At 72.3% G+C, this 57,671-nt stretch carries 42 protein-coding genes and 1 pseudogene (2 of these 43 only partly in view); 15 read left to right on the top strand and 28 right to left on the bottom strand.

Going from position 1 to position 57,671, the window contains the following annotated elements; all coding sequences use genetic code 11:
- Both ACIQAC_RS18420 and ACIQAC_RS18415 read left to right on the top strand, forming a co-directional pair.
- On the top strand, positions 1-291 hold the final stretch of the coding sequence (locus ACIQAC_RS18420) for a ThuA domain-containing protein (protein WP_402192229.1). It extends 2,811 nt beyond the left edge of the window; only the last 291 of its 3,102 coding nucleotides appear in the window; its start codon lies beyond the left edge, outside the window; its stop codon occupies positions 289-291.
- Positions 288-2,714, top strand: a complete 2,427-nt coding sequence (locus ACIQAC_RS18415) for a glycosyl hydrolase family 95 catalytic domain-containing protein (RefSeq protein WP_402192226.1) — start codon at positions 288-290, stop codon at positions 2,712-2,714. The genes ACIQAC_RS18420 and ACIQAC_RS18415 overlap by 4 nt, the downstream gene beginning before the upstream one ends.
- Positions 2,715-2,788: 74 nt before the next feature.
- Here the strand turns inward: ACIQAC_RS18415 and ACIQAC_RS18410 are convergent, their stop codons facing one another.
- From ACIQAC_RS18410 to ACIQAC_RS18390, 5 genes are all read right to left on the bottom strand, one after another.
- A complete protein-coding gene (locus ACIQAC_RS18410) occupies positions 2,789-6,727 on the bottom strand; it encodes a discoidin domain-containing protein (protein WP_402192224.1) in 3,939 nt (1,312 codons plus the stop codon).
- 82 nt (positions 6,728-6,809) lie between these two features.
- Positions 6,810-7,646 carry an NAD-dependent epimerase/dehydratase family protein gene (locus ACIQAC_RS18405; RefSeq protein ID WP_402192222.1) on the bottom strand — a complete coding sequence of 279 codons (837 nt, stop codon included), beginning with the start codon at positions 7,644-7,646 and terminating at the stop codon, positions 6,810-6,812.
- Positions 7,646-8,530, bottom strand: coding sequence for a carbohydrate ABC transporter permease (locus tag ACIQAC_RS18400; RefSeq protein ID WP_402192219.1), 885 nt, complete (start codon positions 8,528-8,530; stop codon positions 7,646-7,648). The genes ACIQAC_RS18405 and ACIQAC_RS18400 overlap by 1 nt, the downstream gene beginning before the upstream one ends.
- A complete protein-coding gene (locus ACIQAC_RS18395) occupies positions 8,527-9,528 on the bottom strand; it encodes a carbohydrate ABC transporter permease (RefSeq protein ID WP_402192218.1) in 1,002 nt (333 codons plus the stop codon). Before ACIQAC_RS18395 ends, ACIQAC_RS18400 begins: the two co-directional genes overlap by 4 nt.
- Positions 9,528-10,898, bottom strand: coding sequence for an ABC transporter substrate-binding protein (locus ACIQAC_RS18390; RefSeq protein ID WP_402192216.1), 1,371 nt, complete (start codon positions 10,896-10,898; stop codon positions 9,528-9,530). Before ACIQAC_RS18390 ends, ACIQAC_RS18395 begins: the two co-directional genes overlap by 1 nt.
- Positions 10,899-11,045: 147 nt before the next feature.
- Here ACIQAC_RS18390 and ACIQAC_RS18385 point away from each other — a divergent pair, with 147 nt between their 5' ends.
- The 4 genes from ACIQAC_RS18385 (at position 11,046) to ACIQAC_RS18370 (ending at position 18,690) form a co-directional block, all read left to right on the top strand.
- The gene (locus ACIQAC_RS18385; RefSeq protein WP_402192213.1) at positions 11,046-11,840 is read left to right on the top strand and encodes an IclR family transcriptional regulator; all 795 of its coding nucleotides are present in this window, start codon (positions 11,046-11,048) and stop codon (positions 11,838-11,840) included.
- Positions 11,841-11,930: 90 nt separating this feature from the next.
- Positions 11,931-13,214, top strand: a complete 1,284-nt coding sequence (locus tag ACIQAC_RS18380; protein WP_402192210.1) for an enolase C-terminal domain-like protein — start codon at positions 11,931-11,933, stop codon at positions 13,212-13,214.
- Between the two features lie 180 nt (positions 13,215-13,394).
- Positions 13,395-16,514 carry an alpha-mannosidase gene (locus tag ACIQAC_RS18375; protein WP_402192207.1) on the top strand — a complete coding sequence of 1,040 codons (3,120 nt, stop codon included), beginning with the start codon at positions 13,395-13,397 and terminating at the stop codon, positions 16,512-16,514.
- Positions 16,507-18,690 carry an ROK family protein gene (locus tag ACIQAC_RS18370; RefSeq protein ID WP_402192205.1) on the top strand — a complete coding sequence of 728 codons (2,184 nt, stop codon included), beginning with the start codon at positions 16,507-16,509 and terminating at the stop codon, positions 18,688-18,690. The genes ACIQAC_RS18375 and ACIQAC_RS18370 overlap by 8 nt, the downstream gene beginning before the upstream one ends.
- 34 nt (positions 18,691-18,724) lie before the next feature.
- On the opposite strand, the gene ACIQAC_RS18365 is transcribed toward ACIQAC_RS18370, so the two are convergent.
- From ACIQAC_RS18365 to ACIQAC_RS18355, 3 genes are all read right to left on the bottom strand, one after another.
- Positions 18,725-19,396: a response regulator gene (locus ACIQAC_RS18365; protein WP_402192202.1), complete on the bottom strand. Its 672-nt coding sequence runs from the start codon at positions 19,394-19,396 to the stop codon at positions 18,725-18,727.
- A 281-nt stretch (positions 19,397-19,677) separates the two neighbouring features.
- The gene (locus tag ACIQAC_RS18360) at positions 19,678-20,901 is read right to left on the bottom strand and encodes a sensor histidine kinase (protein ID WP_402192200.1); all 1,224 of its coding nucleotides are present in this window, start codon (positions 20,899-20,901) and stop codon (positions 19,678-19,680) included.
- A 122-nt stretch (positions 20,902-21,023) separates the two neighbouring features.
- Positions 21,024-21,539 carry a hypothetical protein gene (locus tag ACIQAC_RS18355; protein ID WP_402192198.1) on the bottom strand — a complete coding sequence of 172 codons (516 nt, stop codon included), beginning with the start codon at positions 21,537-21,539 and terminating at the stop codon, positions 21,024-21,026.
- 300 nt (positions 21,540-21,839) lie between these two features.
- Between ACIQAC_RS18355 and ACIQAC_RS18350 the strand changes: the two are divergent.
- Positions 21,840-22,166 (top strand): annotated as a pseudogene (locus tag ACIQAC_RS18350) (SAM-dependent methyltransferase); the annotation flags it as partial.
- Positions 22,167-22,218: 52 nt separating this feature from the next.
- Here ACIQAC_RS18350 and ACIQAC_RS18345 read toward each other — a convergent pair.
- Together ACIQAC_RS18345 and ACIQAC_RS18340 are read right to left on the bottom strand one after the other, a co-directional pair.
- Positions 22,219-22,644 (bottom strand): RNHCP domain-containing protein, encoded by a 426-nt coding sequence (locus tag ACIQAC_RS18345; RefSeq protein WP_402192196.1) that lies wholly within the window; start codon positions 22,642-22,644, stop codon positions 22,219-22,221.
- 25 nt (positions 22,645-22,669) lie between these two features.
- On the bottom strand, positions 22,670-23,038 hold the full coding sequence (locus tag ACIQAC_RS18340) for an RNHCP domain-containing protein (RefSeq protein ID WP_402192193.1): 369 nt from the start codon (positions 23,036-23,038) through the stop codon (positions 22,670-22,672).
- Positions 23,039-23,067: 29 nt separating this feature from the next.
- Between ACIQAC_RS18340 and ACIQAC_RS18335 the strand changes: the two genes are divergently transcribed.
- On the top strand, positions 23,068-23,241 hold the full coding sequence (locus ACIQAC_RS18335; protein WP_402192191.1) for a hypothetical protein: 174 nt from the start codon (positions 23,068-23,070) through the stop codon (positions 23,239-23,241).
- 102 nt (positions 23,242-23,343) lie between these two features.
- Here ACIQAC_RS18335 and ACIQAC_RS18330 read toward each other — a convergent pair whose 3' ends face one another.
- The 5 genes from ACIQAC_RS18330 to ACIQAC_RS18310 all read right to left on the bottom strand — a co-directional run bounded on the left by ACIQAC_RS18330 (position 23,344) and on the right by ACIQAC_RS18310 (position 28,523).
- Positions 23,344-23,817 (bottom strand): carboxymuconolactone decarboxylase family protein, encoded by a 474-nt coding sequence (locus ACIQAC_RS18330; protein WP_402192189.1) that lies wholly within the window; start codon positions 23,815-23,817, stop codon positions 23,344-23,346.
- A gap of 117 nt (positions 23,818-23,934) precedes the next feature.
- Positions 23,935-26,094 carry a Hint domain-containing protein gene (locus ACIQAC_RS18325; RefSeq protein WP_402192186.1) on the bottom strand — a complete coding sequence of 720 codons (2,160 nt, stop codon included), beginning with the start codon at positions 26,092-26,094 and terminating at the stop codon, positions 23,935-23,937.
- Between the two features lie 303 nt (positions 26,095-26,397).
- Entirely contained in the window at positions 26,398-27,189 is a 792-nt protein-coding gene (locus ACIQAC_RS18320) for an IclR family transcriptional regulator (RefSeq protein ID WP_402192184.1), read from the bottom strand.
- Between the two features lie 273 nt (positions 27,190-27,462).
- Complete coding sequence (locus ACIQAC_RS18315) at positions 27,463-28,185, bottom strand: hypothetical protein (protein WP_402192675.1); 723 nt, start codon at positions 28,183-28,185, stop codon at positions 27,463-27,465.
- A 215-nt stretch (positions 28,186-28,400) separates the two neighbouring features.
- Positions 28,401-28,523: a hypothetical protein gene (locus ACIQAC_RS18310; RefSeq protein ID WP_402192181.1), complete on the bottom strand. Its 123-nt coding sequence runs from the start codon at positions 28,521-28,523 to the stop codon at positions 28,401-28,403.
- 238 nt (positions 28,524-28,761) lie between these two features.
- Between ACIQAC_RS18310 and ACIQAC_RS18305 the strand changes: the two genes are divergently transcribed.
- A complete protein-coding gene (locus ACIQAC_RS18305; protein WP_402192179.1) occupies positions 28,762-29,799 on the top strand; it encodes a helix-turn-helix domain-containing protein in 1,038 nt (345 codons plus the stop codon).
- A gap of 45 nt (positions 29,800-29,844) precedes the next feature.
- Here ACIQAC_RS18305 and ACIQAC_RS18300 read toward each other — a convergent pair whose 3' ends face one another.
- The 5 genes from ACIQAC_RS18300 to ACIQAC_RS18280 form a co-directional block, all read right to left on the bottom strand.
- On the bottom strand, positions 29,845-30,633 hold the full coding sequence (locus tag ACIQAC_RS18300; RefSeq protein ID WP_402192176.1) for an SAM-dependent methyltransferase: 789 nt from the start codon (positions 30,631-30,633) through the stop codon (positions 29,845-29,847).
- Positions 30,634-30,742: 109 nt separating this feature from the next.
- Entirely contained in the window at positions 30,743-32,167 is a 1,425-nt protein-coding gene (locus ACIQAC_RS18295; RefSeq protein WP_402192173.1) for a Gfo/Idh/MocA family protein, read from the bottom strand.
- A 265-nt stretch (positions 32,168-32,432) separates the two neighbouring features.
- Positions 32,433-32,705: a DUF6510 family protein gene (locus ACIQAC_RS18290; protein WP_402192171.1), complete on the bottom strand. Its 273-nt coding sequence runs from the start codon at positions 32,703-32,705 to the stop codon at positions 32,433-32,435.
- A gap of 35 nt (positions 32,706-32,740) precedes the next feature.
- Complete coding sequence (locus tag ACIQAC_RS18285; RefSeq protein ID WP_402192169.1) at positions 32,741-33,436, bottom strand: ferredoxin reductase; 696 nt, start codon at positions 33,434-33,436, stop codon at positions 32,741-32,743.
- A 1-nt stretch (position 33,437) separates the two neighbouring features.
- Positions 33,438-34,037 carry a sulfite oxidase-like oxidoreductase gene (locus ACIQAC_RS18280; protein ID WP_402192166.1) on the bottom strand — a complete coding sequence of 200 codons (600 nt, stop codon included), beginning with the start codon at positions 34,035-34,037 and terminating at the stop codon, positions 33,438-33,440.
- A 230-nt stretch (positions 34,038-34,267) separates the two neighbouring features.
- On the opposite strand from ACIQAC_RS18280, the gene ACIQAC_RS18275 reads away from it, so the two are divergent.
- Positions 34,268-34,933, top strand: coding sequence for an SDR family NAD(P)-dependent oxidoreductase (locus ACIQAC_RS18275; RefSeq protein WP_402192163.1), 666 nt, complete (start codon positions 34,268-34,270; stop codon positions 34,931-34,933).
- Between the two features lie 88 nt (positions 34,934-35,021).
- Here the strand turns inward: ACIQAC_RS18275 and ACIQAC_RS18270 are convergent, their stop codons facing one another.
- Both ACIQAC_RS18270 and ACIQAC_RS18265 read right to left on the bottom strand, forming a co-directional pair.
- Entirely contained in the window at positions 35,022-35,567 is a 546-nt protein-coding gene (locus tag ACIQAC_RS18270) for a hypothetical protein (protein WP_402192161.1), read from the bottom strand.
- A gap of 128 nt (positions 35,568-35,695) precedes the next feature.
- Complete coding sequence (locus ACIQAC_RS18265; protein ID WP_402192159.1) at positions 35,696-36,103, bottom strand: RidA family protein; 408 nt, start codon at positions 36,101-36,103, stop codon at positions 35,696-35,698.
- Between the two features lie 98 nt (positions 36,104-36,201).
- Between ACIQAC_RS18265 and ACIQAC_RS18260 the strand changes: the two genes are divergently transcribed.
- Positions 36,202-36,582 (top strand): winged helix-turn-helix transcriptional regulator, encoded by a 381-nt coding sequence (locus ACIQAC_RS18260; RefSeq protein ID WP_402192156.1) that lies wholly within the window; start codon positions 36,202-36,204, stop codon positions 36,580-36,582.
- A gap of 27 nt (positions 36,583-36,609) precedes the next feature.
- Here the strand turns inward: ACIQAC_RS18260 and ACIQAC_RS18255 are convergent, their stop codons facing one another.
- The gene (locus tag ACIQAC_RS18255; protein WP_402192154.1) at positions 36,610-38,109 is read right to left on the bottom strand and encodes a carboxylesterase/lipase family protein; all 1,500 of its coding nucleotides are present in this window, start codon (positions 38,107-38,109) and stop codon (positions 36,610-36,612) included.
- Between the two features lie 110 nt (positions 38,110-38,219).
- Entirely contained in the window at positions 38,220-38,792 is a 573-nt protein-coding gene (locus ACIQAC_RS18250) for a YciI family protein (RefSeq protein WP_402192151.1), read from the bottom strand.
- A 183-nt stretch (positions 38,793-38,975) separates the two neighbouring features.
- Between ACIQAC_RS18250 and ACIQAC_RS18245 the strand changes: the two genes are divergently transcribed.
- The 3 genes from ACIQAC_RS18245 (at position 38,976) to ACIQAC_RS18235 (ending at position 41,195) form a co-directional block, all read left to right on the top strand.
- Positions 38,976-39,746: a carbonic anhydrase gene (locus ACIQAC_RS18245; protein WP_402192148.1), complete on the top strand. Its 771-nt coding sequence runs from the start codon at positions 38,976-38,978 to the stop codon at positions 39,744-39,746.
- Positions 39,747-40,015: 269 nt separating this feature from the next.
- Positions 40,016-40,567: a bifunctional DNA primase/polymerase gene (locus ACIQAC_RS18240; RefSeq protein WP_402192145.1), complete on the top strand. Its 552-nt coding sequence runs from the start codon at positions 40,016-40,018 to the stop codon at positions 40,565-40,567.
- Entirely contained in the window at positions 40,557-41,195 is a 639-nt protein-coding gene (locus ACIQAC_RS18235) for a hypothetical protein (protein ID WP_402192143.1), read from the top strand. Before ACIQAC_RS18240 ends, ACIQAC_RS18235 begins: the two co-directional genes overlap by 11 nt.
- Before the next feature lie 116 nt (positions 41,196-41,311).
- Here the strand turns inward: ACIQAC_RS18235 and ACIQAC_RS18230 are convergent, their stop codons facing one another.
- The 4 genes from ACIQAC_RS18230 to ACIQAC_RS18215 form a co-directional block, all read right to left on the bottom strand.
- On the bottom strand, positions 41,312-42,649 hold the full coding sequence (locus ACIQAC_RS18230) for a lysine N(6)-hydroxylase/L-ornithine N(5)-oxygenase family protein (RefSeq protein WP_402192142.1): 1,338 nt from the start codon (positions 42,647-42,649) through the stop codon (positions 41,312-41,314).
- 128 nt (positions 42,650-42,777) lie between these two features.
- A complete protein-coding gene (locus ACIQAC_RS18225; protein WP_402192141.1) occupies positions 42,778-43,629 on the bottom strand; it encodes an ABC transporter ATP-binding protein in 852 nt (283 codons plus the stop codon).
- Between the two features lie 4 nt (positions 43,630-43,633).
- A complete protein-coding gene (locus ACIQAC_RS18220) occupies positions 43,634-44,704 on the bottom strand; it encodes a FecCD family ABC transporter permease (protein ID WP_402192139.1) in 1,071 nt (356 codons plus the stop codon).
- A 240-nt stretch (positions 44,705-44,944) separates the two neighbouring features.
- A complete protein-coding gene (locus ACIQAC_RS18215; RefSeq protein ID WP_402192137.1) occupies positions 44,945-45,985 on the bottom strand; it encodes a FecCD family ABC transporter permease in 1,041 nt (346 codons plus the stop codon).
- Between the two features lie 210 nt (positions 45,986-46,195).
- On the opposite strand from ACIQAC_RS18215, the gene ACIQAC_RS18210 reads away from it, so the two are divergent.
- Positions 46,196-57,671, top strand: the 5' portion of a protein-coding gene (locus tag ACIQAC_RS18210; RefSeq protein WP_402192134.1) for an amino acid adenylation domain-containing protein. Its footprint extends 7,319 nt past the window's final position; 11,476 of the gene's 18,795 nt are visible here — the first part of the coding sequence; it begins with the start codon at positions 46,196-46,198; its stop codon lies beyond the right edge, outside the window.

The following is a 57,671-nucleotide window of genomic DNA, read 5'->3' as shown; positions in this document are numbered from 1 at the left end:
TCGTGGGACCCGGTCAACCTCACCAACATCGACGAGATCAGTCTGCGGGCCGCGTCACCGACCGTCGGCGCCACCGTCGAGGTGCGCACCGGCAGCCCGGAAGGACCGGCCGTCGCGACCATCCGGGTCACACCCACGGCGGGCTGGCAGACCTACCAGGAGTTCAGGGCGCCGGTGAGCGGTGCGTCCGCCACGACGAGCGGGCCGCTGTACTTCGTCAAGACGACCGGTGAACTCAACGTCAACTGGGTCGACTTCATCGGTCGGGGCGTCACGGAGGGAGCGCGGTGACACCGGAACGCGTCTCCCGGCGGGTCTTCATCGCGGGCGCCGCGGCGCTCGGCGCGACCCCGCTGACGACCGCGCACGCCGACGCCGCTCGCGGCGTCGGCCCCGCGGCCGGCGCCGGCCTGACCCTCTGGTACGACGAACCCGCCACCGCGTGGGAGTCCCAGTCGCTGCCGCTCGGCAACGGGGCCCTGGGGCTGTGCTTCTTCGGCGGCACCGGCAGGGAACAGCTCCAGTTCAACGAGAAGACGCTGTGGACCGGAGGTCCGGGCGCCCCGGGCTACAACTTCGGCAACTGGACCTCCCCACGTCCCGGCGCGCTCGACGAGGTGCAGCGGCGCATCCGGGACGAGTCGCGGGCCACGCCGGAGTGGGTCGCCGAGAAGCTGGGCCAGCCGAAGACCAACTTCGGCTCGTACAACACCTTCGGCGACATCTGGATCCAGCAGGCCCGCGATCCGGCGGGCGCGACCGGCTACCGGCGCCACCTCGACATCGCACAGGCCGTCGGCGGCGTCAGCTACACCTGGGACGGGGCGACCTACACCCGGGAGTACTTCGCGTCGGCCGCCGACAAGGTGGCCGTGGCCCGGCTGTCGGCGGACCGGCCGGGGCGGATCTCGATCACCGTCTCGGTCGCCGCGCCCGACAACCGCTCCAAGGACCTGCGCGCGAGCGGCGGCCGCATCACCCTGTCGGGCACGCTGACCAACAACGGCCTGCGCTACGAGTCCCAGCTCCAGGTCCTCCACCAGGGCGGCACCCGCACCGACAACGCGGACGGCTCGGTCACCGTGTCCGGCGCGGACACCGTGACGCTGGTCCTTGCGGCGGCGACCGACTACTCGGTCAGGTATCCGGAGTACCGGACGGGCACCGACCCGCACGGACCCGTCACGGCCCGCGTCGACGCGGCGGCACGCAAGGGCCACACCGCCCTGCGCGCCGCCCATGTCGCGGACTACCGGCGGCTGTTCGACCGGGTGCGGCTCGACGTCGGCCAGCAGGACCCCGGCGTCCCCACGGACGCCGTGCTGGCCGCGTACCGCGACGGGTCGCTGAGCGAGGCCGGCCGCAAGTCCCTGGAGGTGCTGTTCTTCCAGTACGGCCGGTATCTGCTCATCGCGTCCTCGCGGGCCGGTTCCCTGCCGGCGAACCTCCAGGGTGTGTGGAACAACGTCACGAACCCGCCCTGGGACGCCGACTACCACGTCAACATCAACCTCCAGATGAACTACTGGCCCGCCGAGACGACGAACCTGTCGGAGACGACGGGCCCGTTGTTCGACTACATCGAGTCGATGGTGCCGCCGGGCGAGGTCACGGCCCGGGAGATCTACGGCAACCGCGGCTGGGTGGTGCACAACGAGACCAACCCGTACGGCTTCACGGGACTCCACACCTACGCGTGGTCGTTCTTCTTCCCGGAGGCCGGGGCCTGGCTCGCCCAGCACGCCTACGAGCACTACCTGTTCACCGGCGACACGGCGTTCCTGCGGAACCGGGCCTATCCGGTGATGAAGGGGCTGGCGCGGTTCTGGATGGACGAGCTGGTGGTCGACCCGCGGGACGGCAGGCTCGTGGTGACCCCCAGCTACTCGCCGGAGCAGGGCGACTTCTCGGCGGGCGCGTCGATGTCCCAGCAGATCGTGTGGGACCTGCTCACCAACACGGAGGCGGCGGCGCGGCGACTCGGCGACGGCGGCTTCGCGGACGAGGTGTCCGGCACCCTCGCGCGGCTCGATCCGGGGCTGCGCATCGGCTCCTGGGGCCAGTTGCAGGAGTGGAAGGAGGACTGGGACCACCCGGAGAACGAACACCGGCACGTCTCGCACCTGTTCGCCGTCCATCCCGGGCGGCAGGTGACACCCCGGGACGATCCCGGGTACATCGCCGCCGCGCGGGTCTCGCTGACCGCGCGCGGTGACGGCGGGACCGGCTGGAGCAAGGCCTGGAAGATCAACTTCTGGGCGCGGCTGCTCGACGGCGACCACGCGCATCTGATGCTGTCCGAGCAGCTGAAGAACAGCACGCTGGCCAACCTGTGGGACACGCATCCGCCGTTCCAGATCGACGGCAACTTCGGGGCCACCGCGGGTGTCGCCGAGATGCTGGTGCAGAGCCACGGCGGCGGAGTCGATCTGCTGCCCGCGCTGCCCGCGTTCTGGAACACCGGCTCCGTGCGCGGCCTGAAGGCGCGCGGCGATGTCACCGTCGACATCGAGTGGGCGGACGGCAAGCCCGTGCGGACCCTGCTGCGTGCGGGCCGTACCGGCGAACTGACCGTGCGCAACGCGCTGTTCGCGGGTACCCACCGGGTGCGCGACACCTCCGGCGGCAGGCGGCCGGACGTCCGGCGGGACGGGGAGGCGCTCACGTTCCTCGCCCGTGCCGGGCACACATACGAGGTGACCCCCGGTCGCTGACCGGGACCGGGACCTCGGCACAGAGGCGCCGCGGCTGCGAGGGCAGCCGCGGCGCCGTGCTGTGGGTGTCCGGGTCAGGGTGTGAAGCGGGCCGTGACCGTCAGGTTCTCGTTCACCGTGAGGGTGAGGCCGGGTTCCTGTCCGGCGTCGGCACCGTTGACGGTCCAGCCGGCGAAGCGCTGTCCTTCGGCGGGTTCCGCGGACACGGTGACGACACTGCCCTTCTCGTACTTTCCTGGCTCCGTCTCGTTGCCTCCGATCGTGACGGTGCCCGCGCCGGCCGGGTCCGCGGTGGCGGTGACCGACTGCTGGACCATGTTGATCGCCATGACGTTCACCAGTCGGGCGGGCCCGCTGAGGGTGGCGCCGTTGTAGCGCATGACGTTGACGGCGGTGACGTCGGCTTCGGGCCCTGCCCGGACGGTGTGTCCGTCGGCGCCGAGGTTGTCCGTTCCCAGGTTGAACGCCGTGACCTCGCCGGACTCGACGACCACTCCGTCGTGGAAGCCGTAGCCGAAGACGTCGAACAGGGTCAGGTCGGTGGCCCCGTCGACGCTCACGATCTCCGCCTGCTCGCGCATCGGGTCGTCGATGACCTGCGGGAAGATGTTCTTCTCCTGCACCCAGTCCGGCAGTGCGTAGCCGATCCGGGAGACCGCGTTGCCGTTGGAGAGCACACCCTCGATCCGGCCGCCGTCGCTCCGGCCGACGTTGATGCCGTTCTGGAAGTAGGCGCCGGCGAGCTTGCGGACGGTGAAGCCGTCGTTTCGGTGGGTGGCCATGTCGACGGCGTTCCAGGCGTTCGGCAGCCCGATGTCCATGACGTAGGTGCCGCTGCCGTTGCCGCGGATCGTGTACGGGTAGGGCTGGAGGCCCTCCTCCGCCGCCGGGTTGTTCTCCGGGTAGAAGACCCGCAGTCCCCGTACGCCCGCTCCGTCGCCGTCGAGGGTGACGAGCGCGGTGGCGGTGTCGGGGTGGGCGGTGCCGCGGCCCTCGTAGGCCCACAGGACGGTGCCCGCGCTGGCGCCGAGCAGATCGCGGTTGGGTACGGCGGAGGCGCCGCGCAGTTCGACGCCCTCGGGGACGTTCAGGTGGCCGTCGATCCGGTACCAGCCGGCGGGCAGGTAGACGATCCCGCCGCCGGCGGCACCGGCCCGGTCCAGGGCGCGCTGGACGGCCCTGGTGGCGTCCCGCTGCGGCTGGACGCCGTTGGTGCGCGGCGCCTTGTACGGGGCGTCGGTGACGTCGTACAGGGTGGCGCGGGCCGGCTTGGGCAGGGGCTCCTGTTCGTAGGCCGGGACCTCGCCGGAGAGGCGGTGGACGGTGCCCTCGGTGCGGCCGACGAGCTTGGTGTCGGTGACCTTCACATAGGCCTGGGAGCCGTTGCTGACGGCGGCCTCGCTGCCCTCCAGGGTGCTGGACGCGAACGACAGGCCCCAGCGGGAGTCGAAGGCCTCCGCGCGCAGCGCGATGTCGGTGCGGCGGACGTCGGCCTCGACGAAGCTGCCGGTGAAGGCGGCACGCTGGCCGGGCACGATGTGGATGCCGACGCGGTAGTCGGCAAGGCTGATCCGGTAGAACTGGTCCCATTCCAGGTCGCCGAGGACCAGTCCGGTGCCGTGGGCACGGGTGTAGGTGTCGAGGGCGTCGCGGGCGGGCGGGCGGTAGGCGGACGGGGCCTTGGCCCAGTAGGAGTTGGACAGGGTGATGTTCTCCCAGGTGCCGACGTCGGCTCCGTTGTAGGCGCGCACCCCCTCGAAGAGGACCGTGCCCTTGATGTTGCGCAGGGACGCCGACTCGTGCACCTGCCCCGAACTCGCGCTCTCACCGCGGTCGTTGCGGTAGGTGCTGACGCCGATGCCGCGGTAGGAGTTGAGCATGGTGATGTCGGAGACGGTGCTCATCATGTAGTTCTCGTTGCCGATCCAGGCCCGGCCGGGGATCTCGAACGTGTAGTTGTACGGCACCGGGTCCGTGGCGCTCTGGCGCGGGTAGTACGTGGTGAGCCCGACGACGCCGGCGCTGCCGCCGACGCGGAACAGGGCGGGGCTGTCGTCGCCGGAGGGGAGGTCGGCAAAGACCACGGTGCCGTAGCCGCCGGAGCCGCGGTCGGGGTCGCGGTGGTCGCCGCGCAGGGTGCAGAAGGAGTGGACCTCCAGGGTGTCGGTGACGCGGTAGGTGCCCGCGGGCAGCCACACGGTGCCGCCGCCGGCGTCCTGGCAGTCGTAGAGCGCGCGCTGGATCGCCTTGGTGGCGTCCTTCCTGCCGCTCGCGTCGGCGCCGTAGTCCCGGGCGTCGAAGTCGGCGACGACCGGTGCGTCGGTCGGGTACCGGGTCCTGACCACCTCGGCGTCGCCCGCGACGGCGCGCAGTTCACGGATCTCGAACTCGCCGACGGCGAAGGTCTTCCCGCCTTCCGCGTACCCGGTCAGCGACAGCCGCACATAGCGGGCGGTCGTGGTGTCGAAGCGGGTGCGGAACTCCTTGTTGTCGCCGCCGCCCGCTCTGGCGACGGTGGTGAAGCGGCGGCCGTCGCGGGAGACCTGGACGGCGTAGGAGGCGGCGTAGCGCGAGGCCCAGTGGACACGCACCTCGTTGACGGACCGGGCGGAGCCGAGGTCGGCCTGGAGCCACTCCCCCGTGCCGGTGTCGCCGCTGGTCCAGGTGGTGCCGGTGTCGCTGTCGGCGGCGCGGGCCGCGGTGCCGGAGGCGCTGCTCGCGGTGAGTGAGGCGCGCCGGGCGAGGTTGGTGTCGACGGCGGCGCCGCGGAAGGCCCGGAGCGCGTCGTCGAGGGTGTGCAGGGCCTGCCGCAGCTCCTCCTCGGTGGCGTCCTCGCGTCCCGCGACCTCCTTGGCGGCGTCGATCGCCGCGGCGAGCCCGTCCTTGGCGCCCGCCGGGTACTGGCCGTCGCGGGTGCCCTCACGGGCGGCGTGCAGGGCGAGCCCGGCGTCGTCGATCAGGTTCTCCAGGCCCTGGGCGGGCTTGAGTTCACCCGGTGCGACGGCGATCCGGACGGCGGCGACCTTCAGCTCGGTCGCGGAACCGTCGTTGTGGATGCGGAAGTCGGCGCCGTTGGACCGGTTGGTCATGATCGCGTCGTCGAGGGCGAAGGTGTGGGTCTTCCAGGTGCCGGTGTCGCCGTAGGTGAAGACGTCGGACGGCTTGAACCGGTCGACGAGTTCCTCGCCCGGCGAGTCGTAGTGCAGGGCGATCTTCCCGTTGCCCGAGTCGAGGTAGTCGACGCTGACGAACACCAGCTCGGCGGTGTTGTAGAGGTGGACGTCGTCGACGTTCATGTAGAAGAAGTTCACGCCGGGCGCGGGCGCGGCCCGGTTCGTCTGCCAGTAGCCGCGGCCGTCCTGCTCGCCGGTGACGAGTCCGGTCGAGGAGTCGCCGGCCCGCGGGGCGATGCCGGCGGTCTCCGGTGACGCGCCGAGGGTGGCGGAGGCGCCCACGGAGCCGACCCGCACGGCGGCGATGGTGATGTCCCGCGGGTCGTCGCCGTTGCGCCCGGCCAGACGCAGTACGTCCTTGCCCGCGGAGAGGTCGGCGTCGGTCAGCGCGAAGGCACCGGTCTTCCAGGTGTCGGTCCCGGTGAACCCGAGCACGGCGTCGGTGCCGTCGGCTCCCTGACGCAGTGTCAGTTCGCCTTCGCCGGAGTCCCGGTAGGTGACGCTGACGACCAGGTCGTCGCCGGGCAGCTGTGCCACGTACTCGTCGTCGAGGTCGAAGGTGAGGTACGAGGTGTCGGCGGCGGTGTGGGTCTGCCAGTACGTCCGGCCGTCCAGCTCGCCGGTGCGCAGGCCCTCGGGGTCGGCGCCGGCGGCGGGTCTCACCCCCAGCGCCTTCGGGGTCGGGCCGAGGTCGGCGCCGACGCCGCTGGGGTACATGGACGGGGCCGCGGCCGCCCGCGCGAGGGGCGCGGGCGCCCACAGGGTCACCGCGGTCAGTACGGCCGTCAGCAGGATGACGGCGCGGCTCAGTGCTCTTCGCCGTACGGAGGGATGGGACAACACAGGCGTCCTCCTGGTCTGTGGAGTCGTGTGACGCGTCCGGTCGGGGTGGAGCTGCGTGGTGCGTCCTGGACGCGCGGAGCTAGGTCGTACGGGTGCGCCGTGGGGTGAAGCCCAGCAGCCGGGTGCAGGCCGTGCTGTCGAACAGCGAGGCGTGGCCGGGGAGTTCGGCGAGTACGGGCACCTCGGGGAGATGGCGTTCGAGCAGGACGGCGGTGGGTTGCGGCGCCGAGGTGTCCGGGGCGGCGACGTTCACGACGTGGCTGCCGCGCAGTTTCGCGGTCAGCGCGTACCGGACGGTGGTGGCGGCGTCGCGGGTGTCGAGCCAGCCCCACAGGCCGCTGCGGTGCGCGCCGGGGTCCGCGGCGACGTCGGTGAAGTGGCTCTTGAGCCGGGTCCCGGCGCCGGTGAACGGCATCCGCAGACAGACGATGTCGGTGCCCCAGCGGCGGTGTGTGGCGTGCGCGATCTCCTCCAGGACGAGTTTCGACAGCCCGTACGGGTCCTCGACGAGCACGGGGTGCTGTTCGTCGAGGGGCAGGTAGCGGGGTGCGAGGGGGCGCGGGGCCCAGGCGAGGCCGACGGCGGCGAGGCTGGAGGTGGCGACGATCCGGCTCACGCCGGACCGGCCCGCCTCGTCCAGCACGCGGTGCGCGGTGAGGCAGTTGGCCGCGAAAAGGGCGCTGGGGTCGTCGGAGATCGGGTGCGGGATGGCCCCCAGGTGCACCACCGCCTGGACGCCGTCCATCGCGGCGCGCACCACGTCGGGGTCCTGGAGGTCGCCGGTGTGCACCCGGTCGACCCGCGCGTCCTCGACCGGCTCCCGGTCGAGGACGACGAGCCGGTGGCCACGCGCGGCCAGCTCGCTCAGCACGTACCGGCCGACGTGGCCGGCGGCACCGGTGACGAGCACCCGCATCAGCCCTTCACCGCCCCTACCAGGCCGCTGACGAAGTAGCGCTGGAGGAAGAGGAACAGCAGGATCACCGGCACGACCACGATGAGCGAGCCCGCCATCAGGTTGTTGTACTGCGGGATGCTCTCCGAGGCGAGCGTCTGGAGACCCAGGGGCAGGGTGAACTTCGACGAGTCGTTGAGCGAGACCCGGGTCAGCAGGTACTCGTTCCACGTCGGGATCGCCGTCAGCAGCGCGACGGTGATCAGTGCGGGTTTCACCAGCGGCAGGTAGATCCCGACGAAGATACGGAACTCCGAGGCGCCGTCGACGCGTGCGGAGTCCCGCAGTTCGCCGGGGATCGTGGTGAACGCGGCGGTCATCAGCAGGATGGAGAGCGGGGCGCCGCCGTTGACGAAGGGCAGCACCAGCCCCCAGTGGGTGCCGAGCAGGCCGAGATCGCTCTCCAGGAGCACCAGCGGCAGCATCACGGTCACGCCGGGCACGAAGAGCAGGGCCATGAACATCCGGGACAGCGCCTTGCGGCCCTTGAAGCGCAGCACGGCGAAGGCGTAGCCGGCGGCCGCGTACACCGCCAGTGTCAGCACCACCGTGTAGAGGGTGACCAGGACGCTGTTGAGGAAGTAGTCGAAGAAGTTGAGCCGGTTCCAGGTCTCCGTGAGGGTGGCGAGGGTCGGGTTGTCGGGGACGAGGTGGCCGCCCCGCACCACTTCGACCGAGTCCTTGAAGGCGGCCGAGACCATCCACAGGAACGGGTAGAGGCTGATGAGCGCGTAGCCGGTCAGCAGCAGCAGAACAAGGGCCCGCGCGGCGGTACGGCCCACTGGGCGCGGCTGCGTCCGGAGCGGCTTGGTCCTCCGGGGTGCGGCCAGGTCGGCGGTGGTCATACGCGGCTCCTCAGTGCTCGCAGGTTGATCAGGGCGAGCACCGTCGCGGCCGCGAAGAGCAGCCAGCCCAGGGCGCTGGCCAGGCCCAGCGTGGGGGCGAGGTTCTTCAGGAAGGCCAGCCGGTAGGTCTCCAGGCCCAGGACGCTGGTGTGGTCGGCGGGTCCGCCGTCGGTCATCACGAGGAAGGTCTGGAAGCCCTGGAGCGACTCACGCAGGTTGAGCAGGACGTTGATGGCGGTCAGCGGCATCAGCAGGGGCCAGACGACGGAGAAGTTGGTGCGCCACCAGCCGGCCCCGTCGAGCTGCGCGGCCTCCAGGACGCTGCGGTCGATGCTCTGAAGTCCGGTCAGGTAGAGGAGCATCGCGACCGGGACGTTGCCCCAGACGATCACCACGATGAGGGTGGCGAGCGCGGTGTCGGGGTTGCCGAGCCAGCCCTGCGGCTCCTGGAGCGATCCCAGACCGAGCGTGCCGAGCAGGGAGTTGATGGCGCCGTCGGGCCGCAGGATGTACTGCCACGCGAAGTAGACGGCGATGCCGCTGGTCACGTAGGGCACGAAGTAGACCGAGCGGAGCACTCCCTGGAACCGCTTGACCTGGTTGAGCAGAATGGCCAGCGGGAACGAGACGGCCACGGTGAGCAGCGGTACGAAGATCATCACCCAGAGGGTGTTGAGCGCCGCCGTGCGTACCAGGGGCGCGTAGATCGGGCTGCGCCACAGCAGGTCGGCGTAGTTGTCGAGGCCGACCCACTCCCAGTTCGGGGCGTAGCCGTTCCAGGTGGCGAAGCTGAGCGCGAAGCCGTAGCCGATGGTGTACAGGCCCATGACGGCGAAGAGCAGCACCGCGGGGGCGACGAAGAGATAACCGGAGACGGCCTCGGTGCGTACGCGCCGGGGGCGGCGCGGGGTCTTGCCCGGGGCCCCGGCCGGGGACCTGCGGCGGATGCCGCGGCCCCCGGAGGGCTCCGACAGTGCGGGGCGGTGTGCGGTGGTCACTATCCGGCCGCCCAGTAGTTGTCCGTGAGCCCGGTGATCTTCTTGCCGGTCTCGGCCGGTGACAGCTTCTTCAGCGGGCTCATGTCGACGAGGATCTTCGCGGCCTTGTCCTGCTCGTAGCCGGGCGGGAAGAAGGCGCGGTTGTTCGGGTCGTAGGTGGTCTCCGGGGTGCCCTCGAACGCCTCCAGGAGCGAGGTGAGGGTGGGGCCGACGATGTCCGAGGCGCCGTCACCCAGTGCGGTGGCCGGCAGATCGGTGGCCGCCTTGGCGAACTTCGCGGCGACCTCCGGCTGGGAGAGGTACTCCATCCACTGCGCGGCCTTGTCGGGCTGCTCGGAGGTGGCGGAGAGGGTGAGGCTGGTCAGGGAGAGCGGGCCGAGCGCCGGGTCGGGCACCGCGCCCTCGGCGTCGCCCGGGAACCCGAAGGCGTGGACGTCGTCGGGGTTCATGCCGTTCTCCTTGAGGAACGACAGGGTGAAGGTGCCGCCGACGAGCCAGGCCGCCTTGCCCTGGGCGAAGGCCTGGTCGGCCTCGTCGATGGTGAGTGCCTGGGCGCCGGGCTTCCAGTACGGGGTGAGCCGGTCGTAGGCCTCCAGTACGGCGGTGCCGTTCGGGGAGGACCAGTTGGCCGCCTTGTCCTCGCCGAAGAGGGCCTCGTAGTCCGCCTTGCCGAGCATGGAGTAGGCGAGGGGCTGCGCGACCCAGGTCAGGCCGGTGTCGGGGACCTTCAGCCCGAGGGACAGGCCGCCGTTCGTGGCGTCCTCGGCCGTGGTCGCCTCCAGCCCGTCGAGGAACTCCTGCCAGGTCGTCGGCGGCTTCTCGACGCCCGCGTCGGCGAGCATCTTCTTGTTCGCGTAGACGATGCCGAACGTGCCGGTGGTGAAGGGGACGCTGAAGCGCTGGTTCTTCTCCACGCCGTAGAACTTGGAGGTCCTGGACTGCGACTCCTTGAACCGCGCGTCGTTGATGAAGCCCGACTCGCGGATGTTCTCCGGGTAGCGGTTGAGCCATTCGTCGCTCACCACGTCGGTGAGTTCGGCCACCACGCCGTTGGCTCCGAAGCCCAGGTCCTCGCCGTCGGAGTGGGTCTCCATCACGTCCGGCAGGTCGCCGGTCTTGGCGGAGGTCTGGATCTTGGTGGCGAAGGCGTCGTCCGGTGTGTACGCCTGGACCTCGACCTTGATACCGGTCTCCGCCTCGAAGTCCTTCGCCGCAGCTTCGAGCCCGGCGACGTGGGACTGCTTGAACGTCCACATCTCCAATGTGTCCGAGTCCCCGGAGTCCGAGGATCCTCCGCACGCGGTGAGGACCAGGGTGGCGGCCGCGGCCACCGCTGCCAGCCGGACGGTCCGGGAATGACGTAGGCGCATCGCCCATACCTCGCTAAGCTTATTCAGGTAGCCGAATGTCGTTGGGTTACCTGAACATAGGGACGTCGTGATATAGCGTCAAGAAGCGCGTCAAAGAAACGTCCTGACCGATCGTCAGAACGCCCGGCACGGGAAGCGGAGGTTCCGGTGGAGTCGGTTGCAGCAGCGACGGGTGAACGAAGGCCCGAGGAGGTCAAGTCCGCGGCGCGGGTGCTGGAGGTCCTGGAGCTGCTCGGCGCGGACGGCGCCAAGCTCTCGCTGGCCGAGCTCGCGGGCGCGATGCGGGTGCCGAAGAGCAGTCTGCACGCGGTCCTGCGGACGATGGAGGCGCGCGGCTGGGTCGACGTCGACGCGCGCGGCACGCTCTACGGGCTGGGCCTGAAGGCGCTGATGACCGGTACCGCCTATCTGGAGGGCGACGACGTGGTGAGCCTGGCGGGTCCGGTGCTCGACGCGCTCGCGGAGGAGACCGGCGAGGCCGTGCACCTGACCCGGCTCTCCGGCGCCGACGTGGTCCACCTGGCCAAGCGCGAGTCCCGGCACGCGTTGCGGATGTACTCCCCCGTCGGCCACCTGGTGCCGGCCCACGCGACGGCGCCCGGCAAGGCGATGCTCGCGCTGTACGAGCCGGGCGAGGTGGACCGGCGGCTCAGCTGGCCGCTGGACCGGCTCACCCCGGACACCGTCACCGACCCCGGTGAACTGGCCGCCCAGCTCGCCGAGGCGCGGCTGCGCGGCTGGGCGCAGGACGACGGGGAGAGCTCACCCGGGGTGCGCTGTGTGGCGGTGGCGCTCGGCACCGAGCGGCACGGCGGCGACGCGGTCAGCTGCTCGGCGCCCAGCAGCCGGATGGACGACCGGCGCACCGAGGAGGTCGCGCTCGCGGTGACGGAGGCCGCGCACTCGCTGCGGACCCTGCTGAAGCGAATCGGCCAGCACTGACCGGACCCGAACGGCGTTGACAGGGCTCACCCGACCTCCATACGTTCCGATAGCCGTACGCCATACGTCTATCCGTACGCTGGAGCTCTCATGGCCGACCGTACCGTCACCCCCGCCCCGCTCGCCCCCGCCCCCTGGGCCGAGGAGCGCGGCGCGAAGATCCGCATCACGGCCGTACGCACCTTCCTCACCTCGCCGCACGGCTGCCCGCACCTGATCGTCCGGGTGGAGACCAACGAGCCCGGACTCTACGGCCTCGGCTGCGCGAGCGACCCGCAGCGCACCCTCGCCGTGCGCACGGTACTCGACGAGTACGTGGCACCGCTGCTGCGCGGCCGCGACCCCGACGACATCGAGGACATCCACCGCCTGCTGCTCAACAGCGCCTACTGGCGCGGCGGTTCGGTCACCGGCAACGCGCTCGGCGGGGTCGACGTGGCCCTGTGGGACCTCAAGGCCAAGCGGCTGGGCGCCCCGCTGCACTCCCTGTTCGGCGGGCGGGTGCGTCACCGGGCCGACGCGTACACCCATGTCGACGGCGCCGACCCGGCGGAGATCGCGGACAAGGTGACGGCGGCCCGGGAGCGCGGTTTCCGGCACGTCCGGGTCCAGATGTCCGTACCCGGCTCGGACACCTATGGCGCGGCCCGCGGCGCCGGCGGCGAACAGGCGGCGCGGGAGCGGCGGGTGCCCTGGGACTCGGCGGCGTATCTGCGGACCGTGCCCGCGGCGCTGGCCCGGATCCGCGCGCTGGCCGGCGACGAGGTGGAACTCCTGCACGACGTGCACGAGCGGCTCGACCCGCGCCAGGCCCGGGAGTTCCTGCGCCGCGTCGAGGAGGCGGGGCTGTACTTCGTGGAGGACCTGCTCGCACCCGAGGACGCCCGGCACTTCGCCCGGCTGCACGCGGCCTCCCCCGTGCCGCTCGCCGTGGGTGAACTCTTCCACGACCCGGCCCAGTTCACGGCCCTGCTCGACGGCCCGGACATCGACTTCGCGCGGGTGCGCGTGCCGACCCTCGGCGGTCTCACCCCGGCCCGCAAGGTGGCCGCGTTCTGCGAACTGCGCGGGGTGCGGCTCGCCCCGCACGGCCCCGCCGACGTCAGCCCGGTCGCCCAGGCGGCGACCCTGGCGCTCGACATCAGCAGCCACGCCTTCGGGGTGCAGGAGGCGGCCACGTTCCGGCCCGCGGTGCACGAGGTGTTCCCCGGGACGGTGGTGGCCGTCGACGGCGGCCTGGCCCCGCACGAGAGGCCGGGCCACGGCGTGGACTTCGACGAGGTGGCCGCCCGGCGCTTCCCGGTTCCCGAGCCGCTGGAGCACGACCGCTGGGCGCTGCTGCGCGCCCCGGACGGAAGTGTGCAGCGGCCGTAACACGCGGGGAATGTCAGGGAATTCTCTGCCATAAATTGCGGCGGCTGTAAATTAATTCACCTGACCGCAGACCAGCGTATTTAACCAACTCCCTTTCACGGCATTCAAAGAGGCCCTTGACTTAGTAACACACGTGGTTTTACATGACCGGCACGAGCTGGACAGGCAGGAAGGCCATCCATGCATGCTCACCAGCAGGCCGGCGAGGAGCGGACAGCCACATTCCTCGACGCGCGGCTGCGGCCCGCGCTCTACCGCCACCGGGTGCCCATGGACATCTCCGCCTGGACCGCGCCGGGCGAGCCGGTTTCCGCACAGGCGGCCCGGCGGGCCGAATACCGGCCGTTCACCGTCGGCGGGGAATGGGGCGCACCCTGGTCCACCACCTGGTTCCGGTTCACCGCGGAAATTCCGGAACGCTGGGCGGGCCGGCGCGTCGAGGCGCTGTTCGACCTCGGCTTCGATCCGGCCCGGGGTCCCGGGGGCCAGGCCGAGGGGTTCGTCCACGACGAGAACGGCAAGCCGCTTCAGGGCCTGCACCCGCACAACCGGTCGATGCTGCTGACGCGTTCGGCCACCGGGCACGAGCCGGTGCGGCTGCTCGTCGAGGCCGCGGCGAACCCGTCGATCATCGCACCCGCGGGCATCGGCACGCATTACGGCGACCCGGTGACCGCGGGCAGCGCGCCGCTGTACCAACTGCGCCGCGCCGACCTGGTGGTGCGCGAGGAGGACGTCTGGCATCTCCTGCACGACATGGAGGTGCTGGAGGAGCTGATGCGGGCGCTGCCCGACGCGCTGCCGCGCCGGCACGAGATCCGGCGCGCCCTGGAGCGCGCCACCGACGCCGTCGACCCGTACGACGTGGCGGGCACCGCCGGTCGCGCCCGGGAGGTCCTCGCGCCGGTGCTGGCCCGCCGCGCCCACGACTCCGCGCACACCGCCGTGGCCGTCGGCCACGCCCACATCGACTCGGCCTGGCTGTGGCCGGTCCGCGAGACGGTACGCAAGTGCGCGCGGACCTTCTCCAATGTCGCCACGCTGGCCGAGGAGTACCCCGAGCTGGTCTTCGCCTGCTCCTCCGCACAGCAGTACGCCTGGATGAAGGAGCACCAGCCGGAGGTCTACGACCGGGTCCGCAAAGCCGTCGCGGCCGGCAACTGGGCGCCGGTGGGCGGCATGTGGGTCGAGGCCGACGGCAATCTGCCCGGCGGCGAGGCGCTCGCCCGGCAGCTCGTGCACGGCCGCCGCTTCTTCCGCGACGAACTGGGCGTCGACACGGACGGCATCTGGCTGCCGGACTCCTTCGGCTACACGGCCGCCTATCCGCAGCTGGCCGCGCTCGCCGGGGCCCGCTGGTTCCTCACCCAGAAGCTGTCGTGGAACGACACCAACCGGCTGCCGCACCACACTTTCTGGTGGGAGGGCATCGACGGCACCCGGATCTTCACGCACTTCCCGCCGGTCGACTCCTACAACGCGGAGCTGACCGGCGCCGAACTCGCCCACGCCGTCGCCAACTACGCGGACAAGGGCGGCGGCACCCGCTCCCTCGTGCCGTTCGGACACGGCGACGGGGGCGGCGGACCCACCGCCGCGATGATGGAGCGGGCACGCCGGCTCGCCGATCTGGAGGGCTCGCCGAAGGTCGAGATCCAGCACCCGTCGGTCTTCTTCCAGCAGGCGCGGGCGGAGTATCCGGACGCGCCGGTGTGGCGCGGCGAGCTGTACCTGGAGACGCATCGCGGCACGTACACCAGCCAGGCCCGCACCAAGCGCGGCAACCGGCGCAGCGAATCGTTACTGCGAGAGGCCGAGCTGTGGGCGGCGACCGCGGCACTGCGGGAGGGTGCCGCGTACCCGTACGAGGAACTGACCGAGCTGTGGCGGTCGGTGCTGCTCCAGCAGTTCCACGACATCCTGCCCGGCTCCTCCATCGCGTGGGTGCACCAGGAGGCCGAGCACACCTACGCCCGGATCCACCGGCGCCTCGATCGCCTCGTCGAGCGGGCGGCCGGCGCCCGTGACACGGCGGGCGGGGCACCGGACGTGCTCAACGCCGGGCCCTTCGCTCGGCGGGAGGTCGTGGTCGTCGACGACGTACCGGCGACGGCCGACGCCCAGCGGCTCACCGACGGACGGTGGGCGGTGTGGGCGCAGGCGCCCGCGCTCGGCCGCGGCCCGGCCGGACTGCCGCTCACGGACGTCCCCCCGGTCACGGTCACCGGCGAGGACGAACTCGTCCTGGACAACGGCCTGTTGCGGATCCGCGTCGACGACTGCGGGCTGGTGCGCTCCGCCGTGGACCTCACCACCGGCCGGGACGCGATACCGCCCGGCGCGGTCGGCAACCTGCTCCAGCTGCACCCCGACGACCCGGTGCGCTGGAGCGCCTGGAACCTCGACCCGCACTACCGCGACACCCACCGCGACCTCACCGAGGCCGTCTCCGTCGAACTGCGCGAGCACGGGCCGCTGCTGGCGACCGTACGCGTCACCCGCTCCACCGGCCGGTCCACGATCACACAGGATCTGACCCTCACGGCCGGCAGCCGCGCCCTGGTGGTCGACAACGACATCGACTGGCGCGAACGGGACATGATCCTCAAGGCGGCCTGGCCGCTGAACGTGCACGCCGAGCAGGCACGCGCGGAGATCCAGTACGGGCACGTGGAACGCCCCACCCACGAGAACACCACCTGGGACGCGGCCCGCTTCGAGGTCTGGGCACACCGCTGGATCCACGTCGGCGAGCACAACTGGGGCGTCGCCCTCGCCACCGACTCCACCTACGGCCACGACGTCGGCCGGCACACCCGCGAGGGCGGCGGCACCACCACGACCGTACGGCTGTCGCTGCTGCGGGCGCCGCACAGCCCCGACCCGTACGCCGACCGCGGCGCGCACCGGATGCGGTACTCCGTGCGCCCCGGGGCCGACGTCGGCGCGGCCGTCGCCGAGGGGTACGCCCTCAACCTGCCGCTGCGCCCGGCCGCGCCCACCGGCGGGATCACGCAGCCGCTGCTGTCCGTCGCCAACCCGGACGTGGTGGTGGAGGCGGTCAAGCTGGCCGACGACCGCTCCGGCGACCTGATCGTCCGGCTCTACGAGTCCCGCGGCGGCCAGGCACGGACCACACTCGCCGCGCACTTTCCCGTGGACCTCGTCCACGAGACGGACCTGCTGGAGGACCCGGTCACGGAGCACCCGCACACGGACGGCGAACTGTCCCTGACGCTGCGGCCGTTCCAGATCCTCACCCTGCGTCTGTCCCGGCAGCGGCGGGGAGCCGATGGCTGAGCGCCCGCCCTCCGACGCGGCGGCGACCCTTCGCGAGTGGGCCGCCCAGAACGGGCCGCTCGCGCTGCGCGCCCGGATCGTGCTGCTCGCCGCCGACGGCATGCGGGACGCGACGATCGCCCGGCGGCTCGGCGTCTCCCGCCAGACCGTCGGCACCTGGCGCCACCGCTGGGCGGACGGAGGCCTCGAAGGGCTGCGCGGCACCGCACGGCCCGGCCGCCCCGCCACCGTCGACGACGCCGAGGTCATCACCCGTACGCTGCTCGGCCCCGGCAGCCGCACCGCCTCCCGTGCCATCGCCCGCGAACTCGGCCTCTCCCACGCCACCGTCGCCGGGATCCGGCGCCGCTGGGCGGACGGCCCGCCCGCCGAACCACCACTGCCGGAGCCGGACGTGTGGGTGATCGGCCTGCACGCCGACGCCGAACGTACCGTCCTGCTCACCGGCACCCGCCCCGAACCCGCCGGCACCCCACCGGCGGGCGGCGCCGTCGGCGCCGACGTGCTGACCGAACTGGACCGGGCCTGCGACGCGCTGGCCGCCGCCCGCGAAGGACTCCCCGCGTCCGGGCGGGCCGGGGCGCTCACCGCCTTCCTCACCAAGGCGCGCCGACGGCACCCGCACATCGCGCTGCACGCCATCACGCTGTGGAGCGCGGCCGAGCACGCATCGCCGCCGGGGCCCGCCGAGGTGACGTTCCATCACATCCCCGCGGCCACGCACTGGCGCAGCTATCTGCGGGCCCTCGTCGCGCTGGACAGCACCCGGCACCCCGAGTCGTCCCGGCGGGTGTACCTGGATCTCGCGGGCGCCATCGGCCGCTACGCGCAGGAACCGCCGGGCGAGCCGCTCCAGTGGCTGCGCGAGAGCGTCGCCAGCCACGCGCCCTCGGGCGAGGAACCCGAGGAGGCGCTGCGCCGGGAGACCGCGGGCGGGGCCAACCACATCGACCTCGGCTCGTTCAACGAGTGCGTTGTCATCGAGTCCGTGCGGCTGGCCGGCACCATCACGCGCGGCGAGATCGCGCACCGCACCGGCCTCACCCAGCAGTCGGTCTCCCGGATCTCCCGCTCCCTGCTCGGCCGCGGCATCCTCGTCGAGGACGCCCAGCTGCGCGCGACCTCCGGCAAGCCGCGCACTCCCGTACGGCTGCGCGGCGGCGCCGCCCACGCCGTCGGTATCCATATCGACCCCGAGCTGTTCACCGCCGTCGTCATCGACCTCGACGGGGCGCCGGTCGCCGTCAGATCGCAGCCGGTACGGCCCACGGCCGACCCCGAGGTACTGGTCAAGCAGGTGGTGCAGCTGGGCGGCGAGGTACTCGCCGACGCCCGCGGCTCCGTGCACGAGGACGGCTTCCTGGGGATCGGCGTCGCCGTGCCCGGTCCGGTCGACATCGCCTCGGGCACCGTGCTCGACCCGCCGCTGATGTCGGTGTGGACCGACCTGCCGCTGCTCTATCTCCTCAAGGACCACTTCCAGTGTCCGCTCATCATGGAGAAGGACGCGGCCGCGGCCGCCGCGGGCGAACGCTGGATCGGCCGCGACCGGCGCGCCCGCGACTTCGTCTACCTCTACCTGGGCACGGGTGTCGGCTCCGGGCTGTACCTCAACGGCGACCTCTACCGCGGGATCAGCGCCAACGCCGGCGAGTTCGGGCAGCTGTGCGCCGTGGCTCTCGGACGCACCGAGCCGGCCGGCCGGCCGGAGATCCTCCCCGAGTGCAACCCTCCGGTCGGCCTGTCGCAGCTCGCCGCGGAGCACGGCTGCGCGGCCGGCGCCGAACGGCCCGGCAGCCCCGCCGCGTACCGGGCCATCACCGAGGCCGCCGACGCCGGTGACCCGGCGGCCGGCGCCGCCCTGCGCGATCTGGCACGGGCCATCGGCCAGGGCACGGTCGGGCTCGTCGACCTGCTGGACATCGACCTCGTTGTGCTCGGCGGGCCCTTCTTCACCGACGAGTCCGCTCCCCACTACCTCACCCACATCGGCGAGATGGTCAACGAGTTCCCCACCGCGCGTCGGCTGCGCCACGTCGACGTGGAGGCCTCCGTGCTCGGCCCGGAGGCGGCGGCCGTCGGCGCCGCGTCCACCATCTTCCACGCGACGTTCACACCCCGGCTGCGCGGCAACGCCCTGCGGCGGTCGTCACCGACGTCGGGCCGCTTCCTGTGAGCGACGAGGTGCGGGGCGGGAGCGGGTGCGGGGCTCAGTCGCCGTCGGTCAGATGGTGGCGGTAGGCGTAACCCACCGCCTGGGCACGGTCGTTGACCCCGATCTTCGCGAAGATGCGGTTGATGTGTGTCTTCACCGTGGCCCGGCTCACCACGAGCCGATCGCAGATCTCCGTGTTGGACAGGCCCTGGGCGATGAGGGTGAGCACCTCGGCCTCACGCCTGGTCAGTCCGTCCGGCAGCCGGTCGGCGTCGTCCTTCGGCCGGCCCTCGGGGGCTTCCTCCGCCGACCGGACACCGGCGACGAGCCGGGCCTGCACCACCGGGTCCAGCCAGGTGCGGCCGCGGTGGACGTTGCGGATCGCCGCCTCCACCTCGGTGTCGTCCGCGTCCTTCGTCAGATAGCCGCGGGCGCCCGCGCGCAGCGCCGGGAACACCGAGTCGTCGTCGGCGTACGTGGTCAGCACGAGGACCGCGGAGTCCGGGACCCGCTCCCCCACGGCCGCCGTGGCCGCGATGCCGTCCATGACCGGCATGTTGAGGTCCATCAGGACGACGTCCGGGCGCAGGCTCTCGGCCAGTTGCACCGCCTCGGCGCCGTCACGGGCCGCGCCGACCACCTCGATCCCGTCGAGCATGCCGATCAGCAGCACAAGCCCACCCCGGACGACCTGCTGATCGTCGGCGACGAGCACACGGATCGGCACACCGCCGGAACCTGCACCGCCCGGCGCGAACCCGGCCCGTGCCCCCGGTCCGGAGACGGCGCCGGCCCCCGGCCCGCCACCCGACCCCGGGCCGTCACCCATCCCCGGGTCGCCGGCCGACCCCGAGGCTCCGCCCGGCCCCGAGCCGCCGCCCGATCCCAAGCCGGTTCCCGGTCTCGGATCGGCACCCGACTCCGCGTCGGCATCTCTCCCCACGCCCGCACCGGCGTCTGCCCCGGCACCCGCAGCCGCACCCGCACCCGCACCCGCACCCGCACCCGTCATACCGGTACCTCCATCCGTACTGTCCAGCCCGCCTCGTCCGGTCCCGCGCTCGCGGTGCCGCCCACCGCCTCGAACCGTTCCCGCATGCCGCGCAGCCCGAGTCCCGAGCCCTCGATGGGCGGAGGTGCGGTGGGCGCGCGGTCGGTACGCCGGTCCTCGACCGTCAGGACCGTGCTGCCGGCGTCGTAGTGCAGGGTCACGGTCGTGTGTGCCCCGCGCGCATAGCGGGCCGCGTTGGTCAGGGCCTCCTGCGCGCCGCGGTACAGCGCGAGGTCGGCGTCGGCGGGCAGCGGGCGTGTGGCTCCGGTGACGGACAGGGTGACGTCGAGTTCGAGGTCCATCCGGTAGCGCTCCACCAGCTCCGGCAGCCGGTCGAGCGAAGGTGTCTGCTGTCCGCGCAGTGCGCCCACGGCCCGGCGGGCATCACCGAGCCCCTCCTTCACCAGCGTGCCCGCCCTGTCGAGCAGGTCCCGCAGTTCCTCCCCGGCGTTGTCCCGGCGGGCCATGCGCCGCGCGGCCTGCATCTGCACGGAGAGCCCGGAGAGGGTCTGGGCGAGGACGTCGTGCAGGTCCTGGGCGATCCGGGTGCGCTCGGCCAGCGCCGCCGCCTCTGCCTCGGCCTCGCGGGCGTCCTCCAGCTGTGCGAGCAGCAGCGCGGCCCGCTCCTCGCTCTCCCCCGCCTGCCGCATGCTGATCGCCATCATGGCGAGGACCAGGCAGAACAGCAGCTGGCCGAGCAGGTCGACCACACCGTCGTGCGCCCCCACCAGCTCCGTGAGGACCAGTCCGCCCAGGACGGCACAGCCGATGGCAACGGCCCGGCGCCTGGACAGCACGAGGAACGCGATCAGCACCGCCACCGACGACGGCAGCACCGGCGTCGAGTGCGGCTGCACCACCCCGAGGGCGAACGCGAAACCGCTGACGAGCAGGCAGAACAGAATGCAGGCGGCCGGGCGCGCCATGCCCCACAGTCCGGACGCGACCGCGGCCAGCGGCAGCAGACAGCCGGCGAGCAGCAGGGTGACGGCGAGATGCTCGCCGTGCGTGCCGGGCGTCGGGTCGGCGAAGACCGACTGGAGCGCCACGGCGGCGACGATGCCCCACACCACGGGACGCAGCCGCCGGGTCCTGCGCTCCCGCCGGGCCCGCGCGCCGGCGAGCGCGGCGGCCAGCCGGGGGCTGGCCTCGGGCGCCGGGCCGTCCGCGAACTCGGTCATGGTCTGAAGGATAGGGAGGCGTCCCCGGCCGGGCGCGGCGGGCCCGGACCCGGGCCCGGGGATCCGGGTCCGGGTCGTGGCCCGGCCGCCGGAGCGGGGGCGCTGGAGGAGGGACACGGTGCTCAGACCCCGACCGCGCTCGGCGTCCCGGAGGTCACCTGCCGGGCCCGGAGCCACACCACCGCGAGGCGGCCCAGCACCTGGGCCAGGGCCATCAGCAGCATGGCGGCCGTCCACGCGGCGGAGCCGGTGATCAGGTTGTCCTGGCTGAAGCGGGCTACGTCCGTGGCGCCGCCGTGGGTGGCCCAGAACTCGAACCCGCCGCGTGCGGCCATTCCCGCGATCCACAGGGCCGCGGCGGCCGTCCCGGCCCGGGCGAGGGTGATGCCGTCCGAGGCGCGGCTCAGCCGGGTGGTCGCGCCGCAGGCCACGCCGAGGATCGCGCCGACGAGCCCGGTCGCGATGTACAGCTGGACGTCGTGGCCCCCGGTCGGGAACGACCTGAGGTAGTAGGCGGCCGCGGCCGCGACCAGCACCACGGGCAGCAGCATGTTGTGCAGCGTCAGACGGGTGCCGCGGATCTGCGGGATGACCAGCAGGATCAGGGCTGCGGAGATCAGGTAGTCAGTCGTCGTCATGCCACGAGAGTGCCGCGTTCGGCGCCGCGGAACATCGGCCGGTGAGTTGATCGCCGGGTTGATTCCGCGCTCAACCCTGGGGTGGACACACCCCTCGCCCCCCCTCGACACAGCCCTGGACACCCCCTGCCCTGCCCCCCCGGGACGTTCGGACGGTCGACGGAAATCCGGTGGACACCGGGCCGCCCCGGACACGACCTTGGTGCTCATGATTGAGGAGTTCGCACCCATGGAGCAGGAAGAGATCTGGGACTCCGAGGCGGCCCGGCGGTACGACACCACCGAAGAGGGCATGTTCGCCCCCGGTGGGTGCCGGACCTGCGCAGGCTGCCGCCCGGTACGCCCGCCACGGTCTGGCACGCCGAGGCCGGGTACATCGGCCTGGACACCTACGACGTGGTGCGCCAGCACGTCGTGTCGCACCACCTCCGGTTCGACGAGACCCGGCAGGCGCGGCTGTTCCGCAGCCCGCACCGCTACATCTGGCCCTCCGAACTCGATCTGATGGGCCGGCTGGCCGGGTTCGAGCTGGAGGGCAGACACGCGGACTGGTCGGGCGCCGAGTTCACCGCCGACTCGGGTTCGCACGTGTCCGTGTACCGCCTACCGGCGGACGCGACCGCATAGCGTGCCCCCGCCCGGTGGGCGTCCCCCGGGAGGGACGCCCACCGGGGCGAGTTCACATCGTCAGCAGCGCGCGGCTGGCCATGTCCGTGTTCCGCAGGGGCCGTACGGCGAGGCGGACCAGGGTCAGGGCGTTGTCGTCACCGGCGATGCGGTTGGCGCTGAGTTCGCCGCAGGACCGGCACTGATGGATGATCATCCATTCGCCGTCCGGCCGGACCGACATGCCCAGGGCCTCCATCCGGCCGCGGCAGTCCGCGTCCCGGTCGCCCGGGATCCGGCGGTCGACGTGCAGACTGGTCAGACAGTACGGGCAGTGGTTGCGGTGCGCGGTGCCGGGGGCGTCGGCGGAGACGTCCAACCGGCAGCCCACACACCGGAATCCGTTGGCCCGGGGTCTGCCCTCGGTGTGCAGGACGTCCTTGGTGCGCTGCGGACGGCGTGGCTTGCGCTGCCCGCTCGTGTGGGTGCGTCGTGGCATGGTGTGCTCCCTCCTTCCGGGGCGGTCAGAGGGTGCCGAACGCTTCGAGCGGGAACGGCGGTTGGGCGAGTGGCCGGACCGCCATCCGCATCAGGATGAGCTGGTTGTCGTCCCCGCAGACCGGGTTGGACGTCAGCTCGTCGCAGCGCACACAGCGGTGGATGACCATCCAGTCCCCGGTGCGCAGTACGGCGATGGCGATGGGGGCCATCCGGCCGTGGCAGTCGCTCGCGCCGCCCTCGACATGGTCGAGGACGTGCCGGGAGTGCAGACACGAGGGGCAGTGGTTGCGCCGTGTGTGGTCACCGGCCGTGGCGGACACGGTGAGTCCGCACCACGCGCAGGTGAAAGTGTCGATGTTCAGGGTGTGGTGAGAGGTGTTGTTGCTGGACACCCGGGGTGCTCCCTGCTGAAAGGTCGGTCATGACAGCAAGAGCAGGCCGAGGAGCCTCGACGAAGGCGGCCACGTGCGCGGGGCACGGGCGGTCGGTCGGTTACGCGGAACGACGAGGCGCGCTCGGCGCGGGCTGGAACATAGACACCCCATACCAGGGCCACCAGGCCCGGATCGACTCCCAACAGGACGCCTCCAGCTAACCGGCCCGCGGGAGGAGGCGTCAAAGCATTTTCCGTACGGCCGAGGGCGCCGCCCCGCGAGTGACTCGCTGCGGGACAGCGCCCTCCCCGGCCCCGCCGCGGTCAGCCGAACATGCCCGGCCGGTAGTGGCCCGCGGGCTGCTGGACCAGTACGTTCACCCGGTTGTAGGCGTTGATGAGGGCGATCAGGGAGACGAGCGCCGCGAGCTGGTCCTCGTCGTAGTGCTTGGCGGCGTTCGCCCACACCTCGTCCGGTACGCCGCCGGCCGCGTCGGCGATACGGGTGCCCTGTTCCGTCAGTTCCAGGGCGGCGCGCTCGGCGTCGGTGAAGACCGTCGCCTCCCGCCAGGCCGCGACCAGGTTCAGCCGCGTCTGCGTCTCACCGGCCGCGAGGGCGTCCTTGGAGTGCATGTCGGTGCACATGCCGCAGCCGTTGATCTGGCTGGCGCGCAGCTTGACCAGCTCCTGCGTCACGGAGGGCAGCGTCGAGTCCGACACGACCTTGCCGGCGGAGTTGATGTACTTCAGGAAGGCGCCGGCGGTCTGGTTGGCGAAAAGGTTCAAGCGGGCGTCCATCGTGGGCTCCTCTGCCGTGTTCGGTGGCTACACATCCCTGACGCCCCGGACCGGAGCGATGTGACAGCGCCCGATGGTGACCTGCGTCACTCGAGTCCCGCCAGAGGCGTGCTGGGGTCAGGACTCCTTCCAGGTGAGCAGGGTGAGGACGGCACTGTGCACGGTGACGGGCTTGGTGTGCTGGTTGAGGAGGCGGACCCGCATGGTGCGGCCGGCGGCGATCCGCTTGGTCAGCGGCAGAACGTGGAAGGTGTCGCCGGGTGTGCCGGCGATCTCGGCGATGGGGTGGTCCTGCACGAAGGTGTCGCCGTCGAACTCGCTCATCCGGGCCTGGACGACCGCACCCTCGGGGAGGTCACCGATGTGGAGGCTGACACTGCCGGTGAACCGGGCGGGACCGCGCGCCCACACACTGCCACCCGCACTGTGGTGTCCCGGCTCGTCGGTCCACTCGTCGGTGAACTTGACCGACTCCCAGTCACCGGGCCGGAGTTCGTAGGACTTCCTGAGGCCGAGATTGACGTAGTCGGGCACGGGTTCCTCTTTCTCGGTGACGGATTCACCCTTGGCGAGCTGGATGACCCGGGCGAAGTCCATGGCACCGGGATCACCATGGGCGTTCTCCGGCACGTGCTGGTGGCCGCAGTTGTGGACGACGATTCCGTCCACCACGTAGGACTCGTCCTCGGCGACGGAGAGGTTGAACACCGGAACCGGATCGCCGTGCAGAGCCCACGACTTGACCCTGCTGAAGCGGTGTTCTCCGATGACCTTCGTCGCGCTTCCACGCCCGAACGTACGGCTGCCCTTGAGCCTCCACTGCTCGCGAGCACGAGCAACGCGCCCGTCGGGGAAGGTGTCGGTCCGCGCGGGCACGACGTACAGGGCGGCCGCGTAGCCGAGTGACGTCGCCAGAAGTCGCAGCCCGACGGCGAGTCGCTTGCTCACCGTCCTGGCGTCGAACCGCTCGTCGGATTCCCAGTGCCCGTCGCCGTCCAGGTACCCGTCGAGGAAGGCGCTTCGATACGCCTCGGGTGCACCCAGAAGCCATGTCGGCAGGTACTTCGCGTGCGCGTGCCGTCCGAAGTGCTCCAACAGCCACGCGGAGAACGAGACGGACTGGACGGCGATCTGAAGCGCCGCACGGTCTCGATGAGTGACCGTGGTCTTCTCGAAGCCGGCCTTTTGGCACAGGGCGGTGACGTCGGCTTCTTCCTCATGGGACGCGCTGATGACTATTGTGCCGCCGCTCCCGAGGTGGCCGTCCGCGACATGGCGCCCGGCCAGCTGCATGAGTTCGGGTGTCATGGCGACAACGGTCCGGCGCCCCTCTCCCCGCAGGGCGGGCACATCCGGCACCGCGGCGGGGGGAAAGACGGCCGGCGTGGCCCAGTACCGTCCCGGCAGGCTTTGTGCGTCCACCCATTCAGGCTCACCGTGTACCAGTGCGCGGGCACGGTTCGCATCGTCGGCGACCGGACGCCGCCGATGCCGTGACGCGGTCGAAAGGAAGGGATGCTCGGGCGTCGTACGCAGACCCGGATGTCCGTGCCCGATCAGCACTCCCGTTTCGGCAACCCGCTCCTGGAGCGCGGTCACGGGCCGGAACCGCCCCTTGTGCGTAAGCACCTGATCACCCGGCGCGATCTCACCGATGGGCACCTGCCCTTGGCGCGTGGTCACCAGAGTGTCCCCGGTGAAGCACCACCCCGTGAACGCGCGCCACTCGGCCTGCGTCATCCGGGCCGGACTCGCGCCGTAGGACGCGGGCGTGACGCCGGGTCTGCGGGGGTCCTTGCCGTAGGCCAGCCAGTCCTTGACCGCCGTGAGGGGGACGCCGTGCTGCTCGTGCAACCAGCGCACCAGCCAGGCCACTTCGGCGAGCGCCCAGTCGGGAGCGGCCGGCCAGTAGAGGTAGTCCGTGCCGGCCTTCTTGCCGGACCAGGACTTCTTCTTGGAGTCGTCGCAGGTGCCGACGAGTTCGATCTGGAAGGTGTTGGCGGTGTTCGTCTCCACACCGCCGAGCTTGTTGGCGAGCGCGCGGGCGGACTCGTCGACGTCGTAGTGCTGGTACCAGCGGATCTTCTTGGCCTTGAGGTCGGGCAGGCCCGTGACGGTGGGGGCGAGGGCGCCGCCGCTGTAGGTGGGGAGGGTCCTGCCCTCGGTGGTGTGGATGACGCCGCAGTTCACTTCCATGGCCGAGCCGGAGTACTGGCCGCTGCCGTAGAAGTGGGTCTGCGAGGCGCCGGGAATCTTCTGAGGGCCTTTACGGGCCAAGGTGGGACCCCTTTCCGGGCCGGAGGAGGACGCCTATTGCCAGGCGGGGGGGGAGGAGGGCGCCTGCGGGCGCGGACGGACAAGGGCGCTTTCGGGCGCGCGCGGATGACGGCGCCCGCGGGCGGATGACGGCCGGAGCACGGCAGCGGCGTGCGGTCTCCGATTCCACGTCGGCCTGGGGGCCGGATTCCACAGTCGCCAGTCACCGGCGGGACTGTCGAGGAGAATTCCGTTGAGCGGAACACAAGCCGCCCCCGGCGGCGCAGGAGCCGAACCCCGCAGGGATCCCGGCGTGGTGCCGGGTCAGTCCGCCGCGTCCCCCGGGGATCCGCTCATCGCCTCGGGGCGGCCGTCGCGCGGGACGGGGACCCGCACGCCGCCCGGCACGGGCGCGCGCCCGCGTGCGGTACGGCGCAGTCCCTCGTGGATCGCGCGGGCCGTCCGGGTCAGGTTCTCGGCGACGGTGTCCAGGTCACGTTCGGCGGGCACCAGCGAGGCGACGGAGGCGACCAGTTCACCGTGCGGTCCGTGCAACGGCACGGCCACACAGGCCACTCCGGGAATCACCTCCCCCCGGTCGAAGGCGGCACCGCGGTCCCGGATCTCCCGCGCGGTCCGCCGCCACGGCCCCGGCATCGGGTCGAGGGGCAGACCGGGTGCCGCCCAGGCCATCAGCACCTTTCCGGCGGCCGTCGTCGCGGGCCAGGTCGTACCGGGTCGTACGGGGGCGAGCGCGGCCACCTCCCCCGGCACCCCGGCCGCCGCCATCGTCCGGCCGCCCTGCAACACACAGATCGTCACGGTCGCGCCGGCGCTCTCGGCCAGTCTGCGCAGCGGAGCGTGCGAGGCGGCCAGCAGACCGGGATACGGCTGCCAGCCGCGGCCCAGCCGGAACAGCTGCGGGCCCACCCGGTAGGCGGCGCCCGCGCGCTCCACCGCTCCCAGCTCCACCAGCTGGTCGAGCAGCCGGTGTGCCGTGCTCTTCGGTAACCCACTGGCCGAAGCGAGCGCGGCCAGCCGCACGTCCCCCCTCTCCTCCAGCACGTCCAACAGGGCGAATGCCCCTTCCAGCACTCCCCGCCCGGAATTCGTCACCGGCTCCCCCGGTCATGTTCAGGTGGGTCGTCGGTACAGCGGTCGGTCAGGCCCGCCGGTTCCGGTACGCCCCGTGTCGGCACCACACACCCCGCCGCCCGGCATTCGGCACCTGTGTCGTCTGACCTGGTTGCCGAGTGCTTCGGCGGCCGGCTCAGTCATGAGCCACGATCGTCGTTGCTGATCCAACTACTCGTTCACGTTGGCGTGAATTCGCCGTTCCGCGCCGGCGCACCGCGGCCGGCCGAGCATGCCGGACGCGCTCGGGCGGAGTCAGTCGACCGTGTCGTCCGGCCCCACCGGGTACGCCTCGATGTCCGGCTCCGCCAGCAGATCGGCGATCAGTTCGCGCGTGCCGCCGATGTACGTACTGACGAGGTCCACGTCTCCGCCGACGCACCAGGCGAGGTCGTCCGGCCACCACAGGTCGGGCAGTTCGGCGAACTCCTCCATCTGTGTCGGCGTGGTGACGTCCGTCAGCGGGCCGGCCAGCAGTACCTCCTCGCGCCCTGGGGTCGCGAAGGTCGGAACCCCGTCGAACTCCCAGCGGCCGTAGCCGTGCCAGAGGCCGAACCAGCAGCGGTCGGGGGTCGCGGTGTGCCGGGTGAGGACCGGGATCAGCGAGCGGGCGACGCCCGGCGGGGTCGGGCCCTCCCCCGGGTGCTCGTCCCAGACACCGGGCACGCCGTAGTCGGAGGCGTTGGTGTAGTTGCGGTCCAGTCCGATCAGCTCGTGCCAGCGGGTGCCCGGGGTCACCGCGCGTCCGTGGGCGGCGGCGACGGCCGACCAGCGTACGGGTTCCTCGTCCAGGGAGGCCGGGTGCAGGACGCGCGCGTAGGCGGCGAATCCGGGGGCGGCGACACCCGCCACCGTGCCGAAGTCGCCGTGTCCGCCGGTGTGTTCGAAGAGGCGGCGTGCCGGGCCCAGGTCGTCGCGCTGCACCGGCAGGCGCCCGTACCGTTCCGGGGCGGAGTCGCGGCCCACGAAGCCGATCATGTTCACCCGGCTCATTGTGCCGTGGGGTGCCGGAACGGTCACGGGGATTCCGGCCGAAGCCCACCGGAACGGTGACGGGGGCGTTCGTGCGCCGGAGCGCTGACTGGATGGCGCCGCGCGCTCGCCGGACGGTGACGGCGCTTCAGCGCTCCCTGCGTCCCGGGTTTTCAGCCCTTCCGGCGGCCCGCACTTCAGCCCTTCCGGCGGCCCGCGCTTCAGCCCTTCCGGCGGGCCGGCTGCGGTGCCGGCCTGCGGCCGAGGCGGATGGCGTGGCCGGTGTCGACGCCGTAGTACACGTCGCGGAGGAATCGCCTACAGGCGAGAGTCATCGTGCGCATGTCCTTCGCGCCTTCCTCATACCGGGATCGTATGGCTGGATCGTGGCGCTCCCCTCGTGGTTCACGCCCTGATGCCATCCAGCGTGCCGCGACCGGCCCCCACGGAACAGTGGCGGCAATGCCACTCTTCGACAACATTCCGCCACCTGGCGGCGGAAGGGCCGGGGATCGCGTAAACCGGACGGATCGGGCCCGGCAGACCGGGAGGATCCCGGAGACCGGGGGGAAGGAGTACGGGATGGACCGTCCACGGGAGAACCCGCCGTACCGCGTCGCCGTCCTCGTGACCGACCACAGCGCCTCGTTCGAGGTCGGGATCGCCACGGCCGTCTTCGGCCCCTACCTCGCCGACCTCATCCCACAGCACTACGAACTCCAGCTCTGCGCCGAGCACCCCACCTCGCTGCCGATGCCGGGCGGCGCCGAACTCACCACCCGCTTCGGCCTGGAGGCGCTCCGGGAGGCGCACACGGTGGTCGTGCCGAGCAGTGCCGACGTGGGGGCGCCGCCGTCCCGGGCGCTCGTACAGGCGCTGCGGGCAGCGCACCACTCCGGCGCGCGGATCATCTCCACCTGCGCGGGCGCGTTCACGCTCGCCGCGGCGGGACTGCTCGACGGGCGCCGGGCCACCACGCACTGGCGGTGGGCGACGCTGCTCGCGAGCCGCTATCCGCAGATCGACGTCGACCCGAATCCGCTCTACGTCGACAACGGCGACGTGCTCACCGGCGCGGGCAGCGCCGCCGGGCTGGACCTCTGTCTGCACGTGGTGCGCAAGGACTTCGGGACGGAGCTGGCGAACGCGGTGGCGCGGCGGCTGGTCATCCAGCCGCACCGCGACGGCGGTCAGGCGCAGTACATCCAGGCGCCCGTGCCGGTGCCGACGGAGGACGGTGGGCTCGCCCGGAGTATGGCGTGGGCGCTGCGGCATCTGACCGAGCCGGTCACTGTCGCGATGCTGGCGCGAGAGGCCAGGATGTCGGAGCGGAGTTTTCTGCGGCACTTCGCGAAGGCGACGGGCGACTCGCCGATGCACTGGCTGATCGCGCAGCGGGTGCGGGCGAGTCTGCCGCTCCTGGAGACCTCGCCGGGCACGGTCGACGAGATCTCGGCGGCCGTGGGCTTCCAGTCGCCGGTGACCTTCCGGTACCACTTCACGAAGGTGATGCGTACATCGCCGTCGGCGTACCGCAGGGGCTTTCGCACCGTACGGGTGGCCAGGGAGGCGGCGGAGCGGATCGGCCGGGCACCGGCGCCCGGCGACGCGCCGGCGTAGCACCGGGCGCCGCCGTCGGGGCCGCCGGGCAGGCCTACGGCACGGTCAGGGAAGGCGGGCCACACCCGCGTAGATACCGCTGCCCTCGGGGGCCGGGGCCGGGTCCGTCTTGAACCACTCGGGCGCCGTGACCAGGCCCGGCTCGACCAGCTCCAGGCCGTCGAAGAAGCGGCTGACGCCGGCGCGGGTGCGGAAGCCGAGCCGGATGCCGCCCTTGGCGTACTCGGCGGTGACCCGCTCGGCCAGCTCCGGGTACAGGTCGGACGCGGCGTGCGACAGCACCAGCCAGCTGCCCGAGGGCAGCGCGCCGAGCAGCTCGCGGACGATGGCGTACGGGTCCTGGTCGTCGGAGATGAAGTGCATCAGGGCGATCAGGGACAGGGCGATCGGCCGGTCGAAGTCCAGCACACCGCGCGCGTGCTCCAGGATCTGGTCCGGCCGGCGTACGTCGGCCTCGATGTAGTCGGTCGCGCCCTCGGGGTGGCTGATGAGCAGGGCCTCCGCGTGCCGCAGCACAATCGGGTCGTTGTCCGTGTAGACGACCTTCGCGTTGGGCCGCACGCCCTGGACTATCTGGTGCAGGTTCGGCTCGGTGGGGATGCCCGTGCCGACGTCGAGGAACTGGTCCATGCCCTGGCCGGCCAGCCAGGCCGCCGCCCGGTGCATGAACTCCCGGTTCTGCCGGGCGGCGTCCCTGGCCTCGGGCGGCAGCTTCTCGCCCACGGCCTCGTCGACGGGGTAGTTGTCCTTGCCGCCCAGCAGCCAGTCGTACACCCGCGCCGGATGCGGCCTACTGGTGTCGATCTTGCGGGGGCCGGGGCTGTCAGCGGTCATGGCGGACTCCGTCGTCAACAGGAAAGCAGATCAAGAGGGACCGGCCCCGATCTTCTCAGGCCCCTCCACGCGCTCGCCAGCCAGGGCGGGGGTTGGCGGCCCGCCGTGATCAGGGGACGGGCGGCATGTCCGTGGGCTCGGAGTCGAGGCCCGCCCGTGGCTTGCGCCAGGCGCCCCGGGTGAAGTCGGGGATCTCCACCGGGCGGCCGCCCCGGGCGAGCGAGGCGGCGCTCAGCGGCACGGCCGAACACCAGGCGGCGGAGTCGTAGACGTCGATGTCGGGGACCAGGCCCGCGCGCATCAGCTGGACGGTCCGCCATTGCAGTACGTAGTCCATGCCGCCGTGTCCGCCGTTGTTCGCGGCGTCGTCGCCGACCTTGAGCCACAGCCAGTGGTCGAACTCCTTGCGGTAGGCGTTGAAGTCGCGCCAGGCGTGCCCGCTGTGGTCGGGTTCGAGATAGAGGCGGGCGCCGGTCGGGGCCGGTCCCGTGTAGTCCTCGACGATGCCCCGGCTCCCGGCGAGCGAGTTGATCCGGCTGTACGGCCGGGGCGAACTGACCTCGTGCTCGGCGCGGATCGTGCGGCCCTGCGCGGTCTCGATCAGACATGTCACCAGGTCGCCGTTGACGTAGGTCTCCTTCCACGAGGGGTGGTCCCTCGGGACGAAGCGCGCACGGTAGTCGGCGAGGCCCCTGGGGGCGGTCGCGGTGGCCCGCAGGGTCGTCATACGGTCGCCGCGGTTGACGTCCATGGCAGCCGCGATCGGGGCCAGGCCGTGCATGGGGTAGAGGGACGCGGTGCTGCGGGTGTGCCAGAGCCGCCGCCAGGAGTCGGTGTAGTACGTGTCGGAGAAGAGGAGTTCGCGCAGGTCGTGGAGGTAGCCTCCGTGGCCGTTGGTCAGCTCTCCGAAGAGTCCGTCGTGGGCCATCTTCAGCATGGCCAGCTCGTTGCGGCCGTAGTTGCAGTTCTCGGCGAGCAGCAGATGTCTGCGGGTGCGCTCGGAGGTGTCCACCAGGTCCCACAGTTCGCGCAGTCCGGTGGCGACGGGGAGTTCGACGACGGCGTGTTTTCCGCTGAGGAGGGCGGCCCGGCCGTGCTCGTGGTGGAACTCCCAGGGTGTGGCGACGTACACGAGGTCGATGTCGTCGCGGCGCAGCATCTTCGCGTACGAGTCGGCGGATCCGCCGTACTCGGCGGGGCGGGGTTCGCCCTTGGCGACCAGCCGGTCGGCGGCGCTTGTGGCCCGGTCGGCGCGGATGTCGCAGACGGCGGTCACGGTACAACCGGGCACCGCGGCCCAGCTCATGACCATGCCTCCGCCCCGGTTGCCCAGGCCGATCACCCCGACCCGGACGGTCCGGTGGACGTCGAACGGTACGCCGATCATGGACTTCTGGCCGCGTCTGCGACCGGGGGCCGGCTCGGCCGCCGCCGGTACCGCGTGGGCGGGTCCGGCCATGCCGACCGCGGCGGCGCCGGAGGCGACGGCTCCGCCCAGGAGCAACCGGCGTGAGACAGAGGGGAGTTCGGACATGACGGCACGCTCCTCGCTGGGTGGCCTGCATCACTGTCGAGGCACGACTCTGACGGTTTCGCCGGTGGCATGTCAATACGTGTTCGAAGCAATGCAGTTCCGAGCACTACCGAGCATCTGAGCGCGCATCAGATGACACGAGGAGCGGTGTGCTCATGCACGGATCGGCGGCCTGGTGCGCTCACCCCCGGAGCGGCGGCCCGGCGCGCTCACACCCGGAGCGGCAGCCCGGCGCGCTCACACCCGGAACGTCAGCCCGCCGTGCCTACGCCGTCGGGAAGCGGAAGGCGCCGCTGCCCGAGCCGAGGGTCAGCCAGATGTGGTCGTCCTCCGCGACCAGCCGCAGGGCGATGCGGTCGCAGCCGGGGCAGCGGGCGGTGAGTCCGGGCTCGGGGCCGTACACGCGCAGTCCGGCGAGCGGGCCCGACCGGCCGCAGTCGGGGCAGCGCCACCAGGCGGCGGTGGCCTCCACGGAGAGGATCTCCGAGAGCGGTCCGGCGAGGCAGTTGCCGTCGAGGTGAGGGGCGGTGTCCGTCATGGGTTCCTCCGGCGCGATGGGTGGTCGGGGTGGGCTCACCCGAACCGTTCGGTGCGGATCGTGGCCGGGTCCCGGCCCAGGTCGATCAGCAGGTCGTCGACCGCCTCGACGAAGTCCGTGGGCCCGCACACGTACACCCGGCCGGCCGGGACCCCGGGGATGTCGGCCGCGGTGACACGGCCGGGCGGACGGGACGTGCCGGGCGGGGCCGTGCGCGTGTACACGATCCGTACGTCGAGCCCGGGGGTGTCCTCGGCGAGGTGGTCGCGGTACCAGAGGCTGTCGGGGCCGCGCACCGAGTAGAGCAGGTGGAAGGGGGCGGGTGAGCCGGCCTCGCCGCGGGCCCGGACCATGGCGGTGAGCGGGACGATGCCCGCGCCGCCCGCCACGAGGAGCACCGGGTCGGTTCCGCCCGGCCGCCACACGAACCAGTTGCCGAGCGGTCCGCGCACCTCCACCTCCGCGCCGGCCGGCAGGTCCTCGGCCAGATAGGGCGAGACCTCGCCGTCGGGCACGGACTGCACACCGAGTTCGATGCGGTCGCCGTCGGTGGGCGCGGCGAGCGAGTAGCTGCGGACGGCCTGGTAGCCGTCGTCGGCGGTGAGCCGTACGTCGACGTGCTGGCCGGGCAGATGGCCCGGCCAGCCCGGCGCGCGGAGGACCAGGGTGCGGGCCGTCGGCGTCTGGGGACGGCTCTCCACCAGCCGCGCCCGGTACCAGGCCACGGCCATGTCAGTCGCCCCAGGTCCGCTGCTCGCGCCAGGGGTCGCCGTAGTTGTGGTAGCCGGCGCTCTCCCAGAATCCGGGCTCGTCCTCGTCGGTGAGGCGCAGTCCTGAGGCCCACTTCGCCGACTTCCAGAAGTACAGGTGCGGGACGAGGAGCCGGGCGGGGCCGCCGTGTTCGGGGGAAAGCGGCTGCCCGTCGAAGGTGTGCACGAGCCAGGCCCTGCCGTCGAGCAGGTCCTCCAGCGGGAGGTTGGTGGTGTAGCCGCCGTAGCTGCTGACGACGACGTGGTCGGCGGCCGTCTCGACGGGTTCGAGGAGCACGTCGAGGGAGACGCCCCGCCACCGGGTGTCGAACTTGGACCAGCGGGTCACGCAGTGGATGTCCCGGACGGTCTCCTCCTGGGGCAGGGCCATCATCCGCTCCCAGGTCCAGCTGTGGGTGTCGCCGCGTTCACTGGTCACGGTGAAGGCCCATGTCTCCGTGGAGACCCTCGGGGTGGGCCCGGCCGACAGCACCGGGAACTGCTCCGTCGCGTACTGGCCCGGCGGCAGCCGCTCCGCCAGTCGCCGGCCACGGCCTCGGAATCCGGGAGAGAAGGAGTTCACTGTGCCGACCCCTCTGTGTGCGGAGTGTGATGCGGTCGGTCCCCGTTCCCCGTGGACCGACGATACCGAGCGGGCACGGGGGCGCAACGCGAACGGGACGCCGTGCGGGAACCCGGTCCCGGCGCAGGCGCCCGGCGTCCGGATGCGGGAAGCTCGGAGGGAACTCCCGACGGGGATTCCCGCCGGGCGGCACTTGGGCAGCGGCCGCCGGTCGTGCTAGGAGGTGGGGCATGACCACCATCGCCATCATCGGTGCGGGACCGGGCCTCGGCACGGCCGTCGCCCGGCGCTTCGGCCGCGAGGGATTCGAAGCCGCCCTCATCGCGCGTGACCGGGAGCGGACGGAGGGCCTCGCCACGGCGCTGGGCCGCGAGGGCATCACGGCGCGTGGTTTCACCGCCGACGTCCGCGACCCGGAGGCGCTCGCGACGGCACTGGACGCCGCGGTCGCGACCCTGGGCCCGATCGAGGTCCTCCAGTACAGCCCCGTACCGCACCGCGACTTCATGCTGCCGGTCCTGGAGACCGGCCCCGGCGAACTGACCGGCCCCATCGAGTTCTCGGTCTACGGTTCCGTCACCGCCGTACGCCAGGTCGTGCCCGGCATGCAGGCGCTGGGCCGCGGCACCATCCTGTTCGTCAACGGGGGCACCGCGGTCGTCCCGCACCCGGAGCGGGCCGGCACCTCCATCGCCTTCGCCGCGCAGAGTGCCTACGGTCATCTCCTGCACAACACGCTGGCACCCGACGGCATCCACGTCACGCAGCTGGTGATCCCCGGCGCGATCGTCCCCGGGCATCCCCGCAAGGACCCGGCGGTGCTGGCGGACACGCTCTGGACCCTGCACACCGACCGGCACGGCTTCCGGCACTTCGCGGACAACCTCGAGACCTGAGCGGCGGGCCCGGCAACCGTCCGACCGCGGGTGACCTCAGCCCGTCCGCACCGCGGGTGACCTCAGCCCGTCCGCACCGCGGGTGCCCTCAGCCCGTCCGCATGTGCAGGATCGCCGTGCCGTCCGCCCCGCCGGCCAGTTGGATCAGGACGGTGTCCGGCTCCGGGCTCGGCGGGGCCCCGGCGACGCCGCCGCAGGAGTTGCCGCTGCCGTTGGTGCGGAGCACGGTGAGACAGCCCTGGCCCGGTCCGCTCGCGCCGCCCTTGGACTGGCCGTTGGACGATTTCACGGTGTACTCGACCTCGTTGGGGCCGACTTTGGTGACCGCCAGGGTGGCCGCGCCGCCCGGCCCCTCGAAGCGGACCGTCACCGGCCGGGAGACGAGGACTTCGCATTCGGCATCGGAACACGCCGTCACATCACGGCCGTCCGCCGCCGTCACCGTGGGGGTGGGGGTGGGTGTCGGGCTCGGGGAGTGCGCCGACGGGGCTGCGCTGCCCGGTGTGCTGTCGTCCCGGGCGGCGTCGTCGGTGCCGGAGTCGTCCGAGCCGCCGCAGGCCGCGCCTGCCAGGGTGAGCAGCACGGCGAGTGCGATGCCGGTGCCCTGTCGGCGGGTGCGCGCTCGGCGCCTCATGGGTGTTCGGGTCGTCGATGTCATGCTGCCCCCGTGTGCCGGCGTTCCTTCTGCGGTGCCTGCGCACCATACCGTTCGCAAATCACCGTGGGGGAACGTGGCGTTGGCGCGTCCGGCGGGGGCCGGGGTCAGTCGAGAACCGCCGTCGCCTCGACCTCCACGAGGTGCTCGGGTACGTCCAGGGCCGCGACGCCGATGAGGGAGGCGGGCGGGACCGGGGCGCCGCCGAGCCTCGCCGCCGCTCGGTCGATGCCCTCCAGCAGCTTCGGCATCTTGTCGGGGGTCCAGTCGACGACGTAGACCGTCAGTTTCGCCAGGTCCTGGAGGGTGCCGCCGACCTCCGCCAGGGCGGTGGCGACGTTGAGACAGCACTGCTCGACCTGGGCGGCCAGGTCGCCCTCACCGACGGTGACCCCGTCGGCGTCCCAGGCGACCTGGCCGGCGACGAAGACCAGCTTCGAGCCCGTCGCGACGGACACCTGCCGGTACACGTCGATCTTCGGCAGTCCGCTCGGGTTCACCAGGGTGATGGCCATGTCGCACGTCTCCTTTTGCTCTCTTGTGGTTACTCGGGAACCGTAAGAGAGTGAGCCGTGACATGGAAGAACGCACTTTTCGGTGACTGGGGAACCTGATGGTGACCAAGCAGCTCAACGGCTCCGTGGACGACGCGGACCTGACCCGGGCGGACTCGCTGGCGCGGGAGATCTTCTCCGACATCGCCAACAAGTGGGCGTTCCTCATCATCGAGACGCTGGGTGAGGAGACCCTCCGCTTCAGCGTGCTGCGCAACGCGATCGAGGGCATCAGTCACAAGATGCTGACCCAGAACCTGCGCATGCTGGAGCGGAACGGCCTGGTCGGACGGACGGTCCATCCGACCGTGCCGCCACGCGTCGAGTACCGCCTGACGGCGCCGGGGCTGGCACTGCGCCAGACCGTCAGCGGTATGTGCGACTGGACGCACACGTACATCGGCCAGATCGAGGCGTCCCGCCGCCGCTTCGACGACTGAGACTCCCCTCCACGTGGTCCCCGGCCGCTACGGCTTCCGTACCTCCAGTGGATCGAAGCGGTGGTTCTGCCACAGCCGCCGGGACGCCTCCTCCGGATAGGCGGTGACCGTCGGCTCGGCGTCGAGGATCTGGACGAGGCGGCGCTCCGTCTCGTAGCCGGGCCAGCCCGGGTTGCCCGTCGTGGCGAAGGACGTCCATGCGGCGCGGATGTGGGCGGAGAGCTTCTCGGCCTCCGGCGGGGGTGTGGGGCCGATCAGCAGGCTGCCGACCGTGTCGTCGAGGACACCGAAGGTCAGCGGGATGCCCAGGCCGTGGCAGGCGCCGAGGTCCATGCCCTCGGCCGGGGCGGCCCAGGTCAGTTCGTACACATGGGCCCGCCCGCCGCCCGCGGTGTGCGCCTCGGCGAGATGCAGCGAGGGCATACGGAACAGCCAGTCGGACTGGACGAGTTCGAAGAGGTGCTCGGCGGAGGCGTCCGGGAACGCGGCGCGATAGGCCTGTGCGGGGTCCGCGCCCGGCCCGAAGGTCCTCAGGGCCTGCGTGGCCATGTCGTCGTCGACGGCGCCGAACAGGCCCATGAGCAGCAGGAAGAGCCGGTACTCGTCCCGGTTGTGTCCGGCGACCAGTTCGATGTCGCGGGCGGCGCCGCGCGCGAGGCCGTCCCACGGTGTCGTCGTGAGGATCTCGCCGTCGACGACGGGCGCGTGGGGGCTCCTGACCGGTCCCCAGCGGTCCGCGAACTCGGGCATCCGGGAGCTCAACTCGGCTCCTGCCAGCGGCAGTTCGCGCGGATCCACGCCGGACAGATCGCCCACGGTGGGGCGCAGGCCGAGCTCGGCGGCCATGACCTCGGCGATGTCGCGGGCCAGCGCGTCCGAGTAGAAGGTGCCGGGCACGCTCTGGGTGATCGCCCGCCGGAACAGGCCGCGCGCCCGGTCCATGACCATCAGCGCGGCGATGGATCCGGCGCCCGCGGACTCGCCGAAGGCGGTGACCTGGTCCGGGTCGCCCCCGAACGCGGCGATGTTCTCGCGCACCCATTCCAGGGCGGCGATCTGGTCGAGCAGTCCGCGGTTGGCCGGGGCGCCCTCGATCCGCGCGAAGCCCTCGATGCCGATGCGGTGGTTGAAGGTGACGAGGACCAGGCCGCCCTCGCGGGACAGCCGGCCGCCGTCGAAGTCGGCCGCGTTGCCGAACTGGTAGCCGCCGCCGTGGAACCAGACCATCACCGGCAGGCGCGCCGCCGGGCCGGGCTCCGGTGTCCACACGTTGACGGTGAGCCAGTCGTCGCCCGAGGGCAGGTCGGGGGCGAAGTCGCCCACGGGTTCCTGCGGTACCGGCGGGCCGAAGGCGAGCGCGTCGCGTACCCCGTCCCACGGTTCGACCGGACGGGGCGCGGCGAACCGGGCGGCGCCCACCGGCGGTTGGGCGAACGGGATCCCGCGGAAGACGGACAGCCCGTCCTCCAGCCGACCACGGACAGCACCTGCCGCCGTCCTGACCTCCGGGAACGCGCGTCCGCTCATCGACGACTCCTCAAGGGGGGATCACTCGGCCGCGGACTGCGGCCGGTCCGCGCCCAGCATGAGGCACCCCGGCGCGCATCGGGAAACCCTTTTTCTCCCGGGAAGCCCGCCTAGGAACGGCCCCCGCGCATCCAGCGCCGGGCGGCGAGCGCGACGGGTCCGCCGGCGAGCCGGTCGGCCAGTGCCCGGACAGCGTCCGGCGCGTCGGCGGGCGCCGCCCGGACGGTCGCGACGATGCCGGTCGTACGGGTTCCCCCGTCGTCGAGCAGGACGGCGACGAAGCCCGCGCGGACGTCCGGTTCTCCGGCCGGGGCTTCGCGCGCGGGATCGTGGGGCCGGGGTGCCCACTCCCCCGTCACCAGCGCGGTCACCACGTCCGACGGGTCCGCGTCGCCGAGCAGATCTTGGTGGTGGAGTACGGCCGTCCTGGCGACGGTGAGGTGCCGGTAGAGCCCCGCGCGCCAGAACGGCTCCTCGTGCGCGAACCGCTCTGCGGCGGCGCGGTCGGGCACGTCGACCACGTGCACGCTTCCGGTGTGCTCCTCGCCGTCCTCGGAGAGCGTGGGTCCCCGCAGTACCAGCCGGTCGGCGAAGCGGTCCATGTACGACCAGTGGTCCTCGGCGAGTTCGAGAAGCGCGGTCCCGGTGCCGGGCCGGTCCGGGGCGTGAACGTAGAAGAGCATGGCGCGAAGGTATCCACATCGGACACGCCCGGGGCTGATGGGGCTCGACGCGACCCGCCCCGCACCAAGCGCGGATTTAGTACGTACCAAAGGGAGTTCAAAAAAAGGCCACGGAATCCCCACCGTTGGCCATGAATCGGTAATGGGAACAGATGATCGATCATCCGGGCATACGTTCTCCCCGTGAACTTCGATGTCACTCCCCACGGAGCCGAAGCCCCCAAGTCGCAGCCCGCACGAGCGGCTTCGCAGACTCCGGCTCGGCGTACCCTTCTGCGTTCCGCGCTCACCGGCGCGGCGATGGTCGGAGCCGGCCTGACCGTCGGCGCCGCCACGGCCCACGCCTCCACCACGACCACCCTCCCGCGCCCCGCCACCCCGCAGCAGGCCCTCGCCGAACTGGCCGCGGGCAACCGGCGCTGGCGCACCCTCACCCAGACGCACCCGCACGAGTCCGCCGCGGTGCGGCACACGCTCACGACGGGACAGCAGCCCTTCGCCCTCGTGCTCGGCTGCATCGACTCGCGTGTTCCGCCGGAGCTGGTCTTCGACCAGGGCCTCGGCGATCTGATGACCGTCCGCAGCGGTGGCCAGGTGCTGGACGAGGCCGTGCTCGGCAGCGTCGCGTACGGCGTCCTGGAACTGAACATCCCGCTGGTCGTGGTGCTCGGTCACCAGTCATGCGGTGCCGTGCGCGCCGCGGTGGAGGCCGAGGAGACCGGCGCGGAACTGCCGGCGCACATCCAGTACCTGGCCGACCAGATCGCCCCGAACATCGACCACACGAAGGAGGGGGACGCCCGCGTCGACTCGACGATCGACCGCAACATACGGGCGATACGGTCGCAGCTGGCCGCGGAACCCGACTTCGCGGACAAGCTGCACTCGGGCGCGCTGGCCATCGTGGGCGCCCGCTACGAGCTGACCACACAGCTCGTCCACACGCTCTCCTGACCTTCCCCGACCTTCCCTGCTCCGAGCACGGACCGGCCCGACCAGGCACCCCCTGGCCGGGCCGTCGTCGGTGACGGCCCCGAAGACGCGCGGCACCCTCAAATGTCCGCACTCATAGGCCATTTGGTCGAAGCCGGTGGGGAGGGGCACTGCCTACCCTGAGGTGTCATACACGTCTGAAACGCAATGGGAATACCCGAGTGGCCGGGGAGCGCGGGCGGCGTCGGGACCGGAACCGAGTCCGACAGAGGTGGGATGACGTGCAGAGGATGACCTGGAGGGACGTCGAGTGGCTCTCCGCGGCGGCCGACGATCCGGCCGTCTGCCGGGAGACCTGGGCGAACGACCCACGAGCGCCGTATGTGGTGCCGACCGGCCGCTTCTTCGACGTGGTGACCGTCGAGCAGCGGGTCGGTATGGAGGCTCTCGACCAACTGACCCGCAGACGCGTGCCGTTGGGGCCCGCGGTGCTCGACCACCGGGCCCGCCGGGTGGGGTTCTTCCTGGCGCCGCGGGGCCGGGCGGACTTCGCGCGGCATCTCGCCCTCGAAGACGGCACGGCGCCCGCGTACCGGTATCTGAGTCATGGCTCGGTCGTGGTGGTGCCCGGCCCGGCGCCCCGGTCCGGCGACCGTCAGGAGTGGCTCACCGCCCCGTCCCGGCGCCCGCCGGCCGACCCGCTCGCCCCGGTCGCGCTGGCGGCCGTACTCGTCGCCGCCGCCGAACTCCTCACCCACGTGGACCGGTACGGCGAGAACACCCCGCCCACGTCCGCGTTCGCCCTGGCCGGTCTCAAGGGAGCCATGACCCATGCGCGATGACCCGACGGAACGCCACAACGCCGCCTTCGACCCGGCCCCGTGGGAGAGCGACGGCCGCGACGCCGCGCGCGGTGCCACGAACGCGCTGCGGGACGCCCTGGCCCGCGCGGGGATGACGGACGATCTCCCCTCGCTGCGCGCCGAGTCGAACGCCTTCGGGCGCGGCTTCGTCGGCCTCGGGCACACGTCACCCGCCGGCGCCGGGCGACTCGCGGAACTGCTGCGGACCGCGCTGGCCACCGGGCTGGAGGAGCTTGCGCGGTCCGGCCCACCGGACCGTCCGGCGGCGCTCGCGGACATCGATGTCAGAGCGGACCGGGCCGACGCCGACGGCGGGATGCCCTGCGCGGTCCACGACCACACGTGGACACGGGCCACGGACGGTGTCGGAGCGCTGGCCGCGCAACTCACCACTCTGGGGCTGGACTCGGACTTCCCCGGCCTGTCCGCCGCGGTCGGCGCCTCCGGCGTGAGCGTCGTACGCCTCGGCCCTGTACGGCCGCAGGCGGCCCGGATCCTCGCGGAACTGATCGTGTCCGGCGCCGAGGCCGAGGCGGAGACGGGCCGCGACCGGAGGCGAGCGGTGACCGCCGAAGCCCGGAGACCGTCCGATCGCGTCACCCACTGAGACCCCGGCCGGTCGCGGTTCCACCCATGCTCCCGCGCATCGGCCGGCCCCGGCCCCGTACGTCGTCGCTTCCCCCGGCGACCGGCGTACGGGGCCTTTCAGCCACCTTCGGAGGCCTATCCCCGTGCCAGGTCCGCCTGGGGAGCGCGGTGGCGGGCCAGCAGGGCGGCGCGGATCTCCCCGGCCCGCACGGCCGTTGTGGACAGCAGGGTCGAGGTCAGCCCGTGGGTGTGCTCGGTGCCGCCCTGGAGATAGATGCCGGCACTGACGTTCGGCAGGGTCTCCACCCGGTGGTCCCGGCCGATGCGCAGTTCGTCCTCTTCGTCGCGGACGCAGAGCTTGCCGATGTCACCGAGGTGGTCGCCGATGCCCTGCGGCCGGTAGCCGGTCGCGTAGACGAGCAGATCGGCGCCGAGCACCTCGCGTTCGCCGGTCGGCAGGAACTCGACCGTGACCTTGACGTCGTCCTCGCCGGCGGTCACCTCGCGCAGCCGCGAGACGTTCATCATCCGCAGCCGCTGCCGGCCCTGGACCTGCTCCTGGTACATCGTCCGGGACAGCGCCTCGATGAGGTCCATGTCGACGACCGAGTAGTTGGTGCTCCGGTGGTAGTCGTACAGCGACTGTTTCACCTCGTTGGGAGCCCCGTAGTAGAGGTCGACGGCCTCCGGGTCGAAGATCCGGTTGGCGAACGGGCTGTCGTCGGCGGGGGTGTAGCCGTACTTCGCGAACACCGAGCAGATCTCGGCGTCCGGGAAGTTGCGGTGCAGGTAGTCGACCGCCTCCGCGGCGCTCTGCCCGGCGCCGAGGACGACCGCGCGGCGCACCGGGGTGCCGGAGCGCACGAGTTCGCCGACGCGCGGCAGCAACTCGCTGTTGTGCCAGACGCGTCCGGACAGGGCCGCGTCGGGCGGCAGGTGCGGCTCCAGGCCGGTGGCCACGCAGATGGAGCGGGCGCGGCGGACCGTCTGCCGCTGCGGGTCGCGCGGGTCACGGGTGGTGACGTCGAACCAGCGGACCTCGCCGTCCTCGGTGACGGGCCGCACGGAGACGACCTCGGAGTTGTACTCGACGAGGTGGGCGACGCGTGCCGCGGCCCATTCGAAGTAGTCGTGGAACTCGATGCGCAGCGGGAACAGCGTCTTCAGGTTGAGGAAGTCCACCAGCCGGCCGCGGTCGCGCAGGTAGCACAGAAAGCTGAAGTCGCTGGTCGGGTCGCGCATCGTGACGAGGTCCTTCAGGAACGACACCTGCATGGTGGCGTCGTCGATCAGCATGCCCCGATGCCAGCCGAACCTCGGCTGCTTCTCGACGAATCCGACGCGGAGCCCGTCCGTCGTGTCGGGCGTTGCCCCGGCCTCTTGCAGGGCTATCGCAAGTGCCAGGTTGGACGGGCCGAAGCCGATGCCCAGAACGTCGTAGATGGTATCCGGACCACTCTGCAGCGGCGCCACAGCGTCATCGCCTCCTGTATACGGGGTCACCGGGTTCTCAGCGTGAGAACACGCGGCTCCCAAACAGGCACATGCTAGATAAGGTTAGGCTTACCTTGCAATGCCCAACAGGACAGGAACGTGTGGGCTCAGCCCGACAACGGCACGGAAGGGGCGTCCGCGCCCTCGTGGTGACGGCCCATCGGAACGACCATCGGCGTCCGGCTCACCGGGTCCTCGCCCACCATGCAGCGCAGCCCGAACACGTCCTCGACCATGGCCGCGGTGATGACATCGCCGGGTGCGCCCTCGCCCGCGATCCGCCCGCCCTTCATGGCGACGACGTGATCGGCGTACCGGCAGGCCTGGTTGAGGTCGTGCAGCACCATCACGACCGTGCGGCCCTGCGTCCGGTTGAGGTCGGTGATCAGGTCGAGTACGTCGATCTGGTGGGCGAGGTCGAGATACGTCGTCGGTTCGTCGAGCAGCATCACCGGGGTGCCCTGGGCCACCGCCATGGCGATCCAGGCGCGCTGCCGCTGGCCGCCGGAGAGCTCGTCGACGGCCCGGTTCGCCAGGTCCGTCATCGCGGTCGCCCGCAGCGCCTCGTGCACGGCCTCCTCGTCGGCGGCCGACCACTGCCGCCACCACGTCTGGTGCGGTGAACGGCCGCGCCCCACCAGGTCGACGACGGTCAGCCCCTCGGGCGCGACCGGCGTCTGCGGCAGGATGCCGAGCCGCTGCGCGAGGACCCGGGTGGGGATCGAGTTCACCGAGCGCCCGTCGAGATGCACGGCGCCCGCCTTCGGCGTCAGCAACCGGGCGAGGGCGCGCAGCAGGGTCGACTTGCCGCACGCGTTGGCGCCGACGATCGCCGTGATCCGTCCCGGCGGTATCGCCAGGTCGAGGCCGTCCACGACGATCCGGTCGTCGTAGGCGAGGCGCAGCCCCTCGGCACGCAGGTCGGGACCGTCGCTCGGACCCTCGTACGTCTTCGACACGTCTTCAGCCTCCAGAACCGGCGCGATTGGCGCGGACGAGCAGCCACAGCAGTACGGGGGCGCCGAGCACGCCCGTGACGATCCCGACCGGCAGCTCGGTACCCGGGACGATCTCCCGCGCGGCGAGGTCGGACAGCAGCACCATGGCGGCGCCGGTGAGGCCGGCGGCCACGGGCGGCGGCACCGAGGTACCGGCGAGCCGTTGGGCGACCTGGGGCGCGGCGAGCGCGACGAACGCGACCGGGCCCGCGGTCGCGGTGCCGAACGCCACGAGGCCCACGGAGATGAGCAGTACGGCGACCCGGACCGTCTGCACGCGTGTGCCGAGGCCGAGGGCGACGTCGTCGCCGAGTTGCAGGGTGCGCATCTGGCGGCCGAGCAGCAGGGCGGCGGGGACGAGTACGGCCATGGTGATGGCGAGGGGGGTGATCTGTTCCCAGGTGCGGCCGTTGAGGTTGCCGACGAGCCAGCCGAGGGCGGCCTGGGCCTGGAAGCGCTGGCCCCGTGCCATGAGGTAGTCGGTGGCGCTGGTGCAGATCCAGGCGATGCCGACGCCGACGAGGACGATGCGGTAACCGGTGGTGCCGCGTTTCCACGCGAGGACGTAGACCAGGGCCGCGGCCGTCAGGGCGCCCAGCAGGCCGAGGGCCTGGGTGCCGAGGCCGCCGTCCCAGCCGAGGACGATGCCGGCGACCACGGCGACGCCGGCGCCCTGGGTGATGCCCATCATGTCCGGGCTGGCCAGGGGGTTGAGGGTCATCGTCTGGAGCAGGGCGCCGGAGACGCCGAAGGCGATGCCGACGAGGAGGCCGGCGAGGGCCCTGGGGAGGCGCAGCTCGTGGACGATCAGCTCGGTGCCGGGGTCGCCCGCGCCGAACAGTGCGCGGATCACTTCCGTGAGGGAGAGGGGGATGTCTCCGAGGGAGACCTCCACGCAGAAGGCGAGGAAGGTGACGGCGGCGAGGAGGAGGCAGACGAGGAGGAGTCTTGGGCGCAGGACGCCGGAGACGGGGGGTGTGGTGAGTCTGAAGGGGATGCGGGTGCGGGTTCCACGCGGGGCGGTGTGTGTGGTCATGGGGTTGCCGCCGCGGGGGTTTTGGCCGGGGGGCCCGTGCGGGTTGCCTGTGGCTGAGCGCGCAGTTCCCCGCGCCCCTCAGGGGGTACGTCCGTGCCGGTCGTGTGTGGCTTGTCGCGCAGTTCCCCGCGCCCCTGGGAGCGGGGGGCCGAGGTCGGTGTGTTCGTGCGGGCACGACGTGGCTGAGCGCGCAGTTCCCCGCGCCCCTTTTGGCGTTGCCTTGGGATCATGTGGCGGCCCTCAGAGTTCTGCGAGTCGGCGGCGGCGGACCATGGCTATGAAGAAGGGGCCGCCGATGAAGGCGACCAGGACGCCGGCCTGGATTTCCGTGGGGCTGGCCAGGAGTCGGCCCGCTATGTCGGCGGCCAGCAGGAGACAGGGGGCGAGGACCGCCGAGAGGGGGAGCAGCCAGCGCTGGTCGGGGCCGATGCCCGCGTACTGGGTCAGGACGCGGGCTATGTGCGGGACCACCAGGCCGACGAAGACGACCGGGCCGATGACGGCGACCGCGCCGCCGGTGAGCAGGGTCACGGCGATCACCCCCTGGACGCGGATCAGGCCGACCCGCAGGCCGAGCGACTTCGCCACGTCGTCGCCGAGCGCGAGGCTGTTCAGGGACGGCGCGCAGGCCAGGGCGAGGACGGCGCCCACGGCGAGGAACGGCAGGACACGCAGCAGCACTTCCTCGTTCTGGTTGGCGAGCGAGCCCGCGGACCAGAAGCGGTAGCGGTTGAGCGCGTCCGGGTCGGTGAGCGCGATCGCGCTGGTCAGCGAGAACAGCAGGGAGGTCATCGCGACGCCGGCCAGGGCCAGTTTGACCGGTGTGGTGCCGGAGCGGCCGAGTCCGCCGAGGACGTAGACCAGGATGCTCGCGGCCGCCGCGCCCGCGAAGGCGAACCAGATGTAGCCGTAGACCGAGCTGATGCCGATGACGCCGACGGAGAGCACCACGGCGAAGGCCGCACCGGCGCTGACGCCGAGGATGCCGGGATCCGCCAGCGGGTTGCGTGTCAGGGCCTGCATCAGCGCGCCGGACAGGCCGAGGGCCGCGCCGGTGGCGAGGCCGAGCAGGGTGCGCGGCAGCCGTACGTTCCAGATGACCGTGTCGATCCGGGCGCTCGGCGGGTCACCGAGGAGGGTGTGCCAGACCTGGCCGAGCGGCACGTTCAGAGCGCCGAAGGCCATCGACAACGCACAGAGTGCGAGCAGTGCCGCGCCGGAGAAGGCGAGCAGGAGTACTGCGCGGGGGCCTTTCGCCGCCCGGACCACCGAGGTCCCCACGTGAACTTCCTTTGATGAGGCTTACCTTAACTGTAGGTGGAGAACCGCGGGACGAGAACTCCGGGTCCGGTCGGCCCGGGTGGTGCGATTCCGCGCCCCCGCCTCCGGGTAACCATGGAGGGCACCCTGGGAATTAGGTAACCCTTACCTTAGTATGTCGCCGACCCCCCGGCCCAAGCCGGGAACGACCTGCTGGGGAGGCACGCGGCCGTGTGCGGTTCCGAGGAAGCTCTGTCCTACTGGCGACGGTTGCTCACACCGCTGCCACTCGAGATCTCACTGCCGGCCGACCGGCCCCACCCGCCGGAGTCCACCACGGACCGGGCGACCAGGACACTGTCCGGTCTTCCCGAGGCATCCGACGCGCAGTCGCTCGCCGCGTTCTTCGCGCTGCTGCACCACTACAGCGGCGCGACGGACCTCACCGTCGGCCACGACGGACTCCCCCTGCGGGTGTCCCTCGACGCGGAGCCCACCTTCCGTGAGCTGGCGCTGCGGGTGGACCGGGCCCGGGACGACGTGCAGAACCACCGGATCCCGGTGGAGCTGCTGGTCGAGGAGTTGCGGCCGGCGCCGACCCGCGGCGGCGGGCTGCTGTTCAACACCGCCTTCGCCACACGGGAGCGGCCCGCCGGGGAACTGCCGGGCCCCGTCGACGTGCTGCTGGAGGCCGACGGGGACACGGCCCGGCTCACCTACGACCCCGCGCTGTTCGACGCCGCCACCGCGGACCGGCTGCTCGCCCACTACCGGACGCTGCTGGCCGACGCGGTCGCACGCCCGGACACGCCGGTCGCCCGGCTGACGCTGCTGACCGACGAGGAGTACCACCAGGTCGTCGTCGGCTGGAACGACACCGCGCACACGGTCCGCGCGGACACCTGGCCCGCCCTCTTCGCCGAGCAGGTCCGTGAGCGTCCGGACGCCGTCGCGCTGGTCTTCGAGGACGAGGAGCTGACGTACGCCGAGCTGGACGAGCGCGCCAACCGGCTCGCCCACGCGCTCCTCGCGCGCGGCGCGGGCCCCGAGCGCATCGTCGCGCTGGCGCTCCCCCGGTCCGCCGAGCTGATCGTCGCCGAGGTCGCGGTCCTCAAGTCGGGCGCCGCCTACCTGCCGATCGACCACGACTACCCGGCCGACCGCATCGCGTACATGCTCGGCGACGCCCGCCCCGTCTGCATGGTCACCACCCGGGAGACCGCGCGGGAGCTGCCGGCGCAGGACGGCATGGCCCTGCTGGAGCTCGACACGGCGGACGCGACGGCCGAGCTGGCCACCCGCCCGGCGCACGACCCTACCGACGCGGACCGCGGCGCCCCGCTGACCCTGCTCGGCGCCGCCTACGTGATCTACACCTCGGGTTCGACCGGCCGCCCCAAGGGCGTGGTGCTCGCGCACAGCGGTGTGGCGAAGCTGATCGCGACACAGAGCGAACGTTTCGGCATCGGGCCGCACAGCCGGGTGCTCCAGTTCGCCTCGCCCAGCTTCGACGTGGCGTTCTGGGACCTGTGCCTCGGTCTGCTCTCCGGCGGCCGGCTGGTCGTCGTCCCGGCCGAACGCCGGGTGCCCGGCGCGCCGCTCGCCGACTACGCGAACGCGCACGGCATCACCTTCATGATTCTGCCGCCCGCGCTGCTCGCCGCCATGCCGGACGACATCGTGCTGCCGCCGGCGGCCACGCTCCTCGCGGGCACCGAGCGGGTGTCGCCCGAGCTGGTGGGCCGGTACGCGCGCGGGCGGATGATGTTCAACGCGTACGGCCCCACCGAGGCCACCACCAACTCGACGCTGGGCCTGTGCGACCCGGACACCCCGGCCGGCGCGATCGTGCCGATCGGTGTCCCCGACCCCGGCACCCGCGCGTATGTCCTCGACGCCTTTCTCCGGCCCGTTCCCGCCGGTGTCACGGGAGAGCTCTATCTCGGCGGCGCCGGTCTCGCGCGCGGCTATCTCGGGCGCCCCGACCTCACGGCGGAACGCTTTGTCGCCGACCCGTTCGGCGCCCCGGGCGAGCGGCTGTACCGCACCGGCGACCTGGTCCGCCGACGGGCCGACGGACGCCTGGAGTTCCTCGGCCGCGCCGACGCGCAGATCAAGATCCGGGGCTTCCGGATCGAGCCGGGCGAGATCGAGTCGGTGCTGCGCGGCCACCCGGCCGTCGACCAGGTCACGGTCGTGGCCCGCGAGGACCGCCCCGGCGACCGCCGCCTCGCCGCCTATGTCGTGCCGGCGCTCGACGGACCCCGCGACGCCGACCCGGACACACGGGTCGGCGAGTGGAAGGAGCTGCACGAACTCCTCTACAGCGCGGCCGGCACCGAGAGCTTCCGCGAGAACTTCGCGGGCTGGAACAGCATGTACGACGGCACGCCGATCCCGGTCGAGGAGATGCGCGAGTGGCGCGCGGCGACCGTCGAGCGGATCCGTGGTCTCGGGCCGGCCCGCCGGGTGCTTGAGATCGGCGTCGGCAGCGGTCTGATCCTGTCCCACCTCGCGCCGGACTGCGAGGCGTACTGGGGCACCGACCTCTCTCAGGAGGCCGTCGCCGCGCTGCGCGCCCAGGTCGACGCCGACCCGGAGCTGGCGGGGAAGGTGGAGCTGAGCGCGCGTCCGGCGCACGACACCGAGGGCCTGCCGGCCGGCTGGTTCGACACGGTCGTCGTCAACTCCGTCGCCCAGTACTTCCCGAGCGCCGACTACCTCCTCGACGTCGTACGCAAGGCGTCGGAGCTGCTCGCGCCCGGCGGGCGGATCTTCCTCGGCGACATCCGCAACCTGCGTCTGCTGCGCACCCTGCGGGCCGCCGTCGAGACCAGGCGGGCCGCGGACCCCCGCGCCGGGGACGGCGAGAGCGAGGACAAGAGCGCGCTGCGGGCCGCCGTGGAACGGTCGGTGCGCTGGGAGGGCGAGCTGCTGCTCGACCCGGACTTCTTCGCGTCGCTCGACGGATTCGACGCGGACATCCGGATCAAGCGGGCGGTCCACCACAACGAGCTGAGCCGCTACCGGTACGACGTCGTCCTGCGGCCCGCCGGGCAGACCACGGACATCCCGGAGACGCCCGAGGTGCACTGGTCGGCGGCCGGGGCGCTCACCGGACTCGGTGAGCTGCTCGCCGAACGGCCCGCGCGGCTGCGGGTCACCGGTGTGCCCAACGCCCGTCTCACCGACGATCTCGCGGACCTGTGGCGGCTGGAGGGCAGCGGCCACCAGGCGGCCCCAGGCGCCGACCCGGAGGAACTGCACACCCTCGCCGGGGCACACGGCTACCGGGCGGCGCTGACCTGGAACGGCGGCGCCGACGACGGTTCCCTCGACGCGCTGTTCGTCCTGGACGGCCCGCTCACCGGCGCCTACCGGCCCGCCGCCGGGTATCCGCACGCGAACCTGCCCGCGCCCTTCCGCGACCCGGCCGCCCTGATGCGCACCCTGCGCGCGCACGCGGCCGAGTGGCTGCCGGACCACATGGTCCCCTCGGCGTTCGTGCCGCTGCACACGCTGCCCGTCACCCCGAGCGGCAAGATCGACGCACGGGCCCTGCCCGCGCCCGACTACGCGGCGCTCAGCTCCGGCCGCCCGCCGCGCACCGCGCGCGAGAAGCTGCTGTGCGCGCTCTTCGCCGAGGTACTGCACCTGGACTCGGTGACCGCCGAGGACGACTTCCTCGCCCTCGGCGGCGACAGCATCGTCGCCATCCAACTCCTCATCCGGGCCCGCGAGTCGGGCCTGCGGCTGACCGCGCGGGACGTCTTCAGGCACCGCACGGCCGAGGCGCTCGCCCGCACGGCCGTCGACCGCGCCGAGGAGGAGATCACCGCCGCCGAGGAGCCGCTGCTCGCGCTCGGCGCCGGGGAACTCGCCGAGATCCAGGGCGGCCGGCCGCTCGCGATCGCGGAGCTGCTCCCCCTCACCCCGCTCCAGCAGGGCTTCTACTTCCACGCGCTGAGCGGCGCGGACGCCTACACGGTCCAGCAGGTGCTCGACCTCGCCGGACCGGTCGACGGCCCGACCCTGCGCCGGGCCGCCCAGCGCCTGCTGGACCGGCATGCCCCGCTGCGGGCCGCGTTCCGCGGCCGCGCGGACGGCACACCGGTACAGATCATCACCGAGGGCGCCGAACTCCCCTGGCGCGAGGTCGATCTCTCGGCACAGGACGAAGCCGTACGGCAGTCCCTGAGCGACGCCGTCGCGGCGGACGAGCGCGCGGCGGGCTTCGACCTGGGCGCGCCCCCGCTGGTGCGCTGCGCGCTGGTCCGGCTCGACGGGCAGCACAGCCGGCTGGTGCTGACGTTCCATCACATCGTGGCGGACGGCTGGTCGTTGCCGGTGCTGCACCGGGAGCTGATGGCCTGCTACGGCACGGACACTCCCCCCCTGGCCGAGCCGGCGCCGTACCGCGACTTCCTGCGCCGGCTCGCGCGCCAGGACCAGGAGGCGGCCCGCGAGGAGTGGCGTACCGCCCTCGCCGGGCTCGACGAGCCGACCCGGCTGGTCGAGACACCGGCCGACGAGAACACCCCCGTCCAGCCGGCACATGTCCGTGTCGAACTCGCCGAGGCGACCACCGCCCGGCTCGCCGAGCGGGCCCGCGAGCACGGCGTCACCCTCGGCACGGTCGTCCAGGCCGCCTGGGGTCTGCTGCTCGGCGGACTGACGGGCCGCGACGACGTCGTGTTCGGCACCACGGTCTCGGGGCGTGACAGCGAGGTGGACGGCATCGCCGGAATGGTGGGCCTGTTCATCAACACCCTCCCGACCCGCTTCCGCTGGACCCCGGGCGCCTCGCTCGGCGCTCTGCTGTCCCGGCTCCAGGAGGAGCAGTCGCGGCTGCTGGACCACCAGCATCTGGGACTCGCGGAGATCCAGCGCGTGTCGGGGCACGCGGGCCGCGGTGAACTCTTCGACACCCTGGTGGTGTTCGAGAACTACCCGGCCGGCACGGACCTGCGCGACCCTTCGGGGCTGGTCCGGATCACCGGTGACGCCTTCCACGACGCCGTGCACTATCCGCTCGCGCTGGTGGTGAAGCCCGGCCGCCGGCTCGATCTGCGGCTGAAGCACCACGCGGAGCGCCTCGACGGCGACACCGTGCGCATGCTCGGCGACCGGCTGGCCCGGGTGCTGGAAGCGATCGCCGCCGACCCGTCCCGCACCGCCGCCTCCGTGGACCTGCTCTCGCCGGACGAGGCGCTCTCCGCCCATCCGGCGGGCGAGAACCGTCCGGTCCCGGCGACCACCCTGGCCGACGCGTTCGCCGCCCAGGTCGCCCGTACCCCGGACGCGACGGCCGTCGTCTTCGAGGGCGAGCCGCTCACCTACGCCGAACTCGACGTCCGCGCCGCGGCGTTGGCGGCGCGGCTGCGGGCCCGTGGCACGGCTCCCGGCACGTTCGTCGCGGTCGCGGTGCCGCGTTCCGCGGAGCTGATGGTCGCGCTGCTGGGTGTGCTGAAGTCGGGCGCGGCCTATCTGCCGGTCGACCTGGACTATCCGGCGGACCGGGTGACCCACATGCTCGCCGACTCGGGCGCGCGGACCGTCGTCACCCTGAGCGCGAGCGCCGGCCGGCTGCCCGAATCACCCGGTACGGACGTGCTGTTGCTGGACGCGGAGGACAACGGCCCCGCGGCCTCCACGCACTCCGGTGACGCCGTCGCCGCCCGCCCCGACGACCCCGCCTACCTCATCTACACCTCGGGCTCGACCGGCCGCCCCAAGGGCGTGATCGTCACCCACCGTGCGATCGTGAACCGGCTCGCGTGGATGCAGGGCGCGTATGAACTGCGCGCCGACGACCGGGTGTTGCAGAAGACGCCGTCGAGCTTCGACGTCTCCGTGTGGGAGTTCTTCTGGCCGCTCATGGAGGGCGCGGCCGTGGTCCTCGCCCGTCCCGACGGCCACCGCGACCCGGCCTATCTCGCCGCTCTCGTGAACGAACAGCACATCACGACGATGCACTTCGTGCCGTCGATGCTGGAGGCGTTCCTCCAGTCGGACGAGGTCACGGCCGATCCGGCGTGGGCGCGGTCGCTGCGCCGCGTGTTCAGCAGCGGCGAGGCCCTGCCGGCCGCCGCCGCGAGCCGCTGGCGGGAGCTGACGGGCGTACCGCTGCACAACCTGTACGGTCCGACCGAGGCCGCCGTCGACGTCACGTACCACCCGTCCGGCGACGACGAGGGCACCGTGGTGCCCATCGGCAGGCCCGTGTGGAACACCGGCCTTCGGGTCCTCGACTCCTGCCTGCGGCCCGTGCCGGACGGCGTGCCCGGCGAGCTGTATCTCACCGGTGTCCAGCTGGCCCGCGGCTACCACGCCCGCGCCGCGCTGACCGCCGAGCGGTTCACGGCGGACCCGTACGGCCCGCCCGGCAGCCGCATGTACCGCACGGGTGACCTGGTCCGGCGCCGCGCCGACGGAGTGGTCGAGTACCTCGGCCGCACCGACCGCCAGGTCAAGCTGCGCGGCAACCGGATCGAGCCGGGCGAGATCGAGGCCGCGCTGGCCGCCCTGCCCGAGGTGGCGCAGGCGGCCGTCACCGTACGCGACGACACCCTCGTCGCCTACGTGGTGCTGTCGACGCCCGCCGAGGTCACTGACCTGCGTGACGCGCTCGGTGAGCGGCTGCCCGCGTCGATGGTGCCCAGTGCCTGGGTGGTCCTCGACGCGCTGCCGCTGACCCCCAGCGGCAAGCTCGACCGGGGGGCGCTGCCCGCCCCGCAGGCCGTGCGCGCCGCCGCCCGTACCCCGCGTACACCGCGCGAGCAGTTGCTCACGGAGATCTTCACCGCCGTACTGAAGCTGCCGGACGTCGGCGTCGACGACGACTTTTTCCTGCTCGGCGGGGACAGCATCAGCTCGATCGCCGTGTCCAGCAGGGCCCGGCGTGCGGGGCTCGGCATCGATCCGCGGGACGTCTTCGAGCACCGCACACCCGCCGCTCTCGCGGAGGCCGCGCCCCTGACGGAGACCTCCGGCACCCCGGCCCCTGCCGGTTCCGCGTTTGTCCTCACGGACGAGGAGCGGGCCGGTGTCGAGCGGCTCGCCCCGGGCCGGATCGAGGACGTGTGGCCGCTCGCGCCGCTCCAGGAAGGCCTGTTCTTCCACTCGAACTACGACGACGGTGTGCTGGACGTGTACACGGTCCACGAGTCGTTCGACTTCGCCGTGCCGGTCGACACCGAGCGGCTCCTGGCCGCCACCCGCACCCTGCTGGACCGCAATCCGAGCCTGCGCGCCGGCTTCACCAGCGAAGGGCTGCGCCAGCCGGTGCAGTTCATCGTGTCGGACGCGGCGATCCCGCTCACCGAGGTCGATCTTTCGGGTCTCGCGCCCGACGAACAGGACCGGCGGCTGCGGGAGTTGATGGACGAGGAGCGGTCCCGCCGCTTCGACCTGTCCCGTCCGCTGCTGTTCCGGATGCTGCTGGTGCGGCTCGGCGACGGGCGCGGCGACCGGCTGGTCGTCGGACGCCATCTGATCCTGTGGGACGGCTGGTCGGCCTGGCTCTTCCTGGACCAGCTCTTCGCGCTGTACGAGAGCGGCGGCGACCCGGCGGGGCTGGCCAGGCCCGGTTCGTACCGCGACTACCTGACGTGGCTGGAGCACCAGGACGACGGCGAGGCCACCCGCGCGTGGCGGACCGCGCTGGCCGGTTTCGAGGAGCCGACGCTGCTGGCGCCGACGGTCTCGGACCGGGGCCTGGAGCCGGTGATCCCGGAGCACCTGGACGCGGTGCTCGACGCGGAGGTGGCCGGGCGGCTGCGGGAGACCGCGCGGCGCCACGGCCTCACACCCAACACCGTGCTCAACGCGGCCTGGGGTCTGGCTCTCGCGGGTGCGACGGGCCGTACCGACATCGCGTTCGGCACCACGGTCGCGGGCCGGCCGAGTGAGGTGCCGGACGTGGAGAACGTCATCGGCATGTTCCTCAACACCGTGCCCGCACGTATCGCCTTCGACCCGCGCGAGCCGGTCCTCGATCTGCTGCGGCGGATCCAGGGCGAGCGGCTCGCGGTGATGCCGTACGAGTACCTGGGGCTCGGTGTGCTCCAGGCGGAGAGCGGGCACCGGCGGCTGTTCGACACGCTGTTCGTGCTGCGCAACGCCGACACCGACGAACGGCTGGCGGAGCTGCGCGAGCGGCACGGCGCGACCGCGGTCGCCAACGTCGACGCCACGCACTATCCGGCGAACCTGGTCGTCACACCGGGCGAGCGGGTCCGGGTCACCCTCGCCTACCGCCCCGACCTGCTCGAAGGGCCGTACGCGCAGGCGCTGTTGGACCGGTTCGTGCTGATGGTGGGCCGTCTGGTCGCGGACCCCACGGCGGCCGTCGGCTCGCTGGACGCGCTGCTGCCCGCCGAGGCCGCCGCGCTGGCCCGCGAGGACGCCGAGCAGCGGCAGCCGGTGCCGCACGAGACCGTCGCGGACATGCTGGCGGCGCAGGCGGCCCGCACTCCGCACGACACCGCGCTCGTCTTCGGGGCCACGACGGTGACGTACGCCGAACTCGACGCGCGCTGCAACCGGATGGCCCGGCTGCTGATCGCACGCGGCGCGGGGCCGGAGCAGGTCGTCGCGCTGGGGCTGCCCCGGTCGATCGACATGGTCGTGGCGCTGTTCGCGGTGCTGCGGACCGGCGCCGCCTATCTGCCGCTGGAGCTGGACCATCCGGCGGAGCGGCTGTCGTCGATGCTGGCGGACGCCCGTCCGCTGATTCTGCTGTCGACGGAGGCGGTGTCCCGGAAGCTGACCGGTGACACCCCTCGGGTGCTGCTGGACGACCCGCAGGTGGCGGCCGAGCTGGCGGGGGTGTCCGGCGACGCGGTGCAGGTGGCGTTCAGCCTGGACCACCCGGCGTACGTGATCTACACGTCCGGTTCCACGGGCCGCCCGAAGGGTGTTGTCACCCCGTACGTGGGCCTGACGAACATGCAGCTCAACCACCAGAAGGAGATCTTCGCGCCGGCGATCGCGGCGGCGGGCGGGCGGCGGCTGCGGATCGCGCACACCGTGTCGTTCGCGTTCGACATGTCGTGGGAGGAACTGCTCTGGCTCGTCGAGGGACATGAAGTCCACATCTGCGACGAGGAGCTGCGCCGGGACGCCACCGCGCTGGTGGCGTACTGCGAGCAGCACCGCGTCGACGTGGTGAACGTGACCCCGACGTACGCCCATCTCCTCATCGACGAGGGCCTGTTGGAGGGTCACCGACCGCCGCTGGTGCTGCTGGGCGGCGAGGCGGTCACCGAGACGGTGTGGAACACCCTGCGGGACACGGAGGGGACGTACGGCTACAACCTGTACGGGCCCACCGAGTACACCATCAACACCCTCGGCGGCGGCACGCACGACAGCGCCACCCCGACCGTCGGGCGTCCCATCCGGGCCACCCGGGCCCGGATCCTCGACACCTGGCTGCGGCCGGTGCCGGACGGGGTGGCGGGCGAGCTGTACATCGCGGGCGTCGGTCTGGCCCGCGGCTATCTGGACCGCCCCGCGCTGACCGGCGAGCGGTTCGTGGCCGATCCGTACGGCCTGCCGGGCGAGCGCATGTACCGCACCGGCGACCTGGTGCGGCGCCGCCCGGACGGCAACCTGGACTTCCTCGGCCGTACCGACGACCAGGTCAAGATCCGTGGCTACCGTGTCGAGCTGGGCGAGATCGAGACGGTCCTGGCCCAGCACCCCGAGGTGTCCCAGGCGGCGGTGCTCGCCCGCGACGACACGTCCGCGCCGGGCACCCAGCGGCTCGTCGGCTATGTCGTGCCGGCCGAACCGGACGCCGAGGCAAGGGAGTCGGCCGAGCGCGAGCAGATCGGCGAGTGGCAGGAGATCTACTCGGCGGAGTACACCGAGATCGGCACCGCCCTGTTCACCGAGGACTTCGCTGGCTGGGACAGCTCCTACGACGGCGATCCCATCCCCGTGGAGCACATGCGGGAGTGGCGTGAGGCCACCGTGGAGCGGATCCAGGAGCTGCGGCCCCGGCGGATCCTGGAGATCGGCGTCGGCTCCGGCCTGCTGCTGTCCCGGCTCGCCCCGGACGCCGAGGCCTACTGGGCGACGGACTTCGCCGCCCCCGTGATCCGCAAGCTGACGGAAGGCATCAAGTCCGATCCCGGGCTGGCGGCGAAGGTCGAACTGCGCTGCCAGCCCGCCGAGGTGACCGACGGGCTGCCGACCGGGTACTTCGACACGGTCGTCATCAACTCCGTCGTCCAGTACTTCCCGAGCCTGGACCATCTGCACAAGGTGATCCGCGGCGCGCTGGGCCTGCTCGCGCCCGGCGGCGCGCTGTTCCTCGGCGACGTACGCGACCTGCGGCAGGCACGGGTCTTCCAGACCGGCATCCAGACCGCCCGCGCGGACACCGGCGGTGACCGCGAAGCACTGCGCCGGGCCGTGGACCGGGGTCTCGCGCTGGAGAAGGAACTCCTCGTCGACCCGGACTGGTTCACCACCCTCGGTGTGGGCGTCGAGCTGCGCACCAAGGCGGGCCGGCACCACAACGAGCTGACGCGCTACCGGTACGACGTGGTGCTGTACACCGACCCGGCGGACGCGCTTCCGCTGGACGACGCCCTCGAACTGCCCTGGGGCACCGACCTGTTCGGCCACTTCGACGGCACCGGACCGCTGCGGGTGCGGCGGATCCCGGACGCGCGCACGGCGGACGATCTCGCGGCGATGCGCGCGATGGACGCGGACCGGGCGCCGGACACCGGTGTGGAGCCACACGAGCTGCGCCGGCTGGGCGCCTCGTACGGCTGCCGCACACTGACCACCTGGGCCGACGAACCGGGCTACTTCGACGCCGTGTTCGTGCCCGCCGACCGCACGGGCCGCACCTCCGGCCTGTACCGGCCGCGCACCGACCGCGACTCCGTGCCGTACGCCAACACTCCGACGGCCACCCGTGGCAACAGCGCGCTGATCCGGCGGCTGCGGGACGACCTCGGGCAGCGGCTGCCCGGGTACATGGTCCCGGCGGCCTTCGTGGTGCTGCCGCGGCTGCCGATGAACGACAACGGCAAGCTCGACGCCCGCGCCCTGCCGGACGCCGAGCCCGCGGTCGCGCTCTCCGAGGGGCGCGGGCCGCGCACCCCGGTCGAGGAGGTGCTGTGCCGGCTCTTCGCCGAGGTGCTGGGGCTGCCGCGCACCGGCGCGGAGGACAACTTCTTCGACCTGGGCGGCCACTCGCTGCTGGCGACCCGGCTGATCAGCCGGGCCCGCACCGAGTTGGGCGCCGAGCTGGCGATCCGCGACCTGTTCGAGGCGCCGACACCCGAGGCGCTGGCGCTGCGGGCGGCGGTCGGACAGCCGGCCCGGCCCGCGCTGGCGGCCGTGCCGGACCGGCCCGCCCGGATCCCGCTGTCGGCGGCCCAGCGACGGCTGTGGCTGGTGGAGCGGATCACCGGTGGCGGTGTCGCGTACAACTTCCCGCTGGTCGTGCGGTTGCGGGGAGCGCTGGATCTGGACGCGCTGCGGGCCGCGCTGGGTGATGTGACGGACCGTCACGAGGTGTTGCGCACCCGGTTCCTGGAGGCGGACGGCGAGCCGTACCAGTGGATCGCCGCGCCCGGGGAGGTGGCGCCGGAGTTCCGGGTCACCGACTGCCGCGAGGACGAACTGCCCGCGCTCGTCGAGCGGGCCCAGCGGCGCCCGTTCGACCTGGGTGCGGAGATCC

The organism is Streptomyces sp. NPDC088387, assembly GCF_044753385.1.
Taxonomy (GTDB): domain Bacteria; phylum Actinomycetota; class Actinomycetes; order Streptomycetales; family Streptomycetaceae; genus Streptomyces.
Note: the sequence above shows the minus strand (reverse complement) of the source record. Positions and strands in the feature narration are given on the sequence as shown.

Coding starts and splice junctions, on each gene's coding strand:
- ACIQAC_RS18220 (WP_402192139.1), bottom strand. CDS start 44,704: ATGACCACACACACCGCCCCGCGTGGAACCCGCACCCGCATCCCCTTC.
- ACIQAC_RS18335 (WP_402192191.1), top strand. CDS start 23,068: ATGACAGCAAGAGCAGGCCGAGGAGCCTCGACGAAGGCGGCCACGTGC.
- ACIQAC_RS18290 (WP_402192171.1), bottom strand. CDS start 32,705: ATGACGGACACCGCCCCTCACCTCGACGGCAACTGCCTCGCCGGACCG.
- ACIQAC_RS18375 (WP_402192207.1), top strand. CDS start 13,395: ATGCATGCTCACCAGCAGGCCGGCGAGGAGCGGACAGCCACATTCCTC.
- ACIQAC_RS18295 (WP_402192173.1), bottom strand. CDS start 32,167: ATGTCCGAACTCCCCTCTGTCTCACGCCGGTTGCTCCTGGGCGGAGCC.
- ACIQAC_RS18310 (WP_402192181.1), bottom strand. CDS start 28,523: ATGCGCACGATGACTCTCGCCTGTAGGCGATTCCTCCGCGACGTGTAC.
- ACIQAC_RS18345 (WP_402192196.1), bottom strand. CDS start 22,644: ATGCCACGACGCACCCACACGAGCGGGCAGCGCAAGCCACGCCGTCCG.
- ACIQAC_RS18240 (WP_402192145.1), top strand. CDS start 40,016: ATGACCTGGAGGGACGTCGAGTGGCTCTCCGCGGCGGCCGACGATCCG.
- ACIQAC_RS18305 (WP_402192179.1), top strand. CDS start 28,762: ATGGACCGTCCACGGGAGAACCCGCCGTACCGCGTCGCCGTCCTCGTG.
- ACIQAC_RS18260 (WP_402192156.1), top strand. CDS start 36,202: ATGGTGACCAAGCAGCTCAACGGCTCCGTGGACGACGCGGACCTGACC.
- ACIQAC_RS18405 (WP_402192222.1), bottom strand. CDS start 7,646: ATGCGGGTGCTCGTCACCGGTGCCGCCGGCCACGTCGGCCGGTACGTG.
- ACIQAC_RS18400 (WP_402192219.1), bottom strand. CDS start 8,530: ATGACCACCGCCGACCTGGCCGCACCCCGGAGGACCAAGCCGCTCCGG.
- ACIQAC_RS18390 (WP_402192216.1), bottom strand. CDS start 10,898: ATGCGCCTACGTCATTCCCGGACCGTCCGGCTGGCAGCGGTGGCCGCG.
- ACIQAC_RS18255 (WP_402192154.1), bottom strand. CDS start 38,109: ATGAGCGGACGCGCGTTCCCGGAGGTCAGGACGGCGGCAGGTGCTGTC.
- ACIQAC_RS18285 (WP_402192169.1), bottom strand. CDS start 33,436: ATGGCCGTGGCCTGGTACCGGGCGCGGCTGGTGGAGAGCCGTCCCCAG.
- ACIQAC_RS18355 (WP_402192198.1), bottom strand. CDS start 21,539: ATGACGACGACTGACTACCTGATCTCCGCAGCCCTGATCCTGCTGGTC.
- ACIQAC_RS18330 (WP_402192189.1), bottom strand. CDS start 23,817: ATGGACGCCCGCTTGAACCTTTTCGCCAACCAGACCGCCGGCGCCTTC.
- ACIQAC_RS18300 (WP_402192176.1), bottom strand. CDS start 30,633: ATGACCGCTGACAGCCCCGGCCCCCGCAAGATCGACACCAGTAGGCCG.
- ACIQAC_RS18315 (WP_402192675.1), bottom strand. CDS start 28,185: ATGATCGGCTTCGTGGGCCGCGACTCCGCCCCGGAACGGTACGGGCGC.
- ACIQAC_RS18360 (WP_402192200.1), bottom strand. CDS start 20,901: ATGACCGAGTTCGCGGACGGCCCGGCGCCCGAGGCCAGCCCCCGGCTG.
- ACIQAC_RS18380 (WP_402192210.1), top strand. CDS start 11,931: ATGGCCGACCGTACCGTCACCCCCGCCCCGCTCGCCCCCGCCCCCTGG.
- ACIQAC_RS18235 (WP_402192143.1), top strand. CDS start 40,557: ATGCGCGATGACCCGACGGAACGCCACAACGCCGCCTTCGACCCGGCC.
- ACIQAC_RS18270 (WP_402192161.1), bottom strand. CDS start 35,567: ATGAGGCGCCGAGCGCGCACCCGCCGACAGGGCACCGGCATCGCACTC.
- ACIQAC_RS18250 (WP_402192151.1), bottom strand. CDS start 38,792: ATGCTCTTCTACGTTCACGCCCCGGACCGGCCCGGCACCGGGACCGCG.
- ACIQAC_RS18265 (WP_402192159.1), bottom strand. CDS start 36,103: ATGGCCATCACCCTGGTGAACCCGAGCGGACTGCCGAAGATCGACGTG.
- ACIQAC_RS18370 (WP_402192205.1), top strand. CDS start 16,507: ATGGCTGAGCGCCCGCCCTCCGACGCGGCGGCGACCCTTCGCGAGTGG.
- ACIQAC_RS18275 (WP_402192163.1), top strand. CDS start 34,268: ATGACCACCATCGCCATCATCGGTGCGGGACCGGGCCTCGGCACGGCC.